The following is a 55664-nucleotide window of genomic DNA, read 5'->3' on the forward strand; positions in this document are numbered from 1 at the left end:
CACTTTGAACAGATTTCCCATTTCCTCGGGATGGGTCAAGCGTCGATGCGCGAGAATGTGCTGTTCAAGCTGGGCGGGCTCCATCAATTTCGCGAGATCCTGCGCGCGTCTTGTGATGCCCAGACGCTCTAGAAAGACGCCTTGGGCGGTGACGCGGGAAAACTTGCAGGGGGTCGCGAGGCAGATGGCTTCGAAATCCACATGGGCGGTGAGGTCTGCGTTGCCGGGATCTTCCAGAACGTCGACCTCTTTGTGATCCTGCACCGCCTGCAGCGTATCACCCTGAGAATGCCAGTCGCCGTAGTCAATGATCAACGCCACGCCACCGTGGCGTTTGATGCGGCCGCCGACAGCGTCGATCATGGGCGCGAGAGGTTCGCAGACTTCGACCATCATGCCGTCTTCGGTGTCTTCAAGACGATGGGTGAGGGCGGGTTGAGGCTGGGCTGCGCCAAGGCCGAAAGTCAGGGCTTCGTGGTCGACGCCGATCAGGCGCTCCCGCCATGCAGAGCCTTCGCGGATGAACTGGCGGATAGGCAGGGCATCCAGGAATTCATTGGCGACAAAGAACGTCGGCTGTTCGGGCAGAGTGTCGACACCGTCATGCCATATGGCGCGGGTGATCAGCTCTTCCTGCTTGGCGCGCAGGGTGGGGGAGGCCTCGATCAGATGGACCTCCATTGCGTCGTGAAATCCCGGCACATTGCGGGTCGCGCGCAGCAGGTCTGCCATCAGCGTGCCCCGCCCGGGGCCCGCCTCGGCAAGGGTGAAACGGGTCGGTGAACCTTGGTCCATCCAAGCTTGCGCCAGTGAGATGCCTAAAAGTTCGCCAAACATCTGGGTGATTTCCGGCGCGGTCGTGAAGTCGCCCGTCGTGCCAAAGGGGTCGCGGGTGGCGTAATAGCCGTAGGCGGGATGCAAAAGGCATTCGGTCATATAGTCGGCGACAGAAATCGGGCCGATGGTGCGGATGCGATTTATGAGCGTCTCGCGCAGGCTCATTGTACCGCGCGCCGGCTTTTGGCGATCATCCAGAGGCCGAAGAGGATCATCGGTAGCGATAGGATCTGGCCCATGGTCAGGCCGATGCCATTCAGATGCAGGACAAGGCCAAGCGGGTTGCCCTCGGTGACAAACTGCGCGTCTGGCTGGCGGACGAATTCCACAAGGAACCGTGCAAGCCCATAGCCTGCGAAAAACACGCCGGTGATACGCCCCGGGAACTTCAAGGCACCTTTGCGGAAGGCGAGCCAGAGCATCACAGTTAGCAACAGCGCGCCTTCAAGGAAGGCTTCATAGAGTTGCGACGGGTGGCGCGCGCAAAGGCCTGCGAGCTGGCCGCAGTCTTGAGCATAAGCGCCTGGAAAGGCGACGCCCCAAGGCAGGTCGGTCGGGCGGCCCCAAAGCTCTGCGTTGACGAAATTTGCAAGGCGGCCCAGCAAAAGACCAACTGGCGCGCCCAGAACCACGATGTCGGACGTCGAGAGTTTCGCCAGCCCATGACGGCGGCAAAACAGCCATCCGGCCAGAACCACGCCGATTACCCCGCCATGAAAGGCCATGCCGCCTTCCCAGACGCGTATGATCGCGAGGGGATCGGATAGATAGGACCCCGGCTGATAAAACAGCACATAGCCCATGCGCCCACCGAGAATGATGCCGATGGTGACCCAAAAGAGTAGGTCTTCGAGTTGGGCGTCATCCATAGGGGCCGCGTCGTTGCGCCACAGATGCACGCGCCGCAGAGCCATCAAGGAAATCTGGAACGCCAGAATGATCCCGACGATATAGGCCAAAGCATACCAGCGCAGTGCCAGTTCAAAGCCGCCTAAAGAGATCGAGAAAAGCTCGGGGGAAATATCGGGAAAGGGGATCATGGCCTGCATGTGTCTGATGTGCCTCTGAGACTGGGGCGAAGTCAACCTTGAGAGTCGCTGCTTTTGTGCCCATATAGGGATCAAATGTAACGGCAGAATACCGGAGGTCCACATGCAGACCCGCAATAAGATCATGGACGACATCTCGCAGCTGATGACTAATGCGATGGGCGTAGCACAAGGCGCGAAGGATGAGGCCGAGACCGCGATGAAATCCCTCATGGATCGCTGGCTCGCGGATCGCGATTTTGTGACCCGCGAAGAATTTGATGCGGTGCGCACCATGGCGCAAAAGGCGCGGGAAGAGAACGAAGCGCTCAAGGCGCGGATTGAGGCCTTGGAAGGCAAGAAATAAGTGACCCAATCCAATTGGACGCGCCGGTCGACTTTGGCCGGGATGGGTGCGGCTTTGACGGCAGCAATGTTGCCGGTCCAAGCCTTTGCGGCCGGTGGCCCCCGCGGTTATCTGCGCACCAATTGGAGTCAGGATCCCTTTGCCTATGGGTCTTATTCCTATGTCGCTAAAGGGTCCCGGAAAAAGGACCGCCGCAATCTGGAAGCCCCGATCGACGGGCGCATCTTTTTTGCGGGTGAGGCAACTTTCTATAAACGCTCCAGCACGGTGCACGCGGCTCATGAGTCAGGGCTGCGCGTGGCGTCGATGCTCAGCAAGAAGGGTCACAAGCGGGTTGCCGTGATCGGTGCTGGCATGAGCGGGCTGACCGCCGCCAAGAGCTTGGCGGATCGCGGGCATGAAGTGACCGTGCTTGAGGCGCGTGACCGTATCGGCGGACGGCTTTGGACGGATGAACGTCTTGGCGTGCCGCTGGACCTTGGCGCGAGCTGGATTCACGGCACCGATGGCAATCCTTTGACGGCCTTGTCAGACCAGCAGGCGATTGCGCGGGTTGCGACGGACGAAAGCTATGCACTGCGTGGGGGCGACGGGCGCGTGATGCGAGACGCGGAAGTCCCCGATTGGATTTGGGATGAGGTCGAGATTCAGACCTCTGCCGGTGCGGATGTCGATGAGCTGAACACATCGGCCTACTTGTTTGACGATGATTATGAGGGCGAAGAGGTCGTTTTCCCCGGCGGGTATACGGATATTCTGGGCGCTCTGCAGGGCGAATACGACGTGCGCCTCTCAACGCAGGTGGGCATGATTACACTTGAGGACAATCAAGTCTGGGTCACGCCGCGCGCCGCTCTACCCGAGGCCTATGACGCCGTTCTGGTCACTGTGCCTCTGGGCGTTTTGAAAGAGGGCGGTATTGGATTTAAGCCAGAATTGCCCGCAGCCAAACGTCGCTCGATTTCGCGTCTGGGCATGGGGCTTTTGGATAAGGTCTACCTGCAGTTTGACCGCCCGTTTTGGGACAAAGACGTCACCTGGATTTACACGCCAGAGGCTGGCGGCGAGCGCGGACAATTCAACGTCTGGCTGAACTTTTACAAGACCCATGGCGTGCCAATTATCATGGCCTTTAACGGCGGAAGCGCGGCGCATGCGCTGGCACATCAAAGCGATCAGGCGGTAATTTCGCAGGCCGCCAAGGTCATCCGCAGCGCCTATTCCGCCTAGACCCACCGCCTATTTCTTGTGGATTTTAACGACTTGTCCACAACTTATTGCGGTGTTTTCAAATATTTCCCTTTACTTAAGCGGGCCCAGACTCCACCATACCTAGTAAGGGAGGAGGGCTCTCCTACCTCCCATCGAGCAGGCACCAAGCGCTGGTTACGCTGCCACGTCCCGGCGCAATAACGAAAGGGTGGCGCCATGGCATTATCAGAGCAGTATCTCGAAGAAGACATTCATCCCATCGACATCGTCGAACACATTGCCGAGCATCACGAGTGGAGTTTTGACCGCATCGCGGATGATCAGATCGCAATGGCCATTGAAGGGCAATGGAAGACCTATTCCATCACGCTCGCTTGGTCGGGATATGAAGAAATGCTCAAGATGGTGTGTTCCTTTGAAATGGAACCTCCGTCAGATCGCATGCCGCAATTGTTCGAAGTCCTCAATGCCGTGAATGATCAATGCTGGGCCGGTGGCTTCACCTATTGGACCGAGCAGAACATGATGATCTATCGCTATGGTCTGGTTCTGGCGGGTGGTCAGGTCGCAAGCCCTGATCAGATCGACACGATGATCAACGCAGCGATCATGAGCGCGGAACGCTTCTATCCGGCCATTCAGCTGGCCACATGGGGCGGACGTTCAGTTGAGGACGCAATGCAGGTTGCGATCGCTCAGGCCTACGGGCGGGCGTAAAACCCAGTCTGGGAACGGAATTTTCTGGCCGTTCCCGATAGGCGCACTAGGTTGCGGCCTAAGTCTTAATTCTGACACAGGCCGCCCGTGCGTTCACTTGTTCTTTTCCGAAATGATTTGCGGGTTGCTGACAACCCCGCGCTAACTACAGCTGCGGCGCGGGGCGAGGTTTTGCCCGTGTTTGTCTATGAGCCCGAGGCCTATGGCGCGGCGGCGAAATGGTGGTTGCATCACTCGCTGACGGCCTTGGCACAGGACTTGGGCGGCTTGCTGGTCCGGCAAGGGGAACCGCTTGAGGTCATTGAAGGACTTGTTGCCGACTATGGCGTCGACGCGGTGTTTTGGAACCGGCGCTATGAGCCTGCTGGCATTGCCAAAGACACAGAAATGAAGGCTGCGCTGGGCGCGGCGGGTGTCGTGGTCGAAAGTTTCCCGGGCAACCTTTTGTTTGAGCCCTGGCAGATCAAAACCGGATCAGGCGGGCAGTTTAAGGTGTTTTCACCATTTTGGCGGGCCTGCCTGAAGGCGGGCGCTCCGGCCGCACCTTTGGAACGCACGTCGCTTGCGGTCTTTGGCGCGACGGCTGAAATTGACGCATTAGATCTGTTGCCAACTAAGCCAGATTGGGCGACGGGTTTTGGCCCCGTATGGACACCCGGAGAAAAGGGGGCTTGGGCGCGTCTGGAGCATTTTCTGTCTGACGATATCAAGGGCTATAAAACAGGGCGAGACCGGCCGGACCAAACCCATGTCTCGCGTCTGTCACCGCATTTGCATTTCGGCGAGATCTCTCCGCGTCAGATCTGGCGCGAGGTGCAGCGCCAATGTGCCATGTATCCAAGTAAGCAAGGCGATGCGGACAAATTCCTCGCAGAAATTGGCTGGCGAGAGTTTTCGCATCAGCTGCTGTTTCACACGCCCGACCTGCCCGAGCAAAACCTGAACCGCGCGTTTGATGCCTATCCATGGGCTGACAATCCGGGTCACCTAACTGCTTGGCAAAAAGGGAAAACAGGCTACCCGCTGGTGGATGCGGGCATGCGAGAGCTCTGGCACACGGGCTATATGCACAACCGCGTGCGCATGGTGGTGGCGAGCTTCCTGATCAAACATCTGCGCATCCATTGGAAACACGGCATGAACTGGTTCTGGGACACTTTGCTGGATGCGGATCTCGCCAATAATACCGCGAGTTGGCAGTGGGTGGCGGGCTCCGGCGCGGATGCAGCACCCTATTTCCGCATCTTCAACCCCACGACGCAGGCGCAAAAGTTCGACCCCAATGGCGACTACATTCGCAAGTGGTGTCCGGAACTTGCGGCATTGCCGACGAAGGTTCTGCATGCCCCTTGGGAAGCCCCAGCTTTAGTGTTGCTAGAGGCTGGCGTAACCTTGGGTGCGACCTATCCCCACCCGATCGTCGATCACAAAGAGGCGCGCGCGGCGGCTTTGGCGGGGTATGACACCGTCAAATCGGCGCAAGCCTAAAATCCAACTCGACCTTCGCAAGATTTCGCGCAATGCTGCGCGGAAATCTCGACGGAGGGGCAGATGGCTGAGATCACATTTGACGATTTTCTAAAGGTCGATATTCGTACCGGGGTCGTCGTCGACGCCCAGCCCTATCCAGAGGCGCGCAAGCCTGCGATCAAACTCTGGGTGGATTTTGGTGATGAATTGGGTGTCAAGAAATCCTCGGCCCAGATCACCAAACACTACACGCCTGAAAGTGTCGTTGGGAAACGTGTCATGGCCGTTGTGAATTTTCCGCCGCGTCAGATTGGGAAATTTATGTCGGAAATTCTGGTGCTTGGCGTACCGGATGACGAAGGCGAAGTCGTTTTGATTACGCCCGACAAAGAGGTGCCCAAAGGCGGGAGGCTCTATTGATGGACCTCTTGATTACACGCCCCTTGCCGCAGTCCGTTGTTGAGGCCGCCCAAGAGCATTTCAATGTCACGGTCCGTTCCGAAACTTCGCCCCTCTCAGCGGATGAGTTGCGAACGTCACTCGCCGACTTTGACGCGATCCTGCCGACGTTGCGGGACAACTACTCGGCCGAGGTCTTTGCGGACGTCCCAAACCCGCGCGCGAAGATCCTCGCGAATTTCGGTGTCGGCTATAACCACATTGACGTGGAGGCCGCGAACAAAGCGGGCCTCATGGTCACCAATACCCCTGGCGCCGTCACCGACGCCACCGCCGATATCGCAATGACCTTGATCCTCATGTCCTGCCGTCGTGCGGGGGAAGGCGAACGTCTGGTGCGGGCGGGCAATTGGGATGGCTGGCATCCAACGCAGCTTTTGGGACAGCATGTCTCGGGCAAACGCGTCGGGATCGTGGGCATGGGGCGCATCGGCCAAGCTATCGCGCGCCGTTGCCATTATGGCTTTGGCATGGCCGTCAGCTACATGGCGCGCTCTGAAAAGGACCTGCCGTATCCCGCGAATGCGCACAGCGATCTGGAAAGCCTCGCCGCCGAGGCCGATGTGCTCGTGGCCGCCGTCCCAGGTGGCGCAGATACGCTGCATCTGATCAATGCGGACACGTTCAAAGCCATGAAACCTACCGCCCATTTCGTGAATATCTCGCGCGGCGAAGTGGTTGACGAGACGGCCCTGATCACAGCTCTTCAGGCCAAGGACATCGCGGGCGCTGGACTGGATGTCTACGAATTCGAACCCTCAGTACCCGACGCTTTGGTGGCCATGGAGAACGTCACGCTCCTGCCGCATCTGGGCACAGCCGCGCTGGAAGTGCGTGAGGGCATGGGGCTGATGGCGGTTGAAAACCTGAAGGCATTCGTGGCCGGAAACCCTTTGCCCAATAGGGTCTAGCTGCGTCACCCTTGACCTTTGGTCACCCTTGCGGTGAAGTTTCCCGACTGCGAGGAGGCCACATGCACCAGCCAGCCATTACCGGAAGCGGCGTTTTCACGCCCAGCCAGATCATCACCAACGACGAACTTGTCGTGGCCTTTAACGCCTATGCGGACAAGTTTAACGCCGACAACGCCGAGGCGATTGCCGCAGGCGAGATCGAGACCATCGCCCATTCCAGCGCCGATTTCATCCTCAGCGCCAGTGGGATTGAGCAGCGCTATGTGATGGAAAAGGAAAGCATCCTTAATCCGGACATCATGTTCCCGAAGCTGCGGTCTCGTTCCGACGATGAGCCGGGGATCATGGCGGAAATGGCGATAGATGCCTGCAACAAAGCACTCGCGCAGGCGGGACGCACCGCAGACGAAGTGGATCTTGTGATCTGCGCGGCCTCCAATCACGAGCGCGCCTATCCGGCGATTGCCGTGGAAATTCAGGACCTTCTAGGGGCAGGGGGCTTTGCCTTTGACATGAACGTCGCCTGTTCTTCGGCCACCTTCGGCTTGCAGGCCGCTGCGGATATGATCCGCGCGGGATCGGTCAAATGCGCGCTGGTCGTGAACCCCGAGATCTGCTCGGGCCACCTGGAATGGCGCGACCGCGATTGCCATTTCATTTTCGGAGACGTCTGCACGGCGACCGTCATCGAACGGGCCGAGGATGCCAAAGGCGCGCATTTCCTTGTTCATTCCACCAAATGCGCGACGCAGTTCTCCAACAATATTCGCAACAACAACGGCTACCTGCGCCGCTCACACACCGACATGGAAGACCGCCGTGACATGCAGTTTATGCAGAACGGCCGCAAGGTTTTCAAAGAAGTGCTGCCACTGGTCGTGAACCACATCCAAGGCCATCTCGCCGAAGCGGGCGCGTCTGCGGACGACTTGAAGCGCCTCTGGCTGCACCAAGCCAACAAGTCGATGAACGACTTCATCGGACGCAAAGTGCTTGGCCGTGTGCCCGAGGAGGGCGAGCAGCCTAACATCCTGCAGGACTACGCCAATACATCCTCGGCGGGCTCGATCATTGCCTTCTCAAAATACAGCGACGACATGCAGCCCGGCGACAAAGGCGTAATCTGTTCCTTTGGTGCAGGTTATTCCGTGGGTTCGGTCCTGGTCGAGCGCGTCTAGTTTCAGCTTGTCGAAAATACTCTGGGGTGAGGCCGTCAGGCCGAGGGGCAAAGCCCTTAGGTGTCGCCCATTTCTTCGCGCCAATGCCGACGGCACAGCGAAACATAGGTCTCGTTGCCGCCAATTTGCACCTGATCGCCGTCGGTCATGGCTTTGCCATCTGCGCCGCGTCGCACGACCATCGTGGCCTTCTTTCCACAATGGCAGATCGTGCGCACTTCGCGCATTTCATCGGCCAAGGCCAGGAGGGCGGCTGACCCGGGAAACAGCTCTCCTCGGAAATCGACCCGCAGTCCGTAACACATGATCGGCACGCGCAGGTCATCGACGGCTCGGGCGAGTTGCCAGACCTGATCCTTGGTCAGAAACTGCGCCTCATCGATAAAGACGCAGGCCACGTCGCCGTCGCCTAGGCGCGTTTCGATTTTGGCAAACATATCCGTGTCGCCATCAAAAGTATCGGCATCCTCCCCAATCCCAATCCGAGACGCGATCCGCCCTTTGCCTGCTCGATCATCTAAGCGGGCGGTCAGAAGATAGGTCTCCATCCCCCGTTCGCGATAGTTATGCGAGGCCTGCAAGAGCACCGTCGATTTGCCGGCGTTCATGGTCGAATATTGGAAATAAAGCTTTGCCATAGCCCTGCTGATAAGCCCGCCTGACCGCGAAAATCAAGCCAGAATGCGAGCGCCGGGACGGTGGCTGTCACACCGCCCCGACTCTGTCGAGCATCGCACCCGGGCAGGGCGGTGGGGACAGGCCCCTGGGGATGAACACCCCCACCCGGATAAATCGCGCGACAGCCGCGATTCCTTTCGTTGCCCGAGGCGCCTCAAAAGGAATACGCACCTGGACGAAAAGCGTGTCTCGGGGGTCGATTGGGCTGAGCCACCTGCTTTCCGCCGCGTCTGCGATAACCTTAGGATGACAAATCCCTGAAAACCCAATAATGGGAAAAGACATTTCGATTTCCCCTAAGGCAAAGAAGCCGGGGTTTGGGCAGTAAGGGTTCATCATGGCAAGCGTCGGCAGTTATCTGAAGAAACACACGGAGGCCCTCGTCAAAGATGTGGGGATCGAGGCTGCTTGCGATCTGACCGGCAAGTCCAAAGCGACTTTAGGGCGCTACTACAGCGACCACGACGAGCACTCGGATCGCTTTATGCCGGTAGACGCCGTCGCCGCTTTGGAAGAAGCGTCCTCCTACCCTCATGTAACTTCGGCCTTGGCCGAGCTGAAGGGGATTTCGCTCTCATTTGACGAGCGTCGCCGCAATCAGGAAAAATCCGGTGGGGTGAGCACGGATGTGATTGCTTTGAGCCAACGTTTTGCGATGTTGATGGCTGAGTACCATCAATCCATTGAAGACGGGGTGATCACGATCAATGAAGCAAAGCGGCTCTTGAAGGAAACCCTCGCGCTACAGCAGGTTCTGATCGATATGAAGCTGCATTTGGAAGACGAGGCAGGATAAAGTCGGAAGCCCCCGATATATTCAGCCATCGGGGTGCCAGCCTAAATTCTGTGGGTATGACGCACTGACTGCTTCCGTAAGGTAAGCTTTGCACATAAAATGCACCAAGTCATTGCGGGATTCCCCTAGGTATTGGCGATTTATGGTCAGGCTTATTGGCCTACTTGTCCACAAAGTTTCCGAAAGGATCCTTCGGGTAGCCAACGCCTGCCAAATAGAGCCCTTGTGGCGGTGAAACCGGACCGCAGGCGGCCCGATTCTTGGCTTCGAGTGCGGCTTTGACATCGTCCGGTGCCCAAGTCCCAGCACCGACGCGCTCTAATGTGCCGACAAAGCTGCGCACCTGATTGTGCAGGAAAGACCGCGCGCGCACATGAAAATGCGCTTCTGGGCCCCAAGGCATTTCAACCCGTTCAATACGCAACTCGTCCAGCGTTTTCACCGGGCTCGCGGCCTGACAGATCGACGAGCGGAAGGTGGTGAAGTCATGGTGGCCCAAGAGGTGGTTCGCGCCCTCTTGCATGGAGTCAATGTCCAGCGCGTGATTGATTTGCCAGACCAGCCCTGCCTGATGTGTTGCGGGTGCGCGGCGCATGAGGATACGAAACAGGTAACGCCGCTCGACCGCAGAAAACCGCGCGTGCCAGTCGTCGTCCACGATGGCGGCATCGACGATGGAAACGGGGTCGGGCTTCAAATGGTAATTCAATGCCTCCGACAGGCGAAACGGCGTCCAATCCTTCTGCAAATCGCAATGCGCGACCTGAGCCAATCCATGTACACCCGCATCCGTGCGGCCTGCAGCGGCGATGGTATGGGGGCCGGGCTCGAGCTTGGCCAAGGCCGCTTCGATCGCGCCCTGCACCGAAGGCTGATCGGCCTGACGTTGCCACCCTGCAAAGGGCGCGCCGTGATATTCGACTTTAAGAGCGATCCGAACCATGCCTCGCCATAGCCGTCCAAAGGCGTAGCTTCAATCCCACTCAGGGGCCGCGATGGGGAAATTTCTGTGCTTTTCCCGCCGCTCTTTGCGGGCTGCCTATGGAAATGCACATCAGGGCCCCATAGGTTTTCCATAGCAAATGAAAGGGCAGATGTGGTCTTTACAGATCTGGCACATGAGGTCACGCGGCGGGTTGAGGCCGTAGGCGACGGCTTGAACGAGGCTCTATTTGAGCCTGTTATCCGGCTGGGCGTTACTGGGCTTGCGCGGTCGGGCAAGACGGTCTTCATCACGTCTCTGGTCGCGAGTCTCTTGGATCGTGGGCGTATGTCGCAGCTTAAGGCGGCCGCCGACGGGCGCATTGTGGCGGCCTACCTTCAGCCACAACCGGATGTGACGGTGCCGCGGTTTGATTATGAAAACCACTATGCAGCGCTGACCGGGCAGGCTCCGCATTGGCCCGAAAGCACCCGCGCTGTGTCCGAGCTGCGCCTGTCTTTCAAAGTGCAACCCACCGGTCTGCTGTCCGGTTTCCAAAGCCCGCGCACGGTGCATGTTGATATCGTGGATTACCCCGGAGAGTGGCTCTTGGATCTGGCTTTGCTGGATCTGAGCTATGCCGAGTGGTCCGAGCAGGTTCTGTCGCTGATCGCGGATCGCGCTGAGGCCGCGGACTATCTCGCGCAGGTGTCAAAGATTGATGCTGCGCTTGTGCTTGAAGAACCCAAAGCTCAGGCTTTGGCCGCAGGCTTCACGACCTATCTTAACGCTGCGCGCGATGCGGGCTATTATGATTTCACACCGGGGCGGTTTTTGTTGCCAGGGGACCTCGCCGGGTCTCCGGTCCTGACCTTCGCGCCTTTGCCATTGGTTGAAAAAGCCCCACGCCGTGCATTGTGGCGTGAGATGGAGCGTCGGTTTGAGGCCTATAAGGCCAAGGTCGTCAAACCCTTCTTCCGTGATCATTTTGCCCGAATTGATCGGCAGGTGGTTCTGATGGATGCCTTGGGTGCGATCAATCGCGGCCCTCAGGCGGTCGAGGAAATGCGCCGCGCGATGGCAGACATTCTGGCGAGCTTCCGCCCCGGTCGGAACGCTTTTCTCAGTCGGTTGCTGATGGGCAAACGGGTTGAACGCATTCTGTTTGCGGCCACAAAGGCTGATCATTTGCACCATCGCCAGCATGGCCGGTTAACTGCGATCATGGGCGCTTTGACACGCGACGCGCAGGATCGAGCGAAGTTCGCTGGTGCCAAGATTGATGCCATGTCGATTGCGGCGCTGCGGGCCACTGTCGAGGAAACCATGCGCCATGATGGGCGGGATTTGGATTGTGTACGCGGCACATTGCTGGATGGCGGCAAACAGGCGGCCTTTTACCCCGGAGAGTTGCCGGAAGATCCGTCAAAGCTCTTGTCGGCAGCACGCAAGGGCGACAGTGCGTGGCTGGATGGTGATTATGAAATCATGAGCTTTGCGCCCGCAAAATTGTCGTTGAAGCCTGGTTTCGGGCCGCCACATATCAGGCTGGATCAGGCCGCGCAGTTTCTGCTGGGGGACCGGCTATGAGGATCCGTGCGGCAACGCCAAAGGATGCGCGGGCAACCGGCGCGATCCTGACGGAGTTTGTTGAAACGACGCCTTGGATGCCCCGTTTGCACTCGGCCGACGAGGATCGAGGGTTTTGCGCGACGATGATTGAACGCGGTTGGGTTCGGGTGATCGAGGACGGTGGCGTTGTTGGGTTCATCGCGCGCAACGAGGCTGAGGTGAACGCGCTTTACGTGGCGCGGACCTTCCGTGGGCGAGGGGCTGGGGCTGCTTTACTGCGCGACGCGCAGGCCGCGCGGGATGAACTGTCATTGTGGACCTTTCAGGACAACCTCGGCGCGCGCAGGTTCTATGCGGCGCATGGGTTTCACGAGGTCGCAAGGACGGATGGGCAACAAACGGACGAGAAATTGCCGGATGTGCAATTGGAATGGAGAAGGCTCTAAATGGCTGAAAATAAACCTGTTCTGATTGAACTTGACGAAGATGCGCCCCAAGTCGCCGACGCGCCACAGGTGCCTGATGTGATCGACGCTCCTCAGGGTGAGGTTATGCAGAGCGTCGTCAAACTGGCAACCCGCAGACCGTCGCGATTGGCGCGTTGGTTTTGGGGCCTTTTGCTAAGTTTGCTCGTCACAGCGGTATCCCTGACGGCCTATAACGCGGTTTTGGGTCTGATCGCGACGACGCCGATGTTGGGCTATGCGGTCACTGGATTGATCGGCCTGTTTGTTGTGGTCTGCGTTTTGATCGCGGGTAAAGAGCTTTTGGCCTTTGCAAGCCTCGGTCGCGTAGATCGGCTTCATACGCGGGCCGAGGCGGCTTTGACGGAGAACGATCTGGTTGCAGCTAAGACGGTCGCGGATGATCTTGCACGTCTCTACGGGCGGCGCGAAGAAACCGCTTGGGGCCGCGCGCGGATGAAAGAGCGGATAGCAGATAGTTTTGACGCCTCAGCAGTTTTCGCGGTTGTCGATCAGGATGTGATGACGCCGCTGGATAAGGCCGCCCAGCAAGAGATCGAAGCCGCCGCGCGCCAAGTCGCGACGGTTACGGCTCTGGTGCCGTTGGCTTTGGCAGATGTTCTGACCGCTTTGGTCTCGAACCTGCGCATGATCCGGCGGATTGCCGAGATCTATGCGGGGCGGTCTGGCACCTTGGGCAATTGGCGGCTGACCCGAGCCGTGATGACGCATTTGGTAGCGACCGGTGCCGTGGCCGTTGGGGACGACCTGATTGGGTCTGTTGCAGGCGGCTCGATCCTGTCCAAAGTCTCGCGCCGGTTTGGTGAGGGCATCGTGAACGGGGCTTTGACTGCGCGGGTCGGTGTGGCTGCGATGGAGGTCTGTCGGCCATTGCCATTTGAGCAAGGTAAGGGGCCGCGCACGGGGCAAATTGTGAAAAGCGCGCTGGCTGGCCTTTTCAACAAGTAACCCCGCGTGGAACAAGGCCGCAGGCCGCCGCGCCAAAGCTGGCCCGACCCGCAGGGGCAGCTTTTGGGCTGGTCTTGGCGCGGGCCTGCGACGTCGCGCTGGTTTGGCTGGCATAAAGTGGCAATTTGTTCCGTTCCGCCGCTCCCCCTTCGACCCAGCTTTGGCGCGGCGGCGGCTGTGGCCAACAGAACTCGCTTTACCCCCGCGAAAGCCCAGCCTATAAGACCCGCGATGACATATATTCGTGCGATCATTATTCGAATTATATGCCCGGCGCTCTAATCAGCTGAGCCGCCGGGACAAGGCGTATGGACCCCCACGCCGCCCCTCATGAATTCCAAAGATCAGACGACCTAAAGGACGCCCCCAATGTGCGCCGATACACCTGAATACAAAGATACCCTGAGCCTGCCAAAAACCGACTTCCCCATGCGCGCAGGCCTGCCGAAACGTGAACCCCAATGGCTGGACCGCTGGGAAAAGATCGGCGTTTATGACCGCCTGCGCGAGAAAGAAGGCCGTAAGCCGTTTACGCTGCACGATGGCCCTCCATATGCGAACGGGCATCTGCACATCGGCCACGCTCTGAACAAAACCATCAAAGACATGATCGTGCGCTCTCATCAGATGATGGGCTTTGACAGCCGCTATGTGCCTGGCTGGGATTGTCATGGGCTTCCGATTGAATGGAAGATCGAAGAGCAATATCGCAAGAAGGGCAAAAACAAAGACGCCGTCGATGTGGTCGAGTTCCGTCAGGAATGTCGTGCCTTTGCGGACAAATGGGTCGACATCCAGCGCGAGGAATTCAAGCGCATCGGGATCACTGGCAATTGGGCTGATCCTTATCTTACGATGAACTACCATGCCGAGGCGGTCATCGCTGAGGAATTCATGAAGTTCCTTATGAATGGCACGCTTTATCAGGGCTCGAAGCCTGTGATGTGGTCCCCAGTAGAAAAGACCGCGCTGGCGGAAGCAGAGGTCGAGTATCACGACAAGGAAAGCTTCACGATCTGGGTGAAGTTTAAGGTGGCAAAGCCAGCGGATCACAAGTTGGCGGGCGCTCAGGTGGTGATCTGGACCACGACGCCTTGGACGATCCCGTCCAACAAGGCCGTCGTTTATGGGGCTGACATTGCCTATGGCCTTTATGAGGTCACTGGCACGCCAGAGGAATGCTGGGCCAAGGTTGGCGACAAGTATCTGCTGGCTGATAACCTCGCCGCAGACGTGTTTAAACGCGCGCGTCTTGAGGAGGATCAATGGACCCGCGTCGCGGATGTCTCTGCATCTGATCTGGAAGGCATCGGCCTGACGCACCCGCTGAAAGGCGCTGAGGGCAGCAACGGCGAATGGGACGATATCCGCGATTTCCGTGCGGCTGATTTCGTAACCGACACCGAAGGCACAGGGTTCGTTCACTGTGCGCCGTCGCACGGTATGGAGGAATTCGAACTCTACCGTGATCTCGGCATGCTGGAACAGGTCATCACCTACAATGTGATGGATGATGGCTCTTTCCGTGCGGATCTGCCGTTCTTTGGTGGCAAATACATCCTGTCCCGCAAGGGCGGCGAGGGTGATGCCAATAAGGCCGTGATCGACAAACTTGTCGAGGTGGGCGGTTTGCTCGCGCGTGGAAAGATCAAGCACAGCTATCCGCATTCCTGGCGTTCAAAGGCCCCGATCATCTATCGCAACACGCCGCAGTGGTTTGCGTCGGTGGACCGCACCGTGGGCGATGGGCAGGACCAGATGGGCACGTCCATTCGTGAGCGTGCGCTGCGCTCGATTGATGAGCTGGTGAAATGGACGCCGCAAACCGGCCGAAACCGTCTGTACAGCATGATCGAAGCGCGCCCTGACTGGGTTCTGTCCCGTCAACGCGCTTGGGGTGTGCCTCTGACCTGTTTCACCAAAAAGGGCGCTTTGCCGACTGACGCGGACTTCCTGTTGCGCAACGAAGAGGTCAACGCCCGCATCGTGGCCGCCTTCGACGCCGACGGCGCGGATGTTTGGTACACTGAAGGCTTTAAAGTAAAGGTGCTCGAGGGCATCGTAGATCCTGCGGACTATGAGCAGGTCTATGATGTGCTGGACGTGTGGTTTGACTCAGGCTCGACCCACGCTTTCGTGCTGCGTGACCGCGAAGATGGCACTGCGGACGGCATTGCCGATGTCTATATGGAGGGCACCGACCAGCACCGTGGGTGGTTCCATTCATCACTCTTGCAGGCCTGTGGCACCAAGGGCCGCGCGCCTTATCGCAATGTTGTGACCCATGGTTTCACGCTGGATGAGAAGGGCATGAAGATGTCCAAGTCGCTCGGCAATACCATCGTGCCTGAGGAAGTCATCAAGCAATATGGCGCGGATATCCTGCGGCTTTGGGTGGCGCAGACCGACTACACCGCTGACCAGCGTATCGGTCCTGAGATCCTGAAGGGCGTGGCCGATGGGTATCGCCGCCTGCGCAACACCATGCGCTATATGCTGGGCGCGCTGGGCAATTTCACCGAGGCAGATCGGGTGGATCCGAGCGAGATGCCAGAGCTGGAACGCTGGGTGCTGCATCGCCTTGCAGAGCTGGATGTGAAAGTCCGTGATGGCTATCAGGCCTTTGATTTCCAAGGGGTTTATTCCGCGATCTTCAATTTCGCGACCGTGGATCTCTCGGCCTTTTACTTCGATATCCGTAAGGATGCGCTCTATTGTGACGGCAACACCTTGCGTCGTCGTTCCGCGCGGACCGTCATGGATATTCTGTTTGAGCGCCTGACTACCTGGCTCGCACCGATCCTGGTGTTCACCATGGAAGAGGTTTGGCTTGAGCGCTTCCCGGACGAGGGCAGCTCGATCCACCTGGTGGATATGCCGGAAACGCCAGAGGCGTGGCTGGATGCAGATCTGGCTGCGAAATGGGCCAAGGTTCGGGCAGCACGTCGCGTTGTGACAGCGGCTCTGGAAGTCGAGCGGACAAACAAAGTCATCGGCTCTTCGCTTGAAGCGGCGCCTGAGGTCTTTGTTGCGGATGCAGACTTGGCGGCTTTGCTGACCTCGGTAGAGTTCGAGGACATCTGCATCACCTCTGCGATCTCAGTGACCGAGGGCGCAGGACCAGAAGGCGCGTTCACGCTTCCAGAAGTGGACGGTGTGGCCGTTGTCTTTTCCAAAGCTGAGGGCAACAAATGCCAGCGTTCCTGGAAGATCCTGCCTGAGGTCGGCACCGACGCGGATTTCCCAGACGTGACCCTCCGCGATGCGGATGCACTGCGTGAATTGCGGGCGGCTGGCCTGTTCTAAGAGTTACGCGCGGCCCGCCCCCACAAGGGAGCCGGGCCGCGCGGGTTGCCTTTCAGGCAACCGTTTGAAACAGTTCCCCCATGGCGGTTCAATGTTTTGACAGCCCGGTTGGGCGTCTTTCCATCACAGAAGAAAATGGTGAGATCACGCGGCTTGATTGGGGCGGGGAGCCTCAAGGCAATTCGGACGTGCTGGACGAAGCCGTCGCGCAACTGGCTGCCTATTTTGCCGGAGAGCGCACTGCCTTCGACCTGCCTTTGCGTGTCCATGGCAGCGATTTTCAACGCGCTGTCTGTGATGAGATGCTCAAGATCCCTTTCGGAGACACCGTCACCTATGGCGATATCGCCAAAGCTCTTGGTGTTTCCGCCCAGCCCGTTGGCGGCGCTTGCGGTGGCAATCCGATCCCGATCATCATTCCCTGCCATCGCGTCATGGGGGCAGGCGGCAAGCTGACCGGTTTTTCCGGAGCAGGGGGTGTCGAAACCAAGGTAGCCCTTTTGCGCCATGAAGGCGCGGCGGGGCTGTTGATCTAGGCGCGCTCTGGGATGATCTGCTGTACGATGCCGACGAGCGTCAGATAAACGGAAGTCACGATCAATCCCCAATGCGCCCAGCTTTCCGGGTGGAAATCGACCCAAGCGGCCCAGCCCGCAAAGACCGTCCATGCCAGCGCCATCGGCAGAGACACCACGCGCCAACGGGCGGTACGTACCGGGTGGATAAAGCGCAGAGGTAGGAACATCGCGAGGGCCAAAAGGCTGACCAAGGCCAGAGATACCCAGAAATTCGGCTCGATGGCAAAGATAACGATGACCAGCATGTTCCAGCATCCGGGGAAGCCCGAGAAGGAATTGTCCTTTGTTTTCATGCGTGTATCTGCGAAATACAGAGCGCTGGCGAAGGTGATCACGATGATCGCAAACCATCCGGTCCAACCCGCCATCAGCCCCGACTTAAACAGCGCAAAGGCCGGAATAAACACATAGGTCAGATAGTCGATGATGAGGTCCAAGAGAACGCCGTCAAACTCGGCGGCATTCTTTTTGACGTCATATTTCCGCGCCAAAGGCCCGTCGATCCCGTCCACCGCAAAGGCTACGACGAGCCATAGGAACATAAGGCTCCATTTTGCGTCTACAGCGGCCAGCATCGCAAGCATTGCGAAAACAGCACCTGACGCGGTGAGCAAATGGACGGAGAGGGCTTTGATGCGGGGTGTCATGAAAGTGTCATGACCGAAATGCGCCTTTAGCGCAATGGAGGATCCCTTACTTTGTGATTTCCTCGTCTTTCACAAACATATTCGCCCAGGCGCGGTCGATGAGGTCGGGCGACATCTGACGCGGCATCGCCTCGAAGTCGCAGATCGAGATCATCTGGTCGATCAGGAAGCCCGGCTGATAGTTCGCATAGACGTTGTTGATCTCCGGGTAGCGGACTTTCATCAAATGCACGAGCGCCTGTTCATCAAGCTGCAGGCCTTTCGCGCGGGCCACGAGGCCAAAGATCTTGAGGAAGTCTTCCTGGCTCGGCCCATCGACTTTGATCTTGAAAAAGATCCGGCGCAGAGCGGCTTGGTCAAAGATCTCGTTGGGGTGGAAGTTGGTTGAGAAGATCACCAGCGTGTCAAACGGGGTCTCGAATTTCTCACCAGATTGCAGTGCGAGGATATCGCGGCCTTCTTCGAGTGGGACAATCCAGCGGTTGATCAGGGCTTGAGGTGGCTCTTGCTGACGGCCCAGGTCGTCGACGATGAAGACACCGCCTGCGGCCTTAAGTTGCAGTGGCGCCTGATAAGTGCGGGCCACAGGGTTATAAACCAGATCCAACATATCCAGTGTCAGTTCGCCTCCGGTCACAACCGTCGGACGCTCACAACGCACATAGCGCGTGTCAAATTCGCGGCGCAGACGCAGGGCGAACCGGTCTTCGCCTTCTCCTTCGCTTTCGGCTTTGGAGTGCACGATGGGGTCATAAACGGTGATGACTTGGCCTGCGTATTCCACAGCGCGTGGCACAAAGATCTTGTCGCCCAAAGAGTCGCGGATCCCGTTAGAGATCGAGGATTTACCGTTCCCCGGAGGGCCATACATCAGGATCGAGCGCCCGGCAGAGACCGCAGGTCCAAGGTGATCCAGCAGATTATCTGGCAGAACCAGATGCCCCATGGCGTCAGTCAATTGCGTGCGCGTGACCTGAATATTGCGGATGGACTGGCGTTTCACCTGCTCGGCGTAGATGTCCAGCGGCACGGGCATCGCGCCGTAGTATTCTGACTGCGCCAAAGCATCCTGCGCACGGGCGCCGCCTTCGTCAGTGAGCTGATAGCCCATTTCATTGGCGTTATTGGCGTTGAGCGTGCCGGTGGCTTCAAGGAACTTTTGACCTCGGGCCAGATCGATGAGCTCTTGTGTGACGGCAACGGGCAGGCAAATCGCGGCGGCCACTTCGCTGACCAGCGTCACGTTTTTGCGGAACATGGTCTTGATCAGAATATCGCGCATCATGACGATAGGCAGTTGCATGTCCTCCATGCGTTTGGGTGCCGGAGGGGGCGTCACTGTCGTGTCGTTGAGTTGGATATTCATATTGAGGCCTCAGATAGTCTTGGCCCTAAGGTGAATAAGACCCGTGGCGAAAATGAGGCGCTTGGGTGTCAACTTTAATGACGTGATAGACGGTCGGACCCTGCGAAACTGGCTGCGACTCTAGAAAATATGTTTTTTTTAACGCCTTAAAGGAATGGTGTCGCCAGATAGACCACCAAAGTAGGCCCCAGAGCCAAACCCATAGGGAAGTCTTTTTTCATGGTCCAGCTGTCCCAGTCCGGGAACATCCGACGAATGGCAGTGTGCTTGGCGACGCGATGTGCGAGCCATGCGGCCAGAAGAGCTGTGGCAAAGATCAGGGCGATCTGGGAGAGGTCTGCGAGCGCCACGAAAGGCGCGGCTGCGGCGACAAATTTCGCGTCTCCGGCCCCGACGAGGCCGCCTGCATTCAAGCCCATACCGATAAGCAGCGCGACTACGAGGTGCACATAGCGCCAAAGGTAAACATCAAAGGGAAGCGCCACGAGGCCGACAATCGCAAACACCGCGAAGAGGGCTACCACAGACGGGTTCGGAATGCGCATGGACTTCATGTCCATATAGGCGACATAGATGCAGATCGGGGTGACAAAGGGCAGAAACCAGCTGGCTGCCCAAGGTGTGAGCTCCATCAGGTGCTTTCCAGCGCACGCAAAGAGCGGACTGCGGCCTCAAAGTGCTGCGGATGCGTGTCGATGGCTTCGCGCAGCAGCGCTTTGCCGGTTTGCACATCCCCCTGTTTGATCGCCGACAGGGCCAGGGTGTGCAAAAGCTGCGCTTTTTCAGTCTGTTCCAATGGGATCACAGGCAGGGTGTAGTTGCGCTGTGCGCCGCGCGCCAGAACGAGGTTGTTCTTGGCTGTAAACAGGCTGTCGTCGTTGCGCAGGGAATCCATGAACAGACGTTCGGCGGCGGTGAAATCGCCACGGCTGAGTTTGGAATAGCCCCAGTTGTTCAGGACACCCGCAGGACGGGTCGTCAGGCCAACGGCGATCTCATAGAAGCTATCGGCCTTGTCCCACTCCTGATTGCTGTCAGCAACAATGGCTTCAAGGCGATAGCGCTTAAAGCTTTCATGCGTCGGAGGCACGCTATCCAGCACCTTGTCAGCCTCATCCCAACGCCCGGCGCGGATCAGCGCGTCAGCCAGATCAACCTGATCATCAAGAGTCGCCTCAGGTAGTTTCACCACGCGCTTCCACGCGGCCACGGCCTCTTCGCTGCGCTTTGCGCGGACCAGAGAGATCGCCCAGCCGCGTTGGAAATCAATGCGTTTGGGATCTTCGGCGGCTTTCTTCGAGAAATAGGCCACTGACTCTGCCGGATCGGCCATTGTCAGCATGATGTCGTTCATATTGGCTTCGTCGACGGCGTTGATGGCCTCAACCGCGCGTTCCACTTCGGCTTCGGTCGCCTTTTGACATCCCGCCAACGCGAGAGTCGCACTTAGCCCAAGGCCGATAAGGGTCAATTGGCGCATTTTCTGCGTCCTTTACTGCTCTTGCCCTGTCCAATTATGGCGCGCCGGTCAGCAGGTAGCCCCCATTGCCCAAACGCACCAGTTTGAACTCTTGATCTAATTGTTCGCCATCATATGCCGAATTTTCTAATTTTGCGAGCGCTAAGCGTAAATTGTCCCGAACTGAGTCACTTTGGCCATTGTCCATGGCATAGGCCTTGCGGAAAATCTGCGCAGCTTCGGCGGTTTCGCCGCGTTCCATGAGGACGACGCCAAGGTTGTTCCAGATTTCCGGGCGGGTTTCGTCGGCCTCAATCGCCTGGCGCAGTTGCGTTTCGGCTTGACCCAGACGGCCCAATCCAATGTTGGCGGTGGCCAGAGACGCAAGCACCTCGGCGGTAAATCCCTGTTGCCCCGCCGCGCGGGTATAGGATTTCAACGCCAGCTCATATTCGCGGGCTTCCATCAGGCGATGGCCGACGAGCAAAGGATCCACGGCCTCGGCGCGCGTGTCGATATCAGGCGCAAAAGGGCTGTCCTTGGATGCGCCAAGGCCGCCCGTGTCGCAGGCGGCCAAAGTCAGGATGAAAAGGAGAGGGGCCAGAGAACCTGTCCCCAAATGCCGTGTCATAAAGTGCCCGTTACCCGCCGAAGTTCATAATATTCGCGATCGACGGCGCGACCAGAATGATCAAGAGCGGCGGCACCGTCAGCATCATTGTGGCAAGGGTCATCTTGGTTGGCAACTTGTTTGCGGCTTCTTCGGCGCGCATCACGCGTTTGTCACGCATCTCGCCTGAGTAAACCCGCAGGGCTTCGGAAATTGGCGTACCGAAGGATTGAGATTGGTTCATCACGGTCACAAAGCTTGAGACATCAGGCACGCCGCAGCGCTCACCCATATCTGTCAGCACCTGAGATTTGTCCTTACCGGCCTTCATCTCATGGGCAACGATTTCATATTCGTCAGCCAAAGACGGGTAAGAAGCACGCAGTTCAGCGGCGACGCGGATGATGGCCTGATCCATGGACTGACCCGCTTCGACGCAGACAAGCATCATGTCCAGACTGTCAGGAAAGCCATAGGTGATCTCTTCTTTGCGGGCTTCAACGCGGCGGGTGATCCAGTATTTCGGCAGGAAATATCCCGCGGCACCAGGGCCAAGCACATACATAATGGTCTGTTGCGTGGTGGCGGTTTCAGTGTCCAGAGCGGTCACGAAATAGGCCACGCCCAAAATCAAACCAATGATGCCAAGCGCCAATTGCGCAAGGTAGAAGGCGCGCACTGCGTCCTGCGACTGATACCCGGCCTGAATAAGTTTCAGGCGTACAGAAGAGAGTTCTTCTTGGTCTTTGGGTTCCAGAAAGGCTTTGTATTTCGCAAGCTTCTCGTTCGGAGACGCGCGGCGCAGCTTTTCCTTCTTTGTCTCAGGCTTTTTCACGACCGCGCCTTCACGACCGGCGTTGGCCAGTTTGGTCATCGGATCGTCGCGCTCTTTGAGCATCAAGACGATGGCAACCGCGATAATGCCAAGGCCAAGCACACCGACGGCGATGATCGGGCCAAAGGGGCCGAGGGCGCCGGTGAGGATGGTGGTCAAAGTGTCAAAAATCGGCATGGTCCACTCCTACACTTTGATGTTCGTGAGAATGCGCATCACGAAGAGGTTCGCGGCCAGGAACATGCCCACGGCGATACAACCCATGATGAACAGTGGATGATCGCGCACGCCGTCATAATAGTTCGGGTCGCTGACGTTGATGAAAATCAAAGCGGCGACAGGGAAGCCTGACAGGAACTTGCCCGACCATTGCGCCTCGGCGGTGATGGCTTTCACGCGGCGGAACAGGCGGAAACGAGCGCGGATCACGCGGGACAGACCTGCGAGGATCTCGGCGAGGTTACCACCGGATTGCTGTTGGATCGCCACGGCTACGGCCAGAAAGCGCATGTCTTGCATGTCCAGACGTTCGGCCATTTCCTTCAGGGCCTCGGCCACATCGCGGCCATAGGCGCTTTCGTCAGCAATCATGCCAAACTCTGTGGCCAGCGGATCTGGTAGTTCCTTGGCAACGATTTGAATGGCAGAAGAAAACGGGTGACCAACTTTCAGGCTGCGCACCATCAGTTCAATCGCGTCGGGCAGTTGCTCTTCGATCAAAGCCATACGTTTGTTGGCTTTCATGCTGACCCAAGTATAAACGCCACCCACGCCAACGGCGGCGGCAATCACTGCGTTGACCATCGGGCCGGTATTGGTCGCGATAGTCATGGCCATAAAGGCCATGCCGGCCAAAACACCCATGATCATCATCAGTTGTTGCGGGGAAAATGCGATCGCTGCGCGCTGAGCCTTTGAGGCCAGCAGGGAATAGAGCGGAATGCCTCCGGTCTTTGCGTGGGCTGCCATTTCCTTGCGGAGTTGTTCCAGAACGTCTTGGCGTTTCTGGCCCTTTTCCATCATGTCCAGACGGCGGCTGACACGGTTGTTCAGGCTGATCGATTTGCCAAAAACGGTCAGATAGGCGCCTTCGACCAGAACGACGACACCAACAAAAATCAAACCATAGATTAAGAGTTCTGGGCTAATTGGCATCTGACTTACCCCGTAACCGGTTCATAGATATGGGCGGGCAGGTCATAGCCCCACATGCGGAAGCGTTCCGAGAAGTGGCTGCGAACGCCGGTGGCCGTGAAGTGGCCGATGATCTTGTTTTCCGGAGTCAGGCCAGTGCGTTGAAACTTAAAGACTTCTTGCATCGAGATAACATCGCCTTCCATGCCCGTGATCTCAGTGATCGAGGTCATGCGGCGGGTGCCGTCCTGCAAGCGGCTGGCCTGAACGATCAGGTTCACCGCCGAAGAGATCTGAGAGCGTACGGCTTTGATCGGCATCTCGATGCCGGCCATCGCGATCATGTTTTCCAAACGGCTCACACCATCGCGCGCAGAGTTTGCGTGGATCGTGGTCATGGATCCATCGTGGCCTGTGTTCATGGCTTGCAACATGTCGATAACTTCTTCGCCGCGGGTCTCGCCGACGATGATCCGGTCAGGGCGCATCCGCAGCGCGTTTTTCAGACAGTCGCGGGGGGAAACCTCGCCTTTGCCTTCCACATTCGGTGGGCGGCTTTCCATGCGACCCACGTGAGTCTGTTGCAGCTGAAGTTCGGCTGTGTCCTCGATGGTGAGGATCCGCTCTGCGTTGTCGATGAACGAGCTCAGTGCGTTGAGCGTGGTGGTTTTACCAGAACCGGTACCACCAGACACGATCACATTCAGACGAGTCGCAACGGCGGCTTGCAGATAGGCGGCCATTTCCTCGGAAAAGGCACCAAAACCCACGAGATCGTCGATGCCCAGCTTGTCCTTTTTGAACTTACGAATGGACACCAGCGAGCCATCCACTGCAATCGGCGGCACCATGGCGTTAAAGCGGCTGCCATCCGCGAGACGGGCGTCCACATAGGGGTTGGATTCATCCACACGACGTCCCACGGCCGAAACGATCTTGTCGATGATCCGCAAGAGGTGCTTTTCGTCTTTAAAGGTGATGTCTGTCAGCTCAAGCTTACCGGAGCGTTCCACAAAGATCTGTTGTGGGCCATTCACCAGAATATCGTTGACGCTTTCGTCTTGCAAAAGCGTTTCCAGTGGTCCGAGGCCTGTGACTTCGTTGTAAAGTTCCTGAAACAGTTGATTGCGTTCCTGGCGGTTCAGGACAATTGCTTTATCTTCAAGGACTTCGGTCGAGATTGCACCGATTTCGGTGCGCAGCTCGTTTTCCGATGCTTTTTCCAAAGCAGCAAGGTTCAGGTTGTCCAGAAGCTCTCGGTGCAGGTCGAGTTTGATTTCCTGCAGCCGTTCCTTGCGCTTACGGTCCTTGTCAGACGCCTGTGCCTGCGCGCGGGCCATCGGCATTGGCTTGCGCAGGGTTGCATCAACCGGCGCTGCCTCTGCTGCCTTTGGCGCAGGGGCTGCGGCCTTGGGAGTCGCATTGACCGGCTGGGCCTTGGTATCTTTTTTATAGCGGCTGAACATGCTCTTTATCCTCTACCCAACTCGCGCTGATTTTTCTTCGAGCTCGACAAGGCTCTTTGCGAGTTTTGCGATTTCCCGACGAAGCGGGTTTTTGGACGCTGAAAGCGCCAGTGGCTGTCCGTGGTCTCCGGACGCCGGAATAGCTTTGCCGCCGTCTGGCAACTGAATTTCGATCGAGATGCCGAGGCTTTCCGACATGCGCTTGACGCGGGATTTGCCAGCAAGATCGGTGAATTTCGGGGCGCGGTTCAGGACATAACGCAGTTTTTCAAAAGGCATGTCCTCGGCCTGAAGGGCGCGTTTCATGCGCATGGTGTTTTGGGCCGAGCGCATATCGATATCCGTCAGTGCGAAATAAACATGGGCGGCCTGCAGAACAACTTCGGTCCATTGCACGATGGTGGTTGGCATATCGACCACGACGAAATCAAAGTGGCGGCAGGCCATGTCCAGTACGCGCTGCACATCGTCATTGGTGATCAGATCCAGCGGCACCATATCAGTCGGCGAGGTCAGAACGTTCAGAGCGTCCTCGTATTTTTGCAAGGCTTGACCGAAGCTCTCACTGTCCATGCTTTCGGTGTCCGTCAACAGTTCCAGCACCGCGTCACGGCGAGGCAGGTCGAGGTAGGTTGAGACCGAGCCGAATTGCAGATCGAAATCAATGAGGCAGACAGAAGGGCTGTCTTTCTTGGAAACGGTGGCCATTTCCCAAGCCAGATTCGTGGCCAGAGTCGACGCCCCAACGCCACCGGCAAGACCGTGGGTGGCGATCAAGACACCATGCGCTTCGGGTGCGTCTTTTTTCAGGTTGACTGATTGGCCTTGTTCCGCTGCGGGTTCCGGATCAGGCACTGCCGCGAGTGTTGGCGCTTGCTCTTCGGGCTGCGCGGGTACCACTTCGACTTCCTCTTCGGCATGACGGAGAGTCTCTACGATCTCCATCAGCTCTCCCGAGGGCGGGGGATAGGGGATAAATTCGTCTGCACCCATGCGCAAAAGCTGGTGGAGCAGGGCGGGTGTGACGTCTTCGGCGATCAAAAGCGTGCGAATGCCGCGTTTCTTGGCCTCAATGACCACGCGCTTCAGCAAATCCGGCTCGTCTTCGTCCAGATCATCGATCGCGAGGGCGATAAATTCGAGATGTTGGGCTTCGGCCTGGTCAAAGAAGGTCAGCGCATCGGAAAAGCCCAGGTCGCCCCATTGGTCGCCCATGACTTCTTCCATATCCACGATGAGCAAGTCAAAATTCTGCACATCCCGACAGACCGTACAGGCCAGGATCGGGCGCGGATCAGTTTCGACTTTCAAACCACTCTTCATTGCCTATTCCTTAGATGCAGACGCTGCCTGTCGTTGTTTGTTTGGCGTTGCCTGTGTCTGACTCGTGCAGACATGGTCATCCTTCAGGATGTTTTTGACGTCGAACTGGGGCGGAAGTTGGGCAAAAAGATCGAATAAATGCGGTAATATCTGCGGTATTTCGTGATTGTTTCGCCTTTGGGTTGTGCGCCGTAGACCTGTGTTTACCAATGAAAAGACCCGCCAAAAGGCGGGTCCAGTTCAATTTTGCGACTTATGCCGTCGCTTGAAAACGGTTTACTTATTGGTGGACGGTACAGCACCTGTCGGCAGAGGCACCGCGCTTGCGACATACTCGCGATAGATAATGGCCGCGTATTTTCCGTCCAGCACATTGGGATGGCCGGCAACAAAGCCCGAGACCTCGGTGACAGTACGGCGATTCTTGCGCTCGCGGTCAGGGGTCGCGATGACTGGTTGGGTTTCACCAAAGGAGACCAGAGCCTCTAGGCGATCACGCGAAATGCCCTGGCTGGCAAAATAATTTACCACTGCATTGGCGCGGCGTTTTCCGAGACGTTTGTTGTAGCTTTCCGAGCCAACTGCATCGGTGTGACCATAGACGTTGAAGCGCACTTCTGGGAATTGTTTGATCCAATCCGCCTGTTGGCGCAACGTGGCGCGTGCCTCTGCATCCAGAACCGCCGAATTGAAGGCGAAGGTCACGGTGCTATCGACCTCAGCGGCAAAACGGTTGCCCAGATCGATCGCGTAGGCCTTGTCGCCATTGTGGATGGCTGTGTTATGCGCCGTCGCGGCTCCGAACTGCCCGGTGCGGTCCAGTTCCGCGCCGACTTCTCCGAACCAGTTTTTATAAGTGTCCTGAGGTGTCGAGCAGGCTGTGATCAAAACCAGAGCGGGGAGAGTGATCAGATGTTTCATGTCCACGCCCCCTTAGTCCAGCACGTAGCCATAAGATCCGCCAAAGTCTTGCTTGGCAACCTCGGCAGCCGCGCCTTTCGGCTTTTTGCTGCGCCCAACTACACGGCCATGTAGGAAAAGATCCTGCTCTGACGGGGGCTTAACGTTATCCGTTGGCAATGCGATGGCTTCACCTATGGTTGGCGTCACCAGATGCGCGGTGACGATGATCACGAGTTCGGACTGGTTGCGCTGGAAGGATGCGCTGCGGAACAGAGACCCCAGGATCGGAATGTCGCCCAGCCATGGCAACTGGCTGGTTGCGTCCTGGAAGTCCTCACGCAGAAGGCCTGCGATGGCAAAACTCTCACCGTCGCGCATTTCTACTGTGGTTGAGGCCTTGCGTGTGCTGATGGCCTGAATTGTGATCGTACCGTTGGTGAAACCATTTGTGGAATCAAGTGCGGACACTTCGGTGTTCAGTTCCAGATTGATCAAATCGCCATCGACAACACGCGGTACGAACTGAAGGCTCACACCGAAGGGTTTGAATTCGACCGAAATCGTTCCATTGTCCTGAGACACCGGGATCGGATATTCGCCACCGGCATGGAATGTCGCTTGCTGACCGGACAGTGCGCTGAGGTTTGGCTCGGCCAGAGTGCGGACCATTCCGCGTTCTTCGAGTGCCTCCAGCAAGATGCCAAGCTGCACATTGCCCACGCCAAATTCAAAGGCGATGCCGCCAGCCACACCATCTGTGATCGCAAGAGGTTGGCCAAGAGCGTTGTCGCCCGCAAGCCAGGTGCCGCTTTCGCCGCGCACAGAGTTTCCGCCCACTGCAACCGAGGAAGAAAGTGATTTAGAAACAGAGCGTTGCATCTCTGCGAAGCGCACTTTCAGCATCACTTGCTGCACGCCGCCAACTGTCATCAGGTTGCTGACCCGCTCTGGCGCGTAGCGTTCGGCCAGATCAAGTGCACGCTGCAGTTTTTGCGCGCTGGATGCCGTTCCCGACAGCACAATGCCATCATTTGCAGTTCGCACGTCGATCTTTTCATTTGGAAGGATCTGACGCAGACGTTCTTTGAATTCCGAGATGTCCGCAGCCACGCGCACATCCACATTGGTGATCAACCGACCGCTGGCATCCAGCAGGGTCAAGGTTGTCGTGCCCGGTGCCTTGCCCAGCACATAGATCGTGCGGTCCGACAGGGTCGAGATATCAGCAATCGTCGGATTGGCGATGGAAAGTTCTGCAAAAGGGGTGTCGCTTTCTACGACCACGGCGCGGTTCATTGGAACGCTTAGAAGGGACCCCGTTCCATTACGCATCACGCGCAGGGTTTCTGCCGCACTAAATGTGCTCAGAAGGGGTGTACACGCCAGCGTCGCTCCGACGAGCGCCGCTTTCAGGATATTTCTATATGTCATGTGACCTGCCTCTCGATCACGCCTCTGTTGCGGGTCTTTGCGCCCACGATTGGCAACACCATGCGCTAATTTCACTTTTTTTGCAAGAATCAATGACTTCTCCTGCGTTTTGAATGTGTGAAATCGGTGGGATGTGCCTCAAATGCAAAGGGCGCCCGTGGTTGGCGCCCCGCTAATTGTTTGAAATGACTCAGTTTGAGCAGGGAATAGCGATCTCGACCACCTCGGCGCCGCGACGAGTGCGGATGGTGCAGACTTTCTCTTCCTCGACCACTTCGGCCACTTGTTCTTCTTCCTGGATTCCCAAGAGTGATTTCTGATCCACCTCGATGGTTTGCGCGATTGTGTCGTCCGCCGCGCCCACGAGGGAGAGGGACAAACGGCCGGAGTTCTGGGCTTGAGCGAGTGCTGCGACTTGAGCAGGGCTCACAGCAACAGTGACGGTGCGCGCAATCGTACCTTCAACAGCGTCAACGTCAGAGTTCTGATCAATCGCGATCAGATCTACGCCGGCTTGGATCAGCTTGGTGATGTCACGGTTGCCTCCTTCGCGGACCGCGCGGACAGAGCCTGTCCAGTACACGTCTACACGGTCACCCGGGCGCAGGAAGCCAGACACGCCACTGGCCACATCCACTCGGATCGCAAAAGCGCGCATGCCTTTGGACAGGCGTGTGGTCAAGCCAGCGCCTTCGCCGGGTTCAGAGATCTTGATGGCCATGATTGGCTCACCTGGTTCCATCGGACGCAGAACGTGCCGGGCGTCGGAATTATTGTTGGGGAAAAGCTCTTCGCTGGAATTGAACACACCAGCGGGCATGGAATTTTTCGGCCATTTGATCAGAACGACGTTTTCTGGATCGAGTTTTTCGCCATATTTCATGGTGGCTTTGGCAACCATGATGTCGACGGTTTCGATCGCAGGCTTAGCGGCTTGGCGTTCCTGAGCCAAAGCCCGTTGATAGCCTTCGATATAGTTTTGCGCCATGTAGACGGCGAAACCGGCAAGGCCGACACCGACAAGCAAAACGACTGCAAAAATACCACGCATGGGGTCCCTCATTTCTAGTGCCGCAGAGGCATTCGCAAACAAGGTGCCTGAAGAATGTGGCGAAATAACGGAAAGGGGGGGCTGGTTTTAAGGCCATTTGGCCGAATGAAATGCGCTATAGAACGCCAAAATCTGGCGCAGATCGGCCAGATTGAAAAGGTTTCATAATCTGTCTATTCGCTTGGCGTTGCGACTGTTGTCGTTGCGTCCCATGCTTGTACGGTCGCGCCGATGTCAGCTGCCAGTTGGTTGGTTTCGGTTTCCACAATCGTGCCCGCCGAAATCGCCAGCCCGACAAGGCCAGCTGTCAAAACGACCCATTCCACGGTAATTGCACCGGAGTCGTCCCGAAAGAAATGCTCGAAAAACTTTGCCATTTGGACCTCCCTCGTCAGAAGGTTTAATAGTTACGCGGAGAATTCTTCGTCCTGGGTGGGCCTGTGGCCGCTTTGGTCTTAGTGGGGCTTTTGCCCGGAAAGAAAAGCGGCCGCGCCGGGAAGGGCACGGCCGCACTTGGTAAAACCGTTGGGCTAAATTAGCCGCCTACAGTACCAGTTGGTGTAGAGGAAACCGCTACGTTTTCTGCGCCTACGGTTGCGCCGATGTCTGCTGCCAGCTGGTTGGTTTGTGTTTCGATGGTGGAGTAAGCTGCGACTGCCAGACCTACAACTGCTGCGGTCAGAACAACCCAGTCTACAGTTACTGCGCCGTTTTCGTCTTTGCGGAAGTTTTTGATGAACTTGATCATGATGTGTCCCTCCATAGGATCTCTAAGTTTGTGTTTCACCGCCCCGGGTCCGTTGTTGGCCGTCTCTCTCTTTGGCCTGTTCCCGACTTGGTATGAGCATATATAGCTGTGAGAATGCGGCACGATTGGGGCACGAATGGCACGATTTTTTGCGGCTCTGATTTTTTCCTGAAAAAACCTTTAACGCACTGAAAAATAACAAAATAAAAATCTGAATAATTAGTATCTTTTTCGATAGGGCTTGGATTTGGCCGTGTTTTTCAACCCTAAGGATTAGCGCTTGGAGGCCAAATCCCGCTCTGAGGGCGCAAATTTTCGCAAATAATTCCGCTGGCCGTGTCATAGTCTGCTCGAGCAGTTTCATTTGGGTGAAAAAACATGACTCGTTTGCTGATGATTGCGACTCTTGTGGCGTCACTTGTTTCTGCCGGCGGGTCTTGGGCGCAATCTGCACCAGCTTTTCCGGATTTTTCGGCCAAACGCGTTAAACCGCCTGCGCCGGGGGCGAAAAAGCGGATCAATGTTCAGATTGAGTCTGCTCCCGTCGTGCCTGCGCCGGTCTTGCCGGTGGATATTGTCGCGCCCAAGGGAGCGCCTGAGTCACTCTACGAATGGTTTTGGGATGCTGTGGACCCGTCGACCGCGACGTCTTCTGGCCCCGGACGGGTGTCTGATGCTCTAGAGGTTTTGACGACGCCTTCAGCCCAAGAAGCCTTGCCGCCGCCTCGTCTGCAATCGCTGCAGGATATTGTGACGCTTTACGGGCTGGACATTATGCTTGCGACAATCGGGACGGATGTCTCGCCCGCTTTGGCCTTGTCAGTGATCTATGTGGAATCGGGAGGGCAAATTGATGCGGTCAGCGGGGCTGGCGCACAGGGGTTGATGCAGTTGATCCCGGCAACGGCCACACGTTTTGATGTATCGGATGTTTTTGATGCAAAGGACAACATCACCGGAGGGGTGAGGTATCTGGATTGGTTGATGGGAGAATTTGACGAGGATCCGATCCTCGTGCTGGCCGCCTATAATAGTGGCGAGAACGCTGTCAGGAACAATCAGGGCGTCCCGCCGTTTGCAGAGACCCGCAACTATGTGCCGCGCGTTCTGTCGGCGTTTTCTGTTGCAAAGGGGCTTTGTATCACGCCGCCGCTGTTGGCCAGCGACGGCTGCGTGTTTGCGAACCTAGGGAACTAGCAGTTCGGCACGTTGACGGCGAGGCCGCCCAGAGAGGTCTCTTTGTATTTCTCATGCATGTCTTCGCCGATCTGGCGCATGGTTTCGATGCAGGCGTCCAGCGGCACGAAATGCTCGCCGTCGCCACGTAGGGCGAGGGAAGCCGCCGACACCGCTTTGACCGCGCCCAAGCCGTTGCGTTCGATGCAGGGGACCTGAACGAGGCCTTTGACCGGATCGCAGGTCATGCCGAGGTGATGTTCCAATGCGATCTCGGCTGCGTTCTCGACTTGCTCGGGCGTGCCACCCATGACGGCGCAAAGGCCCGCCGCTGCCATCGCAGAGGCCGAGCCGACTTCGGCCTGACACCCGGCTTCCGCGCCAGAGATCGATGCGTTGAATTTCACGAGGCCGCCGATGGCAGCAGATGTCAGAAGGAATTCATCAATCCGGCTTTGCGTAGCTCCGGGGACGTGATCAAGCCAGTAGCGGATGACGGAGGGCAAAACGCCAGCGGCTCCGTTGGTGGGCGCGGTCACCACCTGGCCACCCGCCGCGTTCTCTTCGTTCACGGCCATCGCATAGGCGCTCATCCAGTCATTAATGGTATGAGGCGCGGTGAGGTTCATGCCGCGTTCCGCCATCAGAGCGTCATGGATCGATTTGGCGCGACGGCGCACATTGAGGCCTCCGGGAAGGGTGCCGTCATGGGTGAGGCCTCGGTCGATGCAGTCGTTCATGACCTGCCAGATGCGGGCGCAGCCTTTGGACAGGTTGTCCGCCCCACCGCGCGAGATCTCGTTGCTGCGTTTCATATCAGCGATGGATTTGCCGGATGTCTCGGCCATCTGCAGCATTTCGGCGGCGGATTTGAACGGGTAGGGGACAGGGTCGCCCTCATCCGTGGCCTTCCCTGCGGTCAGTTCGTCTTCGGTCACAACAAAGCCGCCGCCGATGGAATAAAACGTCTCTTGCAGGATCACGTCGCCCTGATTGTCGGTTGCCATGAGGATCATGCCATTGGCGTGGCCCGGCAGAGCGGGGCCGAAATCGAAATGCAGGTCTTCCTTTGGATTGAACTTGAGCGTGCCGAGACTCACGGGCGAGATCTCGTGGCGTTGATGGATCTGCGTCAGGGCCGTTTCGGCCTTTTCGTGATCATAGGTGTCGGGCAGAAACCCCGCAAGCCCAAGGATCGTGGCGCGGTCTGTCGCGTGGCCGACGCCAGTGAAGGCGAGCGAGCCGTGCAGGCTGGCCTTGACGCCCGCGAAATGGAAGGGGCTGGCGCGCATGATGTCCAGGAACTTCGCGGCAGCCACCATCGGGCCCATCGTGTGGGACGATGACGGGCCAATGCCCACTTTGAACATTTCAAAAACCGAAAGGAACATCAGGCGGTCTCACTTTGGTACATGTAGAAGTTTTCGGGGTTGCTGAAAGGCGTCTGACCGAGGCCTTCGGCTTTGATGAGCTCTGTGACAGAGGCGCGGGTTTCCAGGCGTTGCGCAATTTGCAGAAGGTGCGGCCAGGTGTCAGCAGTGATCTGGCGGTAGTCTTTGGACGGGTAGATCTGAGACCAGCGAAGGGTTGCGGCGACATAGAGGTCAAGGATGCTGACCTCGGGGCCATTAAACCAAGCATGCCCTTCACCCGCGACGTCATTGAGCAAAGAGAAGGCGTGTTTGATGTTTTTGACAGCTCCGGCGCGCAGGGCCTCGTGGGCCTCGCTCGTATATTGATCCGGATAAAACCGCAGGTTCAAATTCGCATGCAGTGTGTTGGACACATAAAAGAGCCACTTCAGCGCATGTGCCCGCGCGGGATCATCTGACTTTGGGAACAGCGCCTGATGTTTGTCCGCCAGCCATAAGAGGATCGCTCCGGTCTCAAACATCACGCCATCGGGTGTTTCCAAGGCTGGAATGCGGCCTGCCGGGTTCAACGCCAGATACTCCGCCGATTTATGCGCCCGCGTTTCGCGATCCAGCAGAGCGCAGTCAAACGGTACCTCAAGCTCTAAAAGAGCGAGGCGGATGATCAGGGACGCATTGTCCGGTGCGTAGTGAAGGCGGTAGGGCGTGGTCATAGATTGAATTTAGTCAGATTCTGTAACTCAAATAGGATGATTTGCGACGTTTCCTATAGGAAACAAGACGGGGTTTCCACCTGCTCTTTGCACGCTCTTCCCAATGAGGCGGAATTCCTCGTGAAATGCCCCTCGCAAGCGGGTCTTTTTGCACTTATAACCTTAGCAACAGGTATTGATGGAGCTGCCAATGTCCACCGAACTCTCTCCGATTGATAAGGCGAAATTCGTTGCTGCGAAGAAAGCGGTCGAATTTGTCGAAGACGGGATGCGCGTGGGGCTTGGGACAGGATCGACGGCGGCGTGGATGGTGCGCTGTCTGGGCGAGCTGGTGCGCGACGAGGGGCTCAAGATCAAAGGCGTGCCCACCTCGACCCGCACAGCGCAGCTGGCGCGTGAGGTCGGGATTGAGGTCGTGAGCCTTGATGCCGCGAAATGGCTGGATATCACCATTGATGGCGCCGATGAATTTGATGGCGATCTGAACCTCATCAAAGGCGGCGGCGGAGCGCTGTTGCAGGAAAAGATCGTGGCCACCGCCTCAGATCAGATGATCGTCATCGCGGATGCGGGCAAAGAGGTTGAGACGCTGGGGCAATTCCCCCTGCCAGTCGAACTTGTTCCCTTTGGCTGGCAAACCACGCAGGCCTTGATTGAGGAAACCCTGGTGTCGCTCGATGTACTAGCGCGCAAATCCACACTGCGGATGAATGGCGACACGCCCTTTGTGACAGATGAGGGCAACCATATTCTTGACCTGCATCTAAAGCGGATCGGCAATGCGCAACAGACCGCCATGGTCCTGAACCAAATGCCCGGCGTCGTGGAAAACGGCCTGTTCATCGACATCTGTGACAGAGTTGTGATCGGCTATGGGGATGGAAGAGTCGAAGTGCGCGACATAAATGCAGGCACGATAGAAGAGAATATGCTGGATTTCGTCGAGAGCGAAAACGTGTTCTCGGATCTTGCGGACTAAGGACCTAATATGAGTTTTGACTATGATCTCTTTGTCATCGGCGGTGGCTCCGGTGGCGTAAGGGCCGCGCGTGTGGCGGCGGCTGAGGGCGCGAAAGTGGCTTTGGCAGAAGAGGACCGCTACGGCGGCACCTGTGTGATCCGGGGCTGTGTGCCTAAGAAACTGATGGTCTTTGCCAGCGAATATTCCGGGATGGTCGAGGACGCGCAGAGCTATGGCTGGGACATTCAGCCCGGTGCGTTCAATTGGGATGCCTTTAAAGGCAAGCTGCATGCGGAACTGGATCGCCTTGAGAGCATCTATCGCAACCTGTTGAAAAACAGCGGTGTAGAGAGCTTTGACCAACGCGCGAAACTCGCGGATGCCCATACGGTTGAACTGGCCGATGGCACCACTAAAACTGCGAAACATATTCTGATCGCCACTGGTGGCCGTCCAGTCTGGCCGGATCTGCCGGGGGCAGAGCTTGGGATCTCCAGCAATGAGATCTTCCATCTGGAGAAATTGCCTGAGTCGATCCTGATCGTGGGCGGTGGCTATATCGCGTCGGAGTTCGCGGGCATCATGAACGGGCTTGGCGTCAAGACCACGCAATATTACCGCGGCGCGCAGATCCTGCGGGGCTTTGATGATGAAGCGCGTGGGTTGGTTTCCGAGGAAATGTGCCAGCGGGGCGTCGATGTTAAACTCGGCACCAACGTGCTTGAGATGCGCAAAGAGGGCGACAAGATCTGGGTCAAAGCCACCAATGGCGATGAGCAGCTTTTTGATCAGGTGATGTTTGCGACAGGCCGGTCACCGAATTCGGACAACCTTGGCCTTGAAGGCTTAGGCATCGAGCTTGGCCGCAAAGGCGAGATCTTGGTTGATGACTACAGCCAGACCAAAGTGCCATCCGTCTACGCCATCGGAGACGTCACCGATCGTGTGAACCTCACCCCTGTGGCGATCCGCGAGGGCATGGCCTTTGTGGAGACTGTCTTTAAGGGCAATCCGACGAAACCCGATCACGAACTCATTCCAACTGCGATCTTCACGCAGCCGGAAATGGGCACCATTGGCCTGTCTGAGGAAGACGCGCGTGAGCAAGAGCCGATTGAGGTCTATGCTACCTCGTTCAAGCCGATGCAGCAGTCTTTTGCTGGCCGCAGCGAGCGCGTGTTGATGAAGCTGATCGTGAGCCAAGCGACGCGTAAGGTTCTGGGTTGTCACATCGTGGCCCCCGGCGCGGGCGAGATGATCCAGCTCGCAGGTATCGCCGTGAAGATGGGCGCAACGAAAGAAGACTTTGACCGGACCGTGGCCGTTCACCCGACCATGTCTGAGGAATTAGTCACAATGAAAGCCCCTGTGCGCACCGGATAGTGGGGCGCATGGGTTGATTTTCCTGACACATTGCACAGTTTAGTGTCAGGCCTTTTATGATGAGAAAGGGATAGACCTTTATGGCAGGCAATTCTGGCGGCCCCTGGGGGGGCGGCGGCAACAACGGCGGTGGGAACCGCGGTGGCAACAACGGGAGCGGCAATCGCGGTAACGGCGGTCGTCGTCCCGATGACCAGCCCCAAATCCCCGATATTGATGACCTGATGAAAAAGGGTCAGGACCAACTGCGCGTTCTGATGGGCGGTCGCGGCGGCTCTGGCCAGTCCGGCGGCTCTGGCGGTGGCGGAGATCTTCCGACCCCGGGTCGTGGTGTCATGACCTTGGGTATTATCGCCCTGATCGGCATCTTCTGGGTCTGGAACAGCTTTTACACCGTGCGTCCGGAAGAGCAGTCTGTAGAGCTCTTCTTAGGTGAGTACTCTTCGACCGGACAGCCGGGTCTGAACTTTGCGCCATGGCCGGTTGTGACCGCCGAGGTCATTCCGGTGACCCGCGAACAGACCGAAGATATCGGTGTGGGTCAACGAGGCTCTGACGCGGGTCTGATGCTGACCGGGGACGAGAACATCGTCGACATTGATTTCCAGGTGGTTTGGAACATCAATGACGCACAGAAATTCCTGTTCAACCTGCGTGACGCGCAGCTGACCATCCGTGCGGTGTCTGAATCGGCGATGCGTGAGATTATCGCTCAGTCCGATCTGGCTCCGATCCTCAACCGGGATCGTGCGTCAATTGCGGAACGTCTGCAGGATCTGATCCAGTCGACACTGGACAGCTATGACTCTGGCGTCAACATCGTCCGTGTGAACTTTGACAAAGCCGACCCGCCAACTCAGGTGATCGACGCCTTCCGTGACGTTCAGGCCGCCGAGCAGGAACGTGACCGGACACAGAAAGAAGCGGATGCTTACGCCAACGCCGTTCTCGCGGGCGCACGTGGTGAAGCCGCGCAGGTTCTGGAAGAGGCCGAAGCCTATCGCGCCCAAGTGGTCAACCAAGCGGAAGGTGAAGCGAGCCGCTTCTCTGCCGTTCTGGAAGAATACCGCAAGGCACCTGAGGTGACACGCAAACGTCTGTACATCGAAACCATGGAAGAGGTTCTGGGCCGCGTCGATAAAGTGATCATCGACGATGCCGCAGGAGGCGACCAAGGGGTCGTGCCATATCTTCCTCTGAATGAACTGCGCAAAGGGAGCAACAACTGATGACTCGTTCTGTAGCTTTGCTGGCCGTTCTGGCCGTTGCCCTGCTGACCGCGCTGTCCTCGATCTTTATCGTGGATGAACGCCAAAAAGCGCTGGTTCTGCAATTTGGTCGCGTTGTCGATGTCAAAGAAGATCCGGGCCTCGCGTTTAAACTGCCTCTGATCCAAGAGGTCGTTTACTATGACGACCGTATCCTCAGCCGTGACCTTGATCCGATCGAAGTCACACCGCTGGATGACCGTCGTCTGGTTGTGGACGCTTTCGCGCGGTATCGGATTGCTGACGTGAACCAGTTCCGTCAGGCGACTGGTGCGGCGGGCGATCAGTCTATCGCAGTGGCGGGCCGTCGTCTGGATTCGATCCTGCGCTCCCAAACTCGGGAAATTCTGGGTTCGGTCTCGTCTAACGACATCCTCAGCTCTGACCGTGCGGCTCTGATGCTGCGGATCCGCAATGGCGCGATCCGTGATGCCGAGGCGCTGGGCCTCGAGGTCATCGACGTGCGTTTGAAACGCACCGACCTGCCGCGTGAAAACCTAGACGCGACCTTCGCGCGTATGCGGGCGGAACGCGAACGGGAAGCGACCGATGAGCGGGCGCGTGGTCAGGAAGCCGCGCAGCGGATCCGTGCGCAAGCGGATCGTACTGTGGTCGAGCTGACCTCGGATGCGCGTCGTGATGCGGAAATCATCCGCGGCGAAGCGGACGCGAACCGGAACGCGATCTTTGCAGAGGCTTATGGTGCCGATGCCGAGTTCTTCCAGTTCTACCGCAGCCTCGCGGCCTATCGCGCGTCTTTGCTTGAAGGCAACTCGACCATGGTGATCTCGCCAGATTCCGAGTTCTTTAACTATCTGAAATCCGACCTCGGAACCCAATGATCGAAACGATCCTCTTGGCCCTTGGGCTGGTTTTAATTCTGGAGGGGCTGGTCTATGCACTGGCCCCTTCGCTTATTGAAGAACTGCTTAAGGCGCTGCAAAGCCTCTCCATCGCGCAACGGCGACAGATCGGGATACTGGTTCTGGCGTTGGGAATCGTGTTGATTGTCATGGCGCGTCAATTTCGCTAGCGCTTAACGCGCCGCAGAATTTAGGCGCGCTAAACCTGCACCTCAGATATCACAATGTGTGGCAGTTTATGGGGCGCTCTGAGCGGTTGTGCGGCTGAAGTCAGGGAAGTGCAGCGCGATAATATCTGCAGTTTTTTGGCACTCAGTCTCCAACATATCGGCTGCTGCCAGAAGTTGTTCCGCCGTGGCGTCCAATCCTTCCCGCATGGCCTGTTCCGCGCTTAGCCGAATGACTTGGTCTAGGGCTTTCTTGGACTGCGGGTCTCCACTGCCAAGGTATTCATGTGTCGCAGAGTGTGTGAGCACCAGATGTGCTTCGATCACCGGGTGCCGGCAATAGCGCGCAACCTGGATGAATTCGTTCAGTTTCTTAATATACCATTCGTACATAGTATAAGCCTCTCTGCAGGGGCGGGCCAAAGACGGACACATAGATATTTCGTGATGACTTGGCTCGTTCCAGGCCTCGTTTTGAAACGAAACGGCACTGGGTTCACGTTGACTGAGGGGGAAACGGGCCTGGCTCCGCGCTATCTATGGCTGGGGCCGGGTATTCGTAAGTTTACATGGCCACAAGTCTTAGGGACTTTTTACATGCGATCAAGAAAAAGTTGCTTGTGTCACCAAACCTTCACAAATCCGCTCACGCGCTGTTGAAGGAAGGTGGGCAAAGTTGTGCAGCATTTAATTTGTCCTATGTTACATCTAAGATTGTCGCGTTTCGGGGACACGGCACTCAGGAGCAGAAATCCAAAAGGAGTTTTTAGGTGAAACCAATCGCTGTTTCCGCACCCGTTCAAAATGTCAGCCAGATGCGTGCTTTGTGGCTCTCGGCCCTCGCGTTTATGTTTATTCTGGCCCAAACCCTCGTGGCCCAAGCCCGCCCCGATAGCCTTGCCGACCTCGTCGAAGAGGTCAGCCCGGCTGTGGTCAATATTTCCACCTCAACTGTGGTCGCCAGCCGATCCGGCCCGCAGGGCATCGTGCCCGAAGGCAGCCCGTTTGAGGATTTCTTCCGTGAATTTCAGGACCGTCAGGGTCAAGGCGATCAAAATCGCCCTCGCCGCAGCGCGGCTTTGGGCGCGGGATTCGTGATCTCTGAGGATGGCTATGTTGTCACCAACAACCACGTCATCGAAGGCGCGGATGAGATCCTGGTCGAGTTCTTCTCTGGCGAAGAGCTGCCCGCGACTGTGATCGGCAAAGATCCGAATACCGACATCGCGGTTCTCAAAGTCGAAAGCGACACGCCGTTGCCGTTTGTCAGCTTTGGCGACAGCGATGTGGCCCGCGTAGGTGACTGGGTGATGGCCGTGGGTAACCCGCTGGGTCAGGGTTTCTCTGTCTCCGCCGGTATCATTTCGGCGCGCAACCGTGCTTTGTCCGGGTCCTACGATGATTTCATTCAGACCGATGCTGCGATTAACCGCGGTAACTCTGGTGGCCCACTGTTCAACATGGATGGTGAAGTGATCGGTGTGAACACTGCGATCCTGTCTCCAAATGGTGGCTCGATTGGCATCGGCTTCTCTATGGCGTCCAACGTCGTGACCAATGTGGTCGACCAGCTACAAGAATTTGGCGAAACCCGCCGTGGCTGGCTGGGTGTTCGCATCCAAGATGTGACCGAAGATATGATCGGCGCAGTCGAAGGTCTTGAGACTGCTGCCGGTGCGATGGTCACAGATGTGCCAGACGGTCCTGCTAAAGATGCTGGTATCGAATCCGGTGATGTGATCCTGACCTTTGATGGCACTGACGTTGAGGACGTGCGTGGCCTCGTCCGCACCGTTGGCAACACGGCTGTTGGCAAAGCAGTCCGCGTGATCGTCCTGCGCGGTGGCAAGACTCAGACGCTTCTGGTGACTCTGGGCCGTCGCGAAGAGGCCGAAGCCGCTGTGCCAGCAGCTCAGCCTGTGACGCCTGAAGAGCCAACCGAGAAAGACATGCTCGGCCTGACCGTTACTCCGATGACTGAAGAGCTGCGCACAGAGCTTGGTCTGGACGAAGGTGCCGAAGGCTTGGTGATCACCAATGTCGATGAGTTGTCCAAAGCCTATGAAAAAGGCATGCGCGCCGGTGATGTGATCACCGAGGCGAGCCAGCAGAAAGTGGTCTCTGTGTCCGATCTGGATGCACGTGTGGCCGAGGCAGAAGAAGCAGGGCGCAAGTCGATCCTTTTGCTTGTGCGTCGCGGTGGCGAGCCACGGTTTGTCGCTCTGGCGCTTGACGAATAAGCCCGAAACAAACTCACAAGAAAGGCGCCCTAAGTGGCGCCTTTTTTATTGGTCGGTTCGACTTGCCGAGATCAAGCCAAGCTGTCGACCGGTTTCCGAGGACAAAAGCCCCGAGTCGAGCCCATTGGCCGACTGATACCGCCGGATCCCCGCACGGGTGCGCGCATCCATTTGGCCATTGATCGGCCCCCGATAGGCTCCGCGCACTTGCAGCGCGCGCTGAACCGAGGCGATGAACTCGGGCGTGAGCTCCTCAGGGCAGGGGGTCTCAAACCAGGTCTCACGCCGAGGCGTCACGATGCGTTGCTGCGTTTCGGTACGATAGATCGCGGGCGTCAGAACAGAGCCATCTGCCATCAGCTCGGCAGGCTGCACCAGGATCTGCTCTTGCACCGTTTCAATTACCGCAGGCCGGATCGATTTCCCCCAGCAACTGCCGGGCCGCGCGCCGGGTGGGCCGGGCTGATGTTCCAGCACGACTTCGGGTTCATTAAATCCCGCGAGACTCGACGCGAAATCAGGCACGACCTCTTCGCAGCCCCAAAGGGCTGTTGCCATTACGCCAATCAAGAGTGGCCGAGGTCTCATCTGCTCGCCTTCGCGGTTTTTCCCTTTTTACCGCGTTTTAAGGCGCGTCAAAAGCTCTATTGCGCGGGGGTCTCGACATCGGCCTTCCAGGTGAGTCCCGGTTGCACCAACTGATCGAGCATGGGCGAGATGTCCTCAATGTGCTCGGCAATCACATGGGTCACGTTATTTTCGCGCTGAATGCGCCCCGTGATGCGCAAAAGCCGCCCTGCGATGACCGCCCGCCTGAAGGCCTCATAGATCTTGCGCCAGACAACGATATTCACCACGCCCGTCTCATCCTCAAGCGTCAGAAAGATTACGCCGTTCGCCGTCCCCGGCCGCTGCCTCAGGATCACCAGACCGGCCACCGTCACCCGCGCGCCTTGTGGTGGCAGAACCAGTTGGCGCGCCATGATCGCCGAGGGTGGGCGCGGCCAGTTCGTGTCTGCAGACAAGGGGCGGTGCGGGTGATGTGTCATGAGAACAAATATAGAACAAATTCACGCTGTCGCAAGCGTGACAGGAAACTGACGAAAACGGGCTGGCATAAGGGGGCTTGGCGCACTAACTACGAAAGGGAATCGCAAGGGAATACACGGAAATGGCAAAAATCACTTATGTCGAATTCGGCGGTACCGAGCACGTTGTAGAGGTCGCAAATGGCCTGACCGTGATGGAAGGCGCACGCGACAACAACATTCCGGGCATCGAGGCCGACTGCGGCGGTGCTTGTGCTTGCTCGACCTGCCACGTTTATGTGGACGAGGCCTGGGCCGACAAACTGTCGCCGATGGACGACATGGAAGAAGACATGCTGGACTTTGCCTTCGAGCCAAAGCCGGGCCTGTCGCGCCTGACCTGCCAGCTGAAAGTCAGCGACGCGCTGGACGGTCTCAAGGTCTTTATGCCTGAGAAGCAAATCTGATGATGGCGCAGGCGCGGCGTCTGGCGATGCGAGAGTGGCGCGGTTTCGCGCGCCGCGCGTTGCATGTGTCGCGCCTGTGGCCACTGGCTTTGGCGGCGAGCGTCACGGCGGCGCAGGCCGAAGTGGTCTCGGCTCGCTACCTAGAGCCCACGGACCGCTATGCCCACGGCGTGCTTGGCGATGCCATCGAATGGGGCACGCTTGAGATCCGCCTAAAAGACAATACACGTCGTCGTCTCGTGCTGCCCGAAAGCCGCGTGTTCGAAGATCTGGAACCGCGCCTCTTTGACGTAGATCTGGACGGAGACCTTGAAGTCATCGTGATCGAAAGCAGCGCCACCCAAGGCGCGCGTCTTTCGATTTATGATGAAAACGGCCTTTTGGCGGCGAACCCCTATATCGGCACCCGCAACCGCTGGCTCGCGCCGGTTGGGGCTGCGGATCTGGATGGCGACGGTAAAATCGAGATCGCCTATATCGACCGTCCGCATTTGGCGAAAACCTTGCGCATTTGGCGCTATGAAAACGGAGCACTCACCGAGGTTGCTCAGAAACCGGGTCTGACCAATCACAAGATCGGACAAGACTACATATCCAGCGGCATTCGCGATTGCGGCAAGGGTCCAGAGATGGTCACCGCTGATGCCAACTGGCGCTCGGTGATCGTGTCCAGCTTTGACGGCAAGACAATCAAGAGCCAAGCCGCCGACGGCTTCTCGCAAGAAACCCTCGCAGACGTATTAGCCTGCAAATAACCATTTTCTCTTGCTGAAAATATCCCGGGGGCCAGCCCCTTGCCAAAGGCTCAAAGCGCCCGCCAGCCGATGTCTTTGCGATAAAACCCGCCCGGCCAATCCACGCTTTCCACCATCGCATAGGCGCGATCGCGAGCTTCTCGTAAAGATGCCCCGCGTGCAGTCACGTTCAAAACACGCCCACCGGACGCCAAGACCGCAGCGCCGTCCGCCTTGGTACCCGCATGAAACACATAGTTCATGCTGTCGGATGGCAGATCGCCAAGTCCTTTGATCTCGGATCCCTTTTCATATGATCCCGGATAGCCATTGGCCGCCATCACCACCGTCATCGCGTGATCATCCGCCCAATTCACCTGCGCCTCAGCCAAACGTCCCTCAGCCACCGCCTGCATCAAATCCAAAGCCTGCGCCCCCAAGCGCATCATCAGAACCTGACATTCCGGATCACCAAAACGCACGTTGTATTCTACCAGACGAGGCTCCCCGTCCTTGATCATCAACCCCGCATAGAGAACACCTTGATAGGGCATCCCGCGCTCTTTCATCACGCGCATGGTGGGTTTCACGATCTCTTCCATCGCTTTGGCTTCGATCTCGGCCGACAGAACGGGAGCAGGAGAATAAGCCCCCATACCGCCCGTGTTCAGACCTGTATCGCCTTCGCCCACACGCTTGTGGTCTTGCGCTGTGCCGACGGACAGAACCTCTTCGCCGTCGACCAGAACGAACAAAGAGGCCTCTTCGCCCTCCATGAATTCCTCAATGACGACTTCAGCGCCTGCGCCACCAAAGGCTCCACCAAACATGTCGTCAATCGCGTCCAACGCGGTTTGTTCGTCCATCGCCACAATCACGCCTTTGCCAGCGGCTAGACCGTCGGCCTTGACCACAATCGGCGCGCCGTTCTCGCGAATATGCGCTTTGGCGGCCTCGGCATCGGTGAAATGCCCATAGCCTGCGGTCGGCGCGTTGGCCGCGACGCAGATTTCCTTGGTGAAGCTCTTGGAGCTCTCCAGACGCGCCGCCGCCTCGGATGGACCAAAGGTCAAAAAGCCCGCCTCGCGTAGACGGTCCGCAACGCCAACCGCCAAAGGCGCCTCGGGCCCGACGATCACAAAGTCGATGGCGTTCTCGCTCGCGAAATCCACGACCTCTGCGCCATTCTCGATATCAAAGTTCGCGCATTCGGCAATCTGCGCAATCCCCGCGTTGCCCGGCGCCACAATCAGACGATCACATTTCGGGTTCTGTTTCACCGCCCAAGCCAATGCGTGCTCGCGTCCGCCACTGCCGAGAATAAGAATGTTCATGGGGTGTCCTTTTATGATCGCGCAAGCGCTTGGCCTTTGTTGACGCGCGTTCTAAGCTCTGCGCAGCAATACATCAAGCGAGGCCAGATGTCTGACCTGATCGACGACCCACGAGAGGGCGAAAATGCCCCGGAGTTTTCCGTTACTGAGCTTTCTGGAGCCATTAAGAAACTCATTGAGGGCACGTTTAGCCATGTGCGGATCCGGGCAGAGATCGGGCGGGTCAGTTTTCCACGGTCAGGTCACGTTTATCTGGATCTGAAAGACGACAAATCGGTGATTTCCGGTGTCATCTGGAAAGGCGTGGCGTCGCGTTTGCCGATGCGTCCTGAAGAGGGGATGGAGGTTGTGGTCACGGGGCGGCTGACCACCTTTGGCGGGCAGTCCAAATACCAGATTGTCATTGAGGACATGAAACCCGCAGGCGTCGGCGCTTTGATGGCGATGCTGGAAAAACGCAAGGCGCAACTGTCGGCCGAAGGGCTCTTTGACCAAAACCGTAAGAAGCCGACTCCCTATTTGCCGTCGATCATCGGCGTCGTGACATCGCCGTCAGGCGCGGTGATAAGAGATATCTTGCACCGCCTGCGTGACCGGTTCCCCAGCAAGGTCTTGATTTGGCCCGTAGCTGTGCAAGGCGAGAAATGTGCGCCCGAAGTGGCGCGGGGGATCGAAGGGTTCAACGCGCTCACGCCCGGCGGGGCCTTGCCGCGTCCGGATCTAATTATCGTCGCCCGTGGCGGCGGCTCGGTCGAAGACCTTTGGGGCTTTAACGAAGAGATCGTTGTGCGGGCGGCGGCGGCCTCCGACATTCCCCTGATCTCGGCGGTAGGACACGAGACAGACACGACCCTGATCGACTTTGCCTCTGACAAACGCGCACCGACGCCGACCGCGGCGGCTGAACTCGCGGTGCCTGTGCGGCTGGAACTGATGGGCTGGACGGATGAGCAGGGCGCGAGACTAACGCGGGCGCTGACCCAGTCGATCACGCAACGCGGACAACGTCTTCGCGATCTCGCACGGGCAATGCCGCGCGTGGACACTCTGCTGGATTCGCCGCGCCAACGGCTGGACCGCGCGTCAGAGAAACTGCCAGAGGCCTTGCGGCGCTCGGTCGATACGCGACGTTTGAAATTGACCGAGGCGGCAGCCTCGTTGCGCCCCTCCAATCTGCGACGCGCGGTGGATGCGAAGCGCGAGGCACTGGGACGGCGCGCCGACCGGCTGTCTATCCGCCCGATCCAGCGCGACATTCAGATTAAAAAAGACAAGTTGGACGCTCTGAATCAGCGGTTTGTGACCACTGCGACCTCTCAGACTAAGACGCTTAAGGATCGGTTGGAAAGCCTTGACCGTCTGCGGCAAACGCTCGGCTATGAGGCCACGCTTGAGCGCGGTTATGCGGTGGTCTGGGATGGAGACAAGGTGGTCACGACGGCCAAGGCTGCTGGCAAGGCCAAAGAGCTTGAGATCCAGTTCGCGGATGGACGGCATGCGCCGGATGGCGTGGCGAAAGCCCCACGCAAGGTGGTCAAGTCACCGAAGCCAGATGCACCCGACCAAGGCAGCCTGTTTTAGACGCCAACCTCTGGCCCGAGGCAGAGCATTTCTTCGTCTGCACCCGTGATTTCGTAAAGCGTGCTGTCCGAGGTGTCGCCACTAAAGGTCGCGCTCAACCCGCCGGGTTCCAGAAAGAACTGCCAGCATTGTGGCTCGGGGTTGTCTTCATAGACAAAGCAAATGTCCTGCCCGCTGGCGTACCACGTGCCTTCTTTGCATTGACCGTCCAGAAAGCTCCAGCGCACGCGTCTTTGGCCGAAATATTCCTCAGCGCCATAGCGGGATCCATTGCTCGAATAATAGAGCGTTTTGCCACGCGTATAGCGATCAAATGCATCAGGGCTGAGCGGCGTTTCGGCCAGAGTGAAAAGCGGGAAAAGAGCCGCCGTGATCGTGACAAAAATTCTCATGCCGGGAGCCTGCCAAAAGCCCGCAGTGTTTTCCAGTAAACTTTTAGGTGCACTAGGGCTGGGTCACGCCATTCACAGCAGCAACCCGCTCATCCATCATGTGACGCCACAGGGGCGGCCAAAGCGCGATGATCCCCATGACCGGCAGAGATTTCGGCAAGATCGGCATGCGGTCTTCTTCGATGCGCAGGTTCGGATAGGGGCGGTTAGGGTTCAGATGGTGATCCGAATGGCGCGGCACATTCAGCATCATCGCAGAGCTAAAGACCTGCGGGGAATTCCAGCTGTGTTGTGCGCCGACCGGTTCCAGTTTGCCATTCGCCAGTTTGCGACGTTTGAGGCCGTAGTGCTGGATATAGTCGCTCGCAAGGTGTTGCAGCGTGGCGTAGAGCGAGACCGCGACCAAAGCGCCAATGCCCGCCCAGCCCGCCAGCAAAAACGCGATAATGACCGTGGTCAAAGTGCCAAAACCGTACCAAACATAGGGATGTGTCCACTTTGGGTTTGGCGTTTTCGCTCGCGCCCGCATGGCGTTCTCAGCGCGCAAGCCGGCCATGAAGGATCCAAACCAAGCGCGCGGCCAGAAGCGATAGACGCTCTCGCCAAGACGCGCGGTATTCGGATCACGCAGGCTGCCGACCCAGGTGTGATGAACTTTGGTATGGGCCGACGCATGATGGCCAAAAAAGATCGAGCTATAGACTGCGACGCCCAGCCGATTCAGCCAACGAGACCCGCGGTGGATCAACTCATGCGCATTGGCATTGCTGACTTGCCCAAAGTATTGACCGAAAAGAACAAAACAGGCGAGGCGTTCCCAGATGTTTAGGCCCGTCTCACCGCTGAGCGCAAGAATGGCGATGACAATCAGGATCAGATGGGTGAAGCCCAGAAAAATGCAGAGCGCGGTGCTTGCGGGGAACTCTTCATGCGTGTCTTTGTCGGTGGCCGCATATTCAATCAGCCGGTCCATGATGAAGACAAAAGCCGTCAGGTAGAGCACAGCCACAATGGCCCAAACCCCGCCCAGAAACCCGGCGAGGGCCAGCAGAAACACCGGTACCGCGGTGGCCAAAGTGAACCAAAGCATCGTTACGACTCCATCAGAACGCGCGTTCTTATCGGGGTATCTCCTCTAACTTAGGAAATTTTGTGCCACAAGCGAGGCCAGTCTTGGGTAAATGCAACGCGAAAGAGGCAATGAATGTCGTTTTGAGGATAAGACCCGCGTCGCTTAGGGTATATTGCCTAGGCAAAGACGAATTGTGGAGCACCCAAATGGCACTCGATGAACGCAAAGGTGTTTGGAAATCCGGCAAAGGTAAGGGCCGGCACACCCCGAAGGGGCGGCAGCTTGATGATGTCGCGCTGGAAGAGGTGCGTGGCCTGATCGGGGATCGTCCGCGCGATCGCGATTTGCTGATTGAGTATCTGCATTTGATTCAGGATGAGTTTGGGCATTTGTCGGCGGCCCATCTGCGCGCTTTAGCTGAAGAGATGCGCACCGGGCAGGCTGAGATCTATGAGGTAGCGTCCTTTTACGCGCATTTCGATGTGGTGCGCGAGGGCGAGACGCCGCCACCTGCTTTGACGATCCGTGTCTGTGACAGCCTGTCTTGTGAACTCGCGGGCGCGCAACAGTTGCAAAAGGCGCTTGAGGATGGGTTGAACCCTGAAGAGGTCCGCGTGGTCCGCGCGCCTTGCATGGGCCGCTGCGACACCGCACCTGTGCTCGAGATCGGCCACAATCACATTGACCACGCGACCCCTGCAAAGGTTGAGGCTGCGATTGCCGCGGGTGACACCCATGCGCATATCCCCGAGTATGAAACCTTTGCGGCTTACGAGGCCCAAGGCGGCTACGCCACGCTCAAAGACCTGCGCGCGAATGGCGACTGGGAAGCGGTGCAGGAAAAGGTCAAAGAGGCCGGTCTGCGCGGCCTCGGCGGAGCAGGCTTCCCGTCTGGCACCAAATGGGGCTTTGTGCGCGCCAATGACGGTCCACGCTATCTCGCCGTGAATGGCGACGAGGGCGAGCCGGGTACCTTTAAGGACCGTTACTATCTGGAACGCACGCCACATGTCTTCCTTGAAGGTATGCTGATCGCCGCCTGGGCGGTCGAGGCCGAGCGCGCCTTTATCTATATGCGCGATGAATATCCCGCCGTGCTGGAGATCCTCCGCCGCGAGATCCGTGCGCTCGAAGAGGCCGGTATCGTAGAGCCCGGCTACATCGACCTGCGTCGCGGGGCAGGCGCCTATATCTGCGGCGAAGAATCCGCGATGATTGAGAGCATCGAAGGCAAACGCGGTGAGCCGCGCCACCGCCCGCCCTTTGTAGCGCAAGTCGGCATCTTTGGCCGCCCGACTTTGGTGCACAACGTCGAAACGCTCTATTGGGTCTGCAAGATCAACCGCGAAGGCCCAGAGTGCCTGAACGCGGTCGAAAAGAACGGCCGCAAGGGTCTGCGCAGCTATTCCGTTTCGGGGCGTGTGAAGAACCCCGGCGTGCATCTCTTGCCCGCAGGCTCCACCATCACCGATATCATCGAGGCTTGTGGTGGCATGCTTGAGGGTCATGCCTTCAAAGCCTATCAACCGGGCGGCCCGTCTTCCGGTCTCTTGCCCGCGTCCATCAACGACGTCCCGCTGGACTTTGACACGCTGCAGCCGCTTGGCACTTTCATCGGCTCGGCTGCTGTTGTCGTCCTGTCCGATCAGGACAGCGCCAAAGAGGCCGCGCTCAACATGCTGAAGTTCTTTGAGGACGAAAGCTGTGGCCAATGCACGCCGTGCCGTGTTGGCTGTGAAAAGGCCGTCAAGCTTATGAGCCGCGACAGCTGGGACACAGGGCTGCTTGAGGAGCTCAGCCAAGCGATGGTCGATGCGTCGATCTGTGGTCTCGGCCAAGCCGCTCCAAACCCGATCCGGCTGACGATTAAGCATTTTGCGGACGAGATTTAGAGCTTCGGTTTAAGCAACACCGCCAAACGAACGTAAAGTAAAGCGCGCGAATCTCGCGCGCTTTGCCTATTCTGGGCTGACGCAAAGACAGAGCCGCCATGACCTTCCTCGAAGAAATCGCCTTTCGCCAAAGCCTCTTTTGGGGCGGAGTCACCTTTAGCCTTGTGACCGCCGCGCTTTTTGCGATCTTTGCCTCTTGGCGTGGGCCGAGTTGGTGGAAAACCATTCTGAAAGCCATGCCCGTCGGCGCTTTGGTCTTCGCAGGCTTCGCGAACTTCGCCAACCCGCTGGTCATCGCTGCACTTGCCTTGTCCCTGATCGGAGACATCGCCCTCTCGCGCCCCGGAGATCGCGCTTTTCTGGTCGGCCTGATCGGCTTTGCCGCCGCGCATCTGGCCTACATCGTGCATTTCTACGATCTGACCAGCGGCACGCCGCCTTTGACCGCGGCGGTGATCCTTGTCGCCCTCGCGCTGTCGACAGAATTCTGGCTCAGGCCGCATACCAAAGACCTCAAATGGCCGGTGCGCATCTATGTGGTTCTGATCACGCTCATGGGATTGACCGCTGCCGCCATGCCCGCGCGAGAATTGGCCACCATGGGGGCGTTTCTGTTCATTTTCTCTGACCTGCTTTTGGCCATTCACCTCTTTCGACAAAAGGAAAACTCGGTCTTGCAGGTCCCAATCGCCATCCTGCTCTGGCTGGCCTATGCGTTGGCACAAGTCGCAATCTTGATTGGTGCTGGCTTCGCGCAGCCTTTGATCGCGCTCTAAGGCCTCTTTTCACCCCCGCCTTGATTGACTACATGTGTTTGAAATCAAGACGAGGCCCCAATGGCGTTATTTTCCAAGCTCCGCGAGCGTTTGTTTAAGTCTTCTTCCCGGCTCGAAGAGGGGCTTGATGCGATTGTCGAAGAGGGCGGCGAAGAAACGCCGGTTGAGGCGCCTCAGCCCGAGGAGGCGCAGCCCCAACCGGAAACGCCTGTCGCCGAGGCCGCTCCGGCTGCGCCCGAGGCCCCTGCGCCTGTGGAACCGGAAAAACCCACCCGCAGTCTGCTGAGCCGTCTGACAGGCGCAGCACCTGCGAAACCCGTTGTGCGGCGCGAACTTGACGACGAGATGCTCGAGCAGCTCGAAGAACTTTTGATCGCCTCGGACATGGGTGTGGATACCGCGCTGCGCGTCACCGCAAATATCGCTGAGGGCCGGTTCGGCAAACGCCTGTCGACTGAGGAAATCAAAACGCTCCTTTCTGACGAAATCACCCGCATTATGGAGAGCGTCGCCAAGCCCCTGCCGCTCTATCCGAAAAAACCGCAGGTCGTTTTGGTCGTTGGCGTGAATGGTGCAGGCAAAACCACAACAATCGGTAAACTCGCCAGCCAATTCACCGCCGCTGGCAAATCCGTCGTGATCGCAGCCGGAGACACCTTCCGCGCCGCCGCTGTCGAACAATTGCAAGTTTGGGGAGACCGCGCCGGCGTGCCCGTTCTGACAGCGCCCGAAGGATCCGATCCTGCAAGCCTCGCTTTTGATGCTATGACTCAAGCTGAGGAGATGGGCGCAGATCTTCTTATGATCGACACCGCAGGCCGTTTGCAAAACCGTCAGGACCTGATGGAAGAACTCGCCAAAATCGTCCGCGTCATTCGCAAGAAAGACGAAACCGCGCCGCACAACACAGTGCTTGTTCTGGACGCCACCACCGGCCAAAACGCGCTGTCCCAGGTCGAAACCTTCCAAAAGCTCGCCGATGTCTCAGGCCTCGTGATGACCAAACTCGACGGCACTGCCAAAGGTGGCGTGCTGGTTGCGCTCGCGGACAAATTCGGCCTTCCGATCCACGCCATCGGCGTTGGTGAAAAGATTGACGATCTAGACGCTTTTGATCCCAAAGATTTCGCACAAGCCCTCACGGGCCTGACAGATGAATAGGCTTTCTCTTGCTGAAAATATCCTCGGGGGTCCGGGGGTGACACCCCCGGCACTCAAACCGTGAGCGCTTGGTTCACCTCCCTCGAAGGCACCGAGGCCGGGCACCAGCTTGCTCTCGCGCTCGCGCTCTTGGCGGCATTCCTGCATGCGGTCTTCGGAGCGCTTCAGAAGGGCCGTCACGACCCTTGGCTTAGTCGCGGCGCCATTGATCTGAGCTATGGCCTCATGGCCGCGCCCTTTGCGTTGTTCGTTGTGCCATGGCCTGAACCGCATATGTGGCTGATCTTTGTGGGCGTTTTCCTCATCCATGTAGGCTACAAACTCTTGCAGGCCTTCACCTACACAAAAGGCGACTACACGGTGGTCTATCCCGTGGTGCGCGGCACAGGGCCGCTGTTCGCGGTCATCGGTGCGTATTTCCTTTTTGGCGAGACCTTTACCGGCATCCAATGGCTCGGCGTTGGCGTTTTGCTCTCAGGCATTTTCGGCCTTGCGGCCTATAATCTGATTTTCCTGCAATCCAACAGAGACACGCTCCCCGCAGCTTTAGCATTGGCGCTTTTCACAGGCCTCTTTGTAGCGCTTTACACCACCTATGACGCCTACGGTATCCGTGCGACGGCTGATCCGTTCACCTTTCTGGCGTGGTTCTTCATGATCGACGGGATCTTTATGCCACCCATCGCGGCTGTCATGTATCTGCGTATGAAAGACCGCCCCGCGCTCGGGCCTCTTGCGGTCCGAGGGTTTTTCGGAGGACTTACAGCCTTCGCCTCTTTCGGCTCGATCATGCTAGCCACACGGCTCGACAAAGTCGGCGAAGCCGCAGTCCTGCGAGAGACCTCGACCATCTTTGCAGCGCTTATCGGCGTGGTGTTCCTCAAGGAAACCGTTGGCCCGCGACGCATTGCTCTCATGGCTTTGATCGCGCTTGGGGCGGTAATAGTTGAAATGGGCGGCTGAGGCGATATATCGGCATGAGCCCTCGAAAAAAGGACAGGCACATGGCAGGCAAGACAATCAACCCGATGCTGAAATCAGCTTTGGAATTCGGCCCGATCATTCTGTTTTTTATTGGCTATCTGCGTCTGCGGGATCAGGTGTTTACCATTGGCGGCACCGACTATGACGGCTTTATCGTGGTGACCGCGGCCTTCGTGCCCCTCATCGCTCTGACCACCTTCATCCTTTGGCGACTAACAGGGCATCTGTCGAAAATGCAATTGGCGACTGTCGTTCTGGTCGCTGTCTTCGGAGGCCTGTCGGTCTGGCTGAACGACGACCGCTTCTTCAAGATGAAGCCAACCATGATTTATGTGCTTTTTGGTGGCATCCTTGGCGTCGGCCTGTTGCAAGGCAAAAGCTATCTGAAGTTCGTGATGGAAGAGGCCCTGCCTCTGCAGGATGAAGGCTGGATGATCCTGACCCGTCGCCTTACTGCGTTCTTCATTGGCCTTGCCGTTCTGAACGAAGTCATTTGGCGTACCCAGTCCACGGACACCTGGGTGTACTTTAAAACCTTTGGCCTGACGGCGGCGGTGTTCGTGTTTTTCATGACCCAAGCCGGCGTCTTCACCAAATACGGGATCGAAGAGGATGAAGCGGATAACGCGTAAAGCCCGCACCGCTTTCAACCTGAATAAACCATGCCTCGGGGAATAATGCGCCACCCGCGTCACATATGAGGCAACCCACGAATTTCTCCTAGTATCAGGAGGGTTATACCCCTAGGCCTTTGCGGCAGTTGCCACACAGATGGCAAAGGATCGAGGAGGTTACATGGGTTCCATTCATCGTATATTGCCAGTCGCTTTGCTGGGCTTTGGCCTGAGTGCCTGCGACAAGTCAGAGTATCTCAGCCCTGAAGTGGTGTTGGAGACAGAGAATGGCCAGGTAAGCTGTCAGCTCTATACGACAGACCGGCTCTATTGGGATGAGGCGACGGCGTATCCTGAAACCATGACCAAGAGCGAGGCCGATGCCTATTGCAAGGCCGCGGGACGTGAACGCAAGGATGCGGCAGCCACGCAGGTCTAAACGTGATCCGGAAACAGATCGCGCACCACCCAGGTGTCACTGCGATCTCCGCGCAGGTCAGCCAGCAAGCCGCGTCCGCGTCGCACGGCAGGTCGCGCCCAGACGGTTTTCAGCCAGCGCGCGAGGTTGGGTTTGTCGTCTAGCGTCTGTTCCTGTCCTTGCCATAGGGACGCCCAGGGCCAAATCGCCATGTCAGCGATGGTGTAGCTGTCACCGGCAACATACTCGTTTTCGGCCAGTCGCCGGTCCAGAACGCCATAGAGCCGCGCGGTTTCACTGCGGTAGCGATCCTTGGCGTAGGCGATGTCCTCGGGGGCGTATTTCAGGAAATGGTGGGTTTGCCCTGCCATAGGGCCGACGCCGCCCATTTGCCACATCAGCCATTCTTCAACGGCAACGCGTTCACGCTCACCCTCGCCATAAAACATGCCGGTTTTGCGCGCCAGATATTGCAGGATCGCCCCGCTCTCGAAAACGGAAATCGCGCCGTCCGGCCCGTCATGATCCACAATCGCAGGCATCCGATTGTTCGGCGCAATGCGCAGGAAGTCCGGCGCGAATTGATCGCCTTTGCCGATATTGATCTGATGCACCTCGTAAGGCAGGCCAAATTCTTCTAGCGCAATCGAGGCCTTCCAGCCGTTGGGCGTGGGCCAATAGTAAAGGTCAATCGGTGTCATGCGTTCTCCCCTTCGCGGAGGGCATCATGCCTGAGGAAATGCGTTCGGCAAAGAGAGAAGTTTACGTCAACGGCAAGGGTGGCGGTGCAAAAGTTCAGACCGCGCTGTCCGTAAGACTACGAAAATCGCGCTCAGGTTGCGCGACTCAGTTGACCCTGTTGCTGCAGCGCAGTAAGAGAGCCCCGTGGCGATTTGTTACCGGATTGCGGGCCACGTGGGGCAGGGATGTCTCCGAATTCCGCTAAAGAGGTCAGGACGAAGGGACCCCCTTACGCTTGGCCGTACGGGGGTTTTTTAATGCCCGAATGGTGTCATCCAGAGGGTGCGCCGGGCGCGAAGGAGTTGAAGATGAGCGACTGGAACAAGCGGACGAAACTTGTGCATGGCGGCACACGTCGGAGCCAGTACAACGAGGTCAGCGAAGCGATCTACATGACGCAGGGCTTTGTCTATGACAATGCCGAGCAAGCAGAAGCGCGCTTTATAGAGACCGGTCCTGATGAGTTTATCTATGCCCGTTATGGCAACCCGACCGTGGATATGTTCGAAAAACGTATCGCTTTGCTTGAGGGCGCAGAGGACGCCTTTGCGGCGGCGTCTGGCATGGCAGCCGTAAACGGCGCGCTGACATCTTTGGTGCAGGCGGGCGATCATGTGGTGTCCGCGAAGGCTCTGTTTGGGTCTTGTTTGCATATTCTGGAAAACATCCTCTCGAAGTTCGGCGTCGAAGTGACCTTTGTCGACGGCACCGATCTGGATGCTTGGCGCGCGGCCGTGCGGCCTGACACGAAGGTGTGTTTCTTTGAGTCTATGTCCAACCCGACGCTTGAAGTCATCGACATCAAAGCCGTCGCGGACATTGCGCATTCCGTCGGCGCGACAGTGGTCGTGGACAACGTATTCTCGACTCCAGTCTATTCCAAAGCCATCGAGCAAGGCGCCGATGTGGTCGTTTACTCTGCGACCAAACATATTGACGGGCAGGGGCGTGCTTTGGGCGGCGTGATCCTTGGCACCAAAGATTACATCCGCGGCACGCTTGAGCCATATATGAAACACACCGGCGGCTCCCTGAGCCCGTTCAATGCGTGGATCATGCTCAAGGGTCTTGAGACCATCGATTTGCGCGTGAAAGCGCAGGCCGAAAGCGCTTTGGCGATTGCGGAAGCGGTGGAAGGCAACCCAGCCTTGGAACGCGCGATCTATCCGGGCCTGAAAACCCACGCACAGAATGCTCTCGTGCAAAGCCAACTCAGCGGCTGCGGTGGCACGGTTCTGTCTTTGGACGTCAAAGGCGGCAAAGAGGCCGCGTTCAAGTTCCTGAATGCTCTGACGATCCCTGTGATCTCAAACAACCTCGGGGATTCCAAATCCATCGCCACGCATCCGGCGACCACCACCCACCAGCGTCTGAGTGACGAGCTGAAGGCCGAGCTGGGCATCACGCCAGGTCTCATCCGCTTCTCTGTTGGGCTTGAGGACACAGACGACTTGATCAAGGACGTGCGAGTCGCTTTAGAGGCCTCTCAGGTCTGATTGACGCCTGCCCAGCGGGGCGGGATAGAATAAGATACTGGAAAAGGGCATGATCCGTATGCCCTTTTTCTGTTTTTCCGGCCCTGCGCATGCAATCGGTTGGTTAAATTGGCAATTTCAGCCGTGACGCACTAAGTTAGTCGCACGCAAGCGTTAGGGAGGTGCCGATGAACATGCACCCATCCAAGTCAAAGTCCGAGCTCAGCCGGGACGAGGCCCAAGAGGCCCTTGAGAAGCTGCGCGCTTGGGCCAAGGACGCGAGCCCTACTGAGATTGCCGAACTAGAGCCTGCCATTGCGCGGCTATTGCCCGGCCAAGAGGTTGCGAATTATCCCGAGCTGTCGCGTGAGTACCCCGAGGATTTCACTGTCGATTCCGCCTATCGCGAGA

At 57.7% G+C, this 55664-nt stretch carries 58 protein-coding genes (2 of these 58 cut by a window edge); 31 read left to right on the top strand and 27 right to left on the bottom strand.

What is annotated here, in order from left to right; all coding sequences use genetic code 11:
* A protein-coding gene (locus WG622_RS09370; RefSeq protein ID WP_339403358.1) for a class I SAM-dependent methyltransferase crosses the window boundary here: on the bottom strand, positions 1-1002 show its 5' portion. Its footprint begins 51 nt before the window's first position; the window shows 1002 of its 1053 coding nt (coding positions 1-1002); it begins with the start codon at positions 1000-1002; the stop codon falls past the left edge of the window.
* On the bottom strand, positions 999-1886 hold the full coding sequence (gene lgt / locus WG622_RS09375; RefSeq protein ID WP_339403359.1) for a prolipoprotein diacylglyceryl transferase: 888 nt from the start codon (positions 1884-1886) through the stop codon (positions 999-1001). The genes WG622_RS09370 and lgt overlap by 4 nt, the downstream gene beginning before the upstream one ends.
* A gap of 103 nt (positions 1887-1989) precedes the next feature.
* On the opposite strand from lgt, the gene WG622_RS09380 reads away from it, so the two are divergent.
* The 7 genes from WG622_RS09380 to WG622_RS09410 all read left to right on the top strand — a co-directional run bounded on the left by WG622_RS09380 (position 1990) and on the right by WG622_RS09410 (position 8182).
* Positions 1990-2232 carry an accessory factor UbiK family protein gene (locus tag WG622_RS09380; protein ID WP_209357182.1) on the top strand — a complete coding sequence of 81 codons (243 nt, stop codon included), beginning with the start codon at positions 1990-1992 and terminating at the stop codon, positions 2230-2232.
* On the top strand, positions 2233-3462 hold the full coding sequence (locus WG622_RS09385) for a flavin monoamine oxidase family protein (RefSeq protein WP_339403360.1): 1230 nt from the start codon (positions 2233-2235) through the stop codon (positions 3460-3462).
* Positions 3463-3660: 198 nt separating this feature from the next.
* Positions 3661-4161 carry a type III secretion system chaperone family protein gene (locus WG622_RS09390; RefSeq protein ID WP_339403361.1) on the top strand — a complete coding sequence of 167 codons (501 nt, stop codon included), beginning with the start codon at positions 3661-3663 and terminating at the stop codon, positions 4159-4161.
* 87 nt (positions 4162-4248) lie between these two features.
* Positions 4249-5649, top strand: a complete 1401-nt coding sequence (locus WG622_RS09395) for a cryptochrome/photolyase family protein (RefSeq protein WP_339403362.1) — start codon at positions 4249-4251, stop codon at positions 5647-5649.
* Positions 5650-5712: 63 nt separating this feature from the next.
* Positions 5713-6051: a tRNA-binding protein gene (locus WG622_RS09400; protein WP_339403363.1), complete on the top strand. Its 339-nt coding sequence runs from the start codon at positions 5713-5715 to the stop codon at positions 6049-6051.
* Entirely contained in the window at positions 6051-7001 is a 951-nt protein-coding gene (locus WG622_RS09405; RefSeq protein ID WP_339403364.1) for a 2-hydroxyacid dehydrogenase, read from the top strand. Before WG622_RS09400 ends, WG622_RS09405 begins: the two co-directional genes overlap by 1 nt.
* Before the next feature lie 62 nt (positions 7002-7063).
* A complete protein-coding gene (locus tag WG622_RS09410; RefSeq protein ID WP_339403365.1) occupies positions 7064-8182 on the top strand; it encodes a beta-ketoacyl-ACP synthase III in 1119 nt (372 codons plus the stop codon).
* Between the two features lie 56 nt (positions 8183-8238).
* Here the strand turns inward: WG622_RS09410 and WG622_RS09415 are convergent, their stop codons facing one another.
* On the bottom strand, positions 8239-8820 hold the full coding sequence (locus WG622_RS09415; RefSeq protein ID WP_339403366.1) for a thymidine kinase: 582 nt from the start codon (positions 8818-8820) through the stop codon (positions 8239-8241).
* Positions 8821-9197: 377 nt separating this feature from the next.
* On the opposite strand from WG622_RS09415, the gene WG622_RS09420 reads away from it, so the two are divergent.
* Positions 9198-9656: a hypothetical protein gene (locus WG622_RS09420; RefSeq protein WP_209357174.1), complete on the top strand. Its 459-nt coding sequence runs from the start codon at positions 9198-9200 to the stop codon at positions 9654-9656.
* A 160-nt stretch (positions 9657-9816) separates the two neighbouring features.
* Here WG622_RS09420 and truA read toward each other — a convergent pair whose 3' ends face one another.
* A complete protein-coding gene (gene truA, locus WG622_RS09425; protein WP_339403367.1) occupies positions 9817-10599 on the bottom strand; it encodes a tRNA pseudouridine(38-40) synthase TruA in 783 nt (260 codons plus the stop codon).
* A 153-nt stretch (positions 10600-10752) separates the two neighbouring features.
* Here truA and WG622_RS09430 point away from each other — a divergent pair, with 153 nt between their 5' ends.
* The 5 genes from WG622_RS09430 to WG622_RS09450 all read left to right on the top strand — a co-directional run bounded on the left by WG622_RS09430 (position 10753) and on the right by WG622_RS09450 (position 17425).
* A complete protein-coding gene (locus WG622_RS09430; protein WP_339403368.1) occupies positions 10753-12168 on the top strand; it encodes a YcjX family GTP-binding protein in 1416 nt (471 codons plus the stop codon).
* Complete coding sequence (locus tag WG622_RS09435; protein WP_339403369.1) at positions 12165-12596, top strand: GNAT family N-acetyltransferase; 432 nt, start codon at positions 12165-12167, stop codon at positions 12594-12596. Before WG622_RS09430 ends, WG622_RS09435 begins: the two co-directional genes overlap by 4 nt.
* The gene (locus WG622_RS09440) at positions 12597-13583 is read left to right on the top strand and encodes a YcjF family protein (protein ID WP_339403370.1); all 987 of its coding nucleotides are present in this window, start codon (positions 12597-12599) and stop codon (positions 13581-13583) included.
* A gap of 369 nt (positions 13584-13952) precedes the next feature.
* Complete coding sequence (ileS, locus tag WG622_RS09445) at positions 13953-16889, top strand: isoleucine--tRNA ligase (protein ID WP_339403371.1); 2937 nt, start codon at positions 13953-13955, stop codon at positions 16887-16889.
* An 80-nt stretch (positions 16890-16969) separates the two neighbouring features.
* Entirely contained in the window at positions 16970-17425 is a 456-nt protein-coding gene (locus tag WG622_RS09450; protein ID WP_339403372.1) for a methylated-DNA--[protein]-cysteine S-methyltransferase, read from the top strand.
* Here WG622_RS09450 and WG622_RS09455 read toward each other — a convergent pair.
* The 14 genes from WG622_RS09455 to WG622_RS09520 form a co-directional block, all read right to left on the bottom strand.
* Positions 17422-18114, bottom strand: a complete 693-nt coding sequence (locus WG622_RS09455) for a CDP-alcohol phosphatidyltransferase family protein (RefSeq protein ID WP_339403373.1) — start codon at positions 18112-18114, stop codon at positions 17422-17424. The two genes, WG622_RS09450 and WG622_RS09455, sit on opposite strands and share 4 nt — an antisense overlap.
* 46 nt (positions 18115-18160) lie before the next feature.
* Positions 18161-19480 carry a DUF8689 domain-containing protein gene (locus WG622_RS09460; protein WP_339403374.1) on the bottom strand — a complete coding sequence of 440 codons (1320 nt, stop codon included), beginning with the start codon at positions 19478-19480 and terminating at the stop codon, positions 18161-18163.
* Between the two features lie 146 nt (positions 19481-19626).
* Positions 19627-20112 (bottom strand): prepilin peptidase, encoded by a 486-nt coding sequence (locus WG622_RS09465; RefSeq protein WP_209357165.1) that lies wholly within the window; start codon positions 20110-20112, stop codon positions 19627-19629.
* Positions 20112-20960: a tetratricopeptide repeat protein gene (locus WG622_RS09470; RefSeq protein ID WP_339403375.1), complete on the bottom strand. Its 849-nt coding sequence runs from the start codon at positions 20958-20960 to the stop codon at positions 20112-20114. Before WG622_RS09470 ends, WG622_RS09465 begins: the two co-directional genes overlap by 1 nt.
* A gap of 34 nt (positions 20961-20994) precedes the next feature.
* On the bottom strand, positions 20995-21570 hold the full coding sequence (locus WG622_RS09475; RefSeq protein WP_339403376.1) for a tetratricopeptide repeat protein: 576 nt from the start codon (positions 21568-21570) through the stop codon (positions 20995-20997).
* 10 nt (positions 21571-21580) lie between these two features.
* Positions 21581-22561 carry a type II secretion system F family protein gene (locus tag WG622_RS09480; protein ID WP_209357162.1) on the bottom strand — a complete coding sequence of 327 codons (981 nt, stop codon included), beginning with the start codon at positions 22559-22561 and terminating at the stop codon, positions 21581-21583.
* A 9-nt stretch (positions 22562-22570) separates the two neighbouring features.
* Positions 22571-23539 carry a type II secretion system F family protein gene (locus WG622_RS09485; protein ID WP_209357161.1) on the bottom strand — a complete coding sequence of 323 codons (969 nt, stop codon included), beginning with the start codon at positions 23537-23539 and terminating at the stop codon, positions 22571-22573.
* Between the two features lie 5 nt (positions 23540-23544).
* Positions 23545-24984, bottom strand: coding sequence for a TadA family conjugal transfer-associated ATPase (locus WG622_RS09490; protein WP_339403377.1), 1440 nt, complete (start codon positions 24982-24984; stop codon positions 23545-23547).
* 12 nt (positions 24985-24996) lie between these two features.
* Positions 24997-26307: a CpaE/TadZ family protein gene (locus WG622_RS09495; RefSeq protein WP_339403378.1), complete on the bottom strand. Its 1311-nt coding sequence runs from the start codon at positions 26305-26307 to the stop codon at positions 24997-24999.
* Positions 26308-26583: 276 nt separating this feature from the next.
* Positions 26584-27228, bottom strand: coding sequence for an OmpA family protein (locus WG622_RS09500; RefSeq protein WP_339403379.1), 645 nt, complete (start codon positions 27226-27228; stop codon positions 26584-26586).
* A gap of 12 nt (positions 27229-27240) precedes the next feature.
* Complete coding sequence (locus tag WG622_RS09505; RefSeq protein ID WP_339403380.1) at positions 27241-28641, bottom strand: type II and III secretion system protein family protein; 1401 nt, start codon at positions 28639-28641, stop codon at positions 27241-27243.
* A 190-nt stretch (positions 28642-28831) separates the two neighbouring features.
* A complete protein-coding gene (gene cpaB / locus WG622_RS09510; protein ID WP_209357156.1) occupies positions 28832-29692 on the bottom strand; it encodes a Flp pilus assembly protein CpaB in 861 nt (286 codons plus the stop codon).
* A gap of 173 nt (positions 29693-29865) precedes the next feature.
* Positions 29866-30069 (bottom strand): Flp family type IVb pilin, encoded by a 204-nt coding sequence (locus WG622_RS09515; protein ID WP_339403381.1) that lies wholly within the window; start codon positions 30067-30069, stop codon positions 29866-29868.
* A gap of 158 nt (positions 30070-30227) precedes the next feature.
* A complete protein-coding gene (locus tag WG622_RS09520; protein WP_209357154.1) occupies positions 30228-30440 on the bottom strand; it encodes a hypothetical protein in 213 nt (70 codons plus the stop codon).
* Between the two features lie 378 nt (positions 30441-30818).
* Here WG622_RS09520 and WG622_RS09525 point away from each other — a divergent pair, with 378 nt between their 5' ends.
* Positions 30819-31637: a lytic transglycosylase domain-containing protein gene (locus WG622_RS09525; RefSeq protein WP_339403382.1), complete on the top strand. Its 819-nt coding sequence runs from the start codon at positions 30819-30821 to the stop codon at positions 31635-31637.
* On the opposite strand, the gene WG622_RS09530 is transcribed toward WG622_RS09525, so the two are convergent.
* Both WG622_RS09530 and WG622_RS09535 read right to left on the bottom strand, forming a co-directional pair.
* Positions 31634-33007, bottom strand: coding sequence for an L-serine ammonia-lyase (locus tag WG622_RS09530; RefSeq protein WP_339403383.1), 1374 nt, complete (start codon positions 33005-33007; stop codon positions 31634-31636). The two genes, WG622_RS09525 and WG622_RS09530, sit on opposite strands and share 4 nt — an antisense overlap.
* Positions 33007-33702 carry a glutathione S-transferase family protein gene (locus WG622_RS09535; RefSeq protein ID WP_339403384.1) on the bottom strand — a complete coding sequence of 232 codons (696 nt, stop codon included), beginning with the start codon at positions 33700-33702 and terminating at the stop codon, positions 33007-33009. Before WG622_RS09535 ends, WG622_RS09530 begins: the two co-directional genes overlap by 1 nt.
* Positions 33703-33892: 190 nt before the next feature.
* Here WG622_RS09535 and rpiA point away from each other — a divergent pair, with 190 nt between their 5' ends.
* The 5 genes from rpiA to WG622_RS09560 all read left to right on the top strand — a co-directional run bounded on the left by rpiA (position 33893) and on the right by WG622_RS09560 (position 38347).
* The gene (gene rpiA, locus WG622_RS09540; protein WP_339403385.1) at positions 33893-34681 is read left to right on the top strand and encodes a ribose-5-phosphate isomerase RpiA; all 789 of its coding nucleotides are present in this window, start codon (positions 33893-33895) and stop codon (positions 34679-34681) included.
* Between the two features lie 9 nt (positions 34682-34690).
* Positions 34691-36046 (top strand): glutathione-disulfide reductase, encoded by a 1356-nt coding sequence (gor, locus tag WG622_RS09545; protein WP_339403386.1) that lies wholly within the window; start codon positions 34691-34693, stop codon positions 36044-36046.
* Positions 36047-36126: 80 nt separating this feature from the next.
* On the top strand, positions 36127-37275 hold the full coding sequence (gene hflK, locus WG622_RS09550) for an FtsH protease activity modulator HflK (protein ID WP_209357149.1): 1149 nt from the start codon (positions 36127-36129) through the stop codon (positions 37273-37275).
* Positions 37275-38156: a protease modulator HflC gene (gene hflC / locus WG622_RS09555; protein ID WP_209357148.1), complete on the top strand. Its 882-nt coding sequence runs from the start codon at positions 37275-37277 to the stop codon at positions 38154-38156. Before hflK ends, hflC begins: the two co-directional genes overlap by 1 nt.
* Positions 38153-38347: a DUF2065 family protein gene (locus WG622_RS09560; protein ID WP_339403387.1), complete on the top strand. Its 195-nt coding sequence runs from the start codon at positions 38153-38155 to the stop codon at positions 38345-38347. The genes hflC and WG622_RS09560 overlap by 4 nt, the downstream gene beginning before the upstream one ends.
* Positions 38348-38413: 66 nt before the next feature.
* On the opposite strand, the gene WG622_RS09565 is transcribed toward WG622_RS09560, so the two are convergent.
* Positions 38414-38737: a hypothetical protein gene (locus WG622_RS09565; protein WP_339403388.1), complete on the bottom strand. Its 324-nt coding sequence runs from the start codon at positions 38735-38737 to the stop codon at positions 38414-38416.
* 422 nt (positions 38738-39159) lie between these two features.
* Between WG622_RS09565 and WG622_RS09570 the strand changes: the two genes are divergently transcribed.
* Complete coding sequence (locus WG622_RS09570) at positions 39160-40584, top strand: Do family serine endopeptidase (protein WP_339403485.1); 1425 nt, start codon at positions 39160-39162, stop codon at positions 40582-40584.
* Between the two features lie 45 nt (positions 40585-40629).
* Here WG622_RS09570 and WG622_RS09575 read toward each other — a convergent pair whose 3' ends face one another.
* Both WG622_RS09575 and WG622_RS09580 read right to left on the bottom strand, forming a co-directional pair.
* Positions 40630-41142: a peptidoglycan-binding domain-containing protein gene (locus tag WG622_RS09575; protein WP_339403389.1), complete on the bottom strand. Its 513-nt coding sequence runs from the start codon at positions 41140-41142 to the stop codon at positions 40630-40632.
* An 86-nt stretch (positions 41143-41228) separates the two neighbouring features.
* Positions 41229-41633, bottom strand: a complete 405-nt coding sequence (locus WG622_RS09580) for an OB-fold nucleic acid binding domain-containing protein (protein ID WP_339403390.1) — start codon at positions 41631-41633, stop codon at positions 41229-41231.
* Between the two features lie 122 nt (positions 41634-41755).
* Here WG622_RS09580 and WG622_RS09585 point away from each other — a divergent pair, with 122 nt between their 5' ends.
* Positions 41756-42079: a 2Fe-2S iron-sulfur cluster-binding protein gene (locus tag WG622_RS09585; RefSeq protein WP_209357143.1), complete on the top strand. Its 324-nt coding sequence runs from the start codon at positions 41756-41758 to the stop codon at positions 42077-42079.
* Positions 42079-42834, top strand: a complete 756-nt coding sequence (locus tag WG622_RS09590; protein ID WP_339403391.1) for an FG-GAP repeat domain-containing protein — start codon at positions 42079-42081, stop codon at positions 42832-42834. Before WG622_RS09585 ends, WG622_RS09590 begins: the two co-directional genes overlap by 1 nt.
* A 50-nt stretch (positions 42835-42884) precedes the next feature.
* Here WG622_RS09590 and purD read toward each other — a convergent pair whose 3' ends face one another.
* Positions 42885-44147, bottom strand: a complete 1263-nt coding sequence (purD, locus tag WG622_RS09595) for a phosphoribosylamine--glycine ligase (RefSeq protein WP_339403392.1) — start codon at positions 44145-44147, stop codon at positions 42885-42887.
* A gap of 87 nt (positions 44148-44234) precedes the next feature.
* Between purD and xseA the strand changes: the two genes are divergently transcribed.
* Positions 44235-45728: an exodeoxyribonuclease VII large subunit gene (xseA, locus tag WG622_RS09600; RefSeq protein WP_339403393.1), complete on the top strand. Its 1494-nt coding sequence runs from the start codon at positions 44235-44237 to the stop codon at positions 45726-45728.
* Here the strand turns inward: xseA and WG622_RS09605 are convergent.
* A complete protein-coding gene (locus WG622_RS09605) occupies positions 45725-46120 on the bottom strand; it encodes a hypothetical protein (RefSeq protein WP_339403394.1) in 396 nt (131 codons plus the stop codon). The two genes, xseA and WG622_RS09605, sit on opposite strands and share 4 nt — an antisense overlap.
* A gap of 52 nt (positions 46121-46172) precedes the next feature.
* Positions 46173-47210, bottom strand: a complete 1038-nt coding sequence (locus WG622_RS09610; RefSeq protein ID WP_339403395.1) for an alkane 1-monooxygenase — start codon at positions 47208-47210, stop codon at positions 46173-46175.
* Positions 47211-47398: 188 nt separating this feature from the next.
* Between WG622_RS09610 and WG622_RS09615 the strand changes: the two genes are divergently transcribed.
* The 6 genes from WG622_RS09615 (at position 47399) to WG622_RS09640 (ending at position 53058) form a co-directional block, all read left to right on the top strand.
* The gene (locus tag WG622_RS09615) at positions 47399-49084 is read left to right on the top strand and encodes an NAD(P)H-dependent oxidoreductase subunit E (protein WP_339403396.1); all 1686 of its coding nucleotides are present in this window, start codon (positions 47399-47401) and stop codon (positions 49082-49084) included.
* 98 nt (positions 49085-49182) lie between these two features.
* Positions 49183-49860 (top strand): lysoplasmalogenase, encoded by a 678-nt coding sequence (locus tag WG622_RS09620; protein ID WP_339403397.1) that lies wholly within the window; start codon positions 49183-49185, stop codon positions 49858-49860.
* 60 nt (positions 49861-49920) lie between these two features.
* The gene (gene ftsY / locus WG622_RS09625) at positions 49921-51021 is read left to right on the top strand and encodes a signal recognition particle-docking protein FtsY (RefSeq protein WP_339403399.1); all 1101 of its coding nucleotides are present in this window, start codon (positions 49921-49923) and stop codon (positions 51019-51021) included.
* Positions 51022-51081: 60 nt separating this feature from the next.
* Positions 51082-51984, top strand: a complete 903-nt coding sequence (locus tag WG622_RS09630; protein ID WP_339403400.1) for an EamA family transporter — start codon at positions 51082-51084, stop codon at positions 51982-51984.
* Between the two features lie 41 nt (positions 51985-52025).
* Positions 52026-52637: an inner membrane-spanning protein YciB gene (locus WG622_RS09635; RefSeq protein WP_339403401.1), complete on the top strand. Its 612-nt coding sequence runs from the start codon at positions 52026-52028 to the stop codon at positions 52635-52637.
* A 163-nt stretch (positions 52638-52800) separates the two neighbouring features.
* Positions 52801-53058: a hypothetical protein gene (locus WG622_RS09640; protein WP_339403402.1), complete on the top strand. Its 258-nt coding sequence runs from the start codon at positions 52801-52803 to the stop codon at positions 53056-53058.
* Here WG622_RS09640 and WG622_RS09645 read toward each other — a convergent pair.
* On the bottom strand, positions 53055-53738 hold the full coding sequence (locus WG622_RS09645; RefSeq protein ID WP_339403403.1) for a glutathione S-transferase N-terminal domain-containing protein: 684 nt from the start codon (positions 53736-53738) through the stop codon (positions 53055-53057). The genes WG622_RS09640 and WG622_RS09645 overlap by 4 nt on opposite strands.
* Positions 53739-54086: 348 nt before the next feature.
* Between WG622_RS09645 and metZ the strand changes: the two genes are divergently transcribed.
* Positions 54087-55274 carry an O-succinylhomoserine sulfhydrylase gene (gene metZ, locus WG622_RS09650; protein WP_209357131.1) on the top strand — a complete coding sequence of 396 codons (1188 nt, stop codon included), beginning with the start codon at positions 54087-54089 and terminating at the stop codon, positions 55272-55274.
* Between the two features lie 167 nt (positions 55275-55441).
* Positions 55442-55664, top strand: partial view of a GTP cyclohydrolase FolE2 gene (gene folE2 / locus WG622_RS09655; protein ID WP_339403404.1) — the 5' end (the start) only. The gene runs 878 nt beyond the window's last position; 223 of the gene's 1101 nt are visible here — the first part of the coding sequence; its start codon is at positions 55442-55444; its stop codon lies beyond the right edge, outside the window.

Origin of the sequence: Cognatishimia coralii (assembly GCF_037478305.1) — a bacterium.
GTDB classification, from domain to species: domain Bacteria; phylum Pseudomonadota; class Alphaproteobacteria; order Rhodobacterales; family Rhodobacteraceae; genus Cognatishimia; species Cognatishimia coralii.

What these genes read in the sequence shown, in the direction of transcription:
- lgt (WP_339403359.1), bottom strand. Translation starts at nt 1,886, where the DNA reads ATGCAGGCCATGATCCCCTTTCCCGATATTTCCCCCGAGCTTTTCTCG.
- WG622_RS09380 (WP_209357182.1), top strand. Translation starts at nt 1,990, where the DNA reads ATGCAGACCCGCAATAAGATCATGGACGACATCTCGCAGCTGATGACT.
- WG622_RS09390 (WP_339403361.1), top strand. Translation starts at nt 3,661, where the DNA reads ATGGCATTATCAGAGCAGTATCTCGAAGAAGACATTCATCCCATCGAC.
- WG622_RS09400 (WP_339403363.1), top strand. Translation starts at nt 5,713, where the DNA reads ATGGCTGAGATCACATTTGACGATTTTCTAAAGGTCGATATTCGTACC.
- WG622_RS09405 (WP_339403364.1), top strand. Translation starts at nt 6,051, where the DNA reads ATGGACCTCTTGATTACACGCCCCTTGCCGCAGTCCGTTGTTGAGGCC.
- WG622_RS09410 (WP_339403365.1), top strand. Translation starts at nt 7,064, where the DNA reads ATGCACCAGCCAGCCATTACCGGAAGCGGCGTTTTCACGCCCAGCCAG.
- WG622_RS09415 (WP_339403366.1), bottom strand. Translation starts at nt 8,820, where the DNA reads ATGGCAAAGCTTTATTTCCAATATTCGACCATGAACGCCGGCAAATCG.
- WG622_RS09420 (WP_209357174.1), top strand. Translation starts at nt 9,198, where the DNA reads ATGGCAAGCGTCGGCAGTTATCTGAAGAAACACACGGAGGCCCTCGTC.
- truA (WP_339403367.1), bottom strand. Translation starts at nt 10,599, where the DNA reads ATGGTTCGGATCGCTCTTAAAGTCGAATATCACGGCGCGCCCTTTGCA.
- WG622_RS09435 (WP_339403369.1), top strand. Translation starts at nt 12,165, where the DNA reads ATGAGGATCCGTGCGGCAACGCCAAAGGATGCGCGGGCAACCGGCGCG.
- WG622_RS09440 (WP_339403370.1), top strand. Translation starts at nt 12,597, where the DNA reads ATGGCTGAAAATAAACCTGTTCTGATTGAACTTGACGAAGATGCGCCC.
- ileS (WP_339403371.1), top strand. Translation starts at nt 13,953, where the DNA reads ATGTGCGCCGATACACCTGAATACAAAGATACCCTGAGCCTGCCAAAA.
- WG622_RS09450 (WP_339403372.1), top strand. Translation starts at nt 16,970, where the DNA reads ATGGCGGTTCAATGTTTTGACAGCCCGGTTGGGCGTCTTTCCATCACA.
- WG622_RS09455 (WP_339403373.1), bottom strand. Translation starts at nt 18,114, where the DNA reads ATGACACCCCGCATCAAAGCCCTCTCCGTCCATTTGCTCACCGCGTCA.
- WG622_RS09460 (WP_339403374.1), bottom strand. Translation starts at nt 19,480, where the DNA reads ATGAATATCCAACTCAACGACACGACAGTGACGCCCCCTCCGGCACCC.
- WG622_RS09465 (WP_209357165.1), bottom strand. Translation starts at nt 20,112, where the DNA reads ATGGAGCTCACACCTTGGGCAGCCAGCTGGTTTCTGCCCTTTGTCACC.
- WG622_RS09470 (WP_339403375.1), bottom strand. Translation starts at nt 20,960, where the DNA reads ATGCGCCAATTGACCCTTATCGGCCTTGGGCTAAGTGCGACTCTCGCG.
- WG622_RS09475 (WP_339403376.1), bottom strand. Translation starts at nt 21,570, where the DNA reads ATGACACGGCATTTGGGGACAGGTTCTCTGGCCCCTCTCCTTTTCATC.
- WG622_RS09480 (WP_209357162.1), bottom strand. Translation starts at nt 22,561, where the DNA reads ATGCCGATTTTTGACACTTTGACCACCATCCTCACCGGCGCCCTCGGC.
- WG622_RS09485 (WP_209357161.1), bottom strand. Translation starts at nt 23,539, where the DNA reads ATGCCAATTAGCCCAGAACTCTTAATCTATGGTTTGATTTTTGTTGGT.
- WG622_RS09490 (WP_339403377.1), bottom strand. Translation starts at nt 24,984, where the DNA reads ATGTTCAGCCGCTATAAAAAAGATACCAAGGCCCAGCCGGTCAATGCG.
- WG622_RS09495 (WP_339403378.1), bottom strand. Translation starts at nt 26,307, where the DNA reads ATGAAGAGTGGTTTGAAAGTCGAAACTGATCCGCGCCCGATCCTGGCC.
- WG622_RS09500 (WP_339403379.1), bottom strand. Translation starts at nt 27,228, where the DNA reads ATGAAACATCTGATCACTCTCCCCGCTCTGGTTTTGATCACAGCCTGC.
- WG622_RS09505 (WP_339403380.1), bottom strand. Translation starts at nt 28,641, where the DNA reads ATGACATATAGAAATATCCTGAAAGCGGCGCTCGTCGGAGCGACGCTG.
- cpaB (WP_209357156.1), bottom strand. Translation starts at nt 29,692, where the DNA reads ATGCGTGGTATTTTTGCAGTCGTTTTGCTTGTCGGTGTCGGCCTTGCC.
- WG622_RS09515 (WP_339403381.1), bottom strand. Translation starts at nt 30,069, where the DNA reads ATGGCAAAGTTTTTCGAGCATTTCTTTCGGGACGACTCCGGTGCAATT.
- WG622_RS09520 (WP_209357154.1), bottom strand. Translation starts at nt 30,440, where the DNA reads ATGATCAAGTTCATCAAAAACTTCCGCAAAGACGAAAACGGCGCAGTA.
- WG622_RS09525 (WP_339403382.1), top strand. Translation starts at nt 30,819, where the DNA reads ATGACTCGTTTGCTGATGATTGCGACTCTTGTGGCGTCACTTGTTTCT.
- WG622_RS09530 (WP_339403383.1), bottom strand. Translation starts at nt 33,007, where the DNA reads ATGTTCCTTTCGGTTTTTGAAATGTTCAAAGTGGGCATTGGCCCGTCA.
- WG622_RS09535 (WP_339403384.1), bottom strand. Translation starts at nt 33,702, where the DNA reads ATGACCACGCCCTACCGCCTTCACTACGCACCGGACAATGCGTCCCTG.
- rpiA (WP_339403385.1), top strand. Translation starts at nt 33,893, where the DNA reads ATGTCCACCGAACTCTCTCCGATTGATAAGGCGAAATTCGTTGCTGCG.
- gor (WP_339403386.1), top strand. Translation starts at nt 34,691, where the DNA reads ATGAGTTTTGACTATGATCTCTTTGTCATCGGCGGTGGCTCCGGTGGC.
- hflK (WP_209357149.1), top strand. Translation starts at nt 36,127, where the DNA reads ATGGCAGGCAATTCTGGCGGCCCCTGGGGGGGCGGCGGCAACAACGGC.
- hflC (WP_209357148.1), top strand. Translation starts at nt 37,275, where the DNA reads ATGACTCGTTCTGTAGCTTTGCTGGCCGTTCTGGCCGTTGCCCTGCTG.
- WG622_RS09560 (WP_339403387.1), top strand. Translation starts at nt 38,153, where the DNA reads ATGATCGAAACGATCCTCTTGGCCCTTGGGCTGGTTTTAATTCTGGAG.
- WG622_RS09565 (WP_339403388.1), bottom strand. Translation starts at nt 38,737, where the DNA reads ATGTACGAATGGTATATTAAGAAACTGAACGAATTCATCCAGGTTGCG.
- WG622_RS09570 (WP_339403485.1), top strand. Translation starts at nt 39,160, where the DNA reads ATGCGTGCTTTGTGGCTCTCGGCCCTCGCGTTTATGTTTATTCTGGCC.
- WG622_RS09575 (WP_339403389.1), bottom strand. Translation starts at nt 41,142, where the DNA reads ATGGCAACAGCCCTTTGGGGCTGCGAAGAGGTCGTGCCTGATTTCGCG.
- WG622_RS09580 (WP_339403390.1), bottom strand. Translation starts at nt 41,633, where the DNA reads ATGACACATCACCCGCACCGCCCCTTGTCTGCAGACACGAACTGGCCG.
- WG622_RS09585 (WP_209357143.1), top strand. Translation starts at nt 41,756, where the DNA reads ATGGCAAAAATCACTTATGTCGAATTCGGCGGTACCGAGCACGTTGTA.
- WG622_RS09590 (WP_339403391.1), top strand. Translation starts at nt 42,079, where the DNA reads ATGATGGCGCAGGCGCGGCGTCTGGCGATGCGAGAGTGGCGCGGTTTC.
- purD (WP_339403392.1), bottom strand. Translation starts at nt 44,147, where the DNA reads ATGAACATTCTTATTCTCGGCAGTGGCGGACGCGAGCACGCATTGGCT.
- xseA (WP_339403393.1), top strand. Translation starts at nt 44,235, where the DNA reads ATGTCTGACCTGATCGACGACCCACGAGAGGGCGAAAATGCCCCGGAG.
- WG622_RS09605 (WP_339403394.1), bottom strand. Translation starts at nt 46,120, where the DNA reads ATGAGAATTTTTGTCACGATCACGGCGGCTCTTTTCCCGCTTTTCACT.
- WG622_RS09610 (WP_339403395.1), bottom strand. Translation starts at nt 47,210, where the DNA reads ATGCTTTGGTTCACTTTGGCCACCGCGGTACCGGTGTTTCTGCTGGCC.
- WG622_RS09615 (WP_339403396.1), top strand. Translation starts at nt 47,399, where the DNA reads ATGGCACTCGATGAACGCAAAGGTGTTTGGAAATCCGGCAAAGGTAAG.
- WG622_RS09620 (WP_339403397.1), top strand. Translation starts at nt 49,183, where the DNA reads ATGACCTTCCTCGAAGAAATCGCCTTTCGCCAAAGCCTCTTTTGGGGC.
- ftsY (WP_339403399.1), top strand. Translation starts at nt 49,921, where the DNA reads ATGGCGTTATTTTCCAAGCTCCGCGAGCGTTTGTTTAAGTCTTCTTCC.
- WG622_RS09635 (WP_339403401.1), top strand. Translation starts at nt 52,026, where the DNA reads ATGGCAGGCAAGACAATCAACCCGATGCTGAAATCAGCTTTGGAATTC.
- WG622_RS09640 (WP_339403402.1), top strand. Translation starts at nt 52,801, where the DNA reads ATGGGTTCCATTCATCGTATATTGCCAGTCGCTTTGCTGGGCTTTGGC.
- WG622_RS09645 (WP_339403403.1), bottom strand. Translation starts at nt 53,738, where the DNA reads ATGACACCGATTGACCTTTACTATTGGCCCACGCCCAACGGCTGGAAG.
- metZ (WP_209357131.1), top strand. Translation starts at nt 54,087, where the DNA reads ATGAGCGACTGGAACAAGCGGACGAAACTTGTGCATGGCGGCACACGT.